A 56,695-nucleotide genomic window follows, 5' to 3' on the forward strand; every position below is an offset into this window, starting at 1 on the left:
GCCGGTCAGCTGGGCGTAGGGCAGGAAGGCGAACACCGAGATCGCCACGCCCATCTGCACAAGCTCGAAATCTCCGGGAAAAGTGCGCCCGATGGTGGCGCCGCCCGTGACCGAGACGGTGCTCATCACCACGATTGCCATCAGCAGGAACCCGCCTGCCAACGCCCACCAGGTGATAAGACGGCGGGCGAGGCCAACCAGCCCCGCCCGCTCATCAGTGTTGTCAATGGCACTCATGCCTTATTGGCTCGAGTACTTGGCGATCAGCTCGCGGGCACGCTCCACAAGGGCGGCGCCGTCAATGCCTTCGCCAGAGACCTCTTCGATCCAGCGGTCAACAACCGGCTCAAGCTGGGTGTAGAAGGCTTCGGTTTCCTCTTCGCTGAGAACGATGTGCTCGTTACCGGCGTCGGTGGCCAGCTTGATGCCGAAATCGTCCGAAGCGCGCCAGATCTCGCCGACCTCACGGACCCAGTCCTCGCCGGAGGCATCGCGGAACGCCTTCTGGATGTCTTCAGGCAGGCCGTCCCAGCGGGCCCTGTTCATCGACACCTGGAAAGTGGTGGTGCCGAAGCGGGCCATGTCCGCGCCCTCGATCTGGTACTTGGTCTGATCCTGCAGCTTGAGCGGCGGGATGATTTCCCAGGGAATGAAGGCGCCGTCGACGACCTTCTTGGAGAGCGCCTGCGGCAGGTCCGGCACCGGCATGGCGACCGGGCTTGCGCCGAGCGCTTCGATGATCCAGGCGCCGGTCCGGGTCGGAATGCGCATCTGCAGACCTTCGAGATCGGCGGGCTTGCGCACTTCCTTGTCGACCATATGGATGCCCTGGCCGGCATGGACATGAAGGAACATCACTTCGACGCCTTCATACTCCTGCTTCAGGGTGTCTTCGAACATCTCGCGCATGGCGAGGTTGGTCGCGACCGGGTCGTTACGGTGAACATTGGGCAGTTCGAACACCTCGGTCCGCGGGAACAGGCCCGGGGTGTAGCCCTGCACGGTCCAGACGAGATCGACGACGCCGTCACGGACCTGGCGGATCAGCTCCGGGGGGGCGCCACCAAGGGTCATTGCGGGGTAGATTTCGATCTTCACCTGACCGCCGGAATTCTCCTCGACCTGCCTGGCCCAGGGTTCCAGCATCTGGGTCTGGGCCGGGGCACCGGCACCCAGAAAGTGATGCAGTTTGAATGTGTATTCCTGGGCCTGCGCGCTCACGGCACCGGCGACCAGACCGACAGCGGTCATCGCCAGGCCAAGCTTGGCCATCAGTTTATTCTTCATGATTTTCCTCCCATTGCGCAGAATTTGAACAGCCTTTTGCGCATGTGTCCAGAGCGGCCGTTCCAAGCGAAGTCTGAACACAGTGTCGTCAATTCAGACGTCCTATGCGATCTTCACCTCCAATAGGGCCGGGCCCTTTTTCTCCTCCACATGACGTATTGCCTTGGCCAGTGCGGCAGGCAGCTCGTCGGGCTGTTCCACCATCGCGGCATAGGCGCGGCTGGCCTCGGCAATCTTGGTAAAATCGGGTGTCGGTTCGAGTGTTGTCAAAGGCATTCGGTTGGCCTTGGCCGCATAGCCGTCCGGATAAAGTCCGGTCACTGAATGGCGGACCGCCGCCCATTCGGCATTGTTCACGATCACGATCAGCACCGGCAGGTTGAGCGCCTCGGCGATCTGATGGCAGGCGACCGGATTGGCGAACATGTAGGACCCGTCGCCCATGGTGGCGATGACCAGTCGATCGGGGGCGCCGAGCTTCATGCCAAGCGCACAGGGGAACGACCAGCCCAACCCTCCGGCATGGGGCTCCTGATGCCAGGAATTATGCTCGGTCAGAATGATCTGGTCGAGCGGGCAGCCGAGTTCCGACAGGACTGTCGCGTCCTTGCGGCCGGCGATGGCGTCCGACAGGCATTTCGACACATAGGCCTTGGACATCGGATACTCGGCCTTGGCAGCGGCATCCGCCTTTTCCCGCATGGCCCTTGCTGCGTTCCTGACCGGTTCCGCGCGTGCAGCGATGCGCTCGCTCGCCTCTTGCTTCAGTGCAGACAGCGCGTCGGCCAATGCTTCCATGGCCGGGGCCGTTTCCGAAACGATGGTCAGGTCGGAGCGGAAATTGCGAACCGGGGTGCGTGAGAACAGCGGGTCCGGCGCGATCTGGATGATTTTCGCATCGTCGCGCGGCGTGTGGACATCGGGCATCCACGGCGCCAGAGCATCGACCACAAGGACCACGTCCGCTTCCGAGATCCAGGGCTCTGGGTCGGTGCCGACATAGGTCGGGTGGTCTGTGGGGATGGCGGTTGCCACGGCCCACCACTGGCAGACCGGGATATTGAACTCACCGGCGAGTTTCGACAGGGCAGCGAAACCCGCCGGCGAGCCCGCGCCACGCTGTGCGAAGATGACAGGGTTTTTGGCCCCCGCCAACGCCGCCGCAGCGTCGCGGATCTGGTTCATGTCCGGGGCCGAAACCGCCGGTTGCATCGATGGTGGGCTATAGAGGCCCTCCGTCGGGCATGGTTCACATAGTACCTCGCGCGGAAGGGAAAGGTAAACCGGTCCCTTGGGTGTCGAGTTGGCAATTGCGCTCGCGCGGTCGAGTAATTCACCGATTTGTTCAGGGAATTTGAGCTCGTAGTCCCATTTGGTGGCTTCACGCACCAGCGCGGTCTGGTCGAACATCTCCTGTCCCCAGCCGATGGGGACGGTGCGGGCACCAAAACGGCCCTTTTCGGTCACCGGGGTGCGGCCGGAAAAGACCACCATGGGCACCTGGTCGATATTCGCATTGATGGTGCCGATAGAGCCATTGGCGAGACCGACATTGGTGTGCAGACCGACCGCCTGCGCCTTGCCGGTCGCGAAATAATAGCCGTGCGCCATGCCGAGGGCGGCGTGTTCGTGGGGCACGATGATGGCTTCGGGCAGAGCGACATCCTTGGCGGCAGCTTCCGCCAGGCCCTCGATCAGGGGCGGGAAGTCGGTGCCGGAATTGCAAAAGACATAATCAATGCCGATCGATTTGAGCCGGGCGAACATGGCAGCGCCGGCGGTAATCGTCGCGGCGCCATCGGCACCGAGTTCAGCGCTGTTTTCACCGTTCTGCGCGGTGGTTGTTTCGGCCTGTTTTTCCACCGCATCGCTTGCGATCGTCACACCTTACCCCGATACTTGTATTTCTATTTTTGAAATGATACTTTTGATTATTGTTGATTACTCAATCCGGGCTGTCAACGGCTTCCGTGCCAGTGAAGGGTATGGTACCAGAAAATATTTCGCGTGTTAACTAACTCGGGTCTTCAAGGCCCGTCAGCTCTTGAGGACCCAGTGGCGTCGCAACTCAACAATTCAGTGATCCGAGGATTCGCGATTCTCGACCTGTTCACCCCGGATCGTCCGCAGCTTTCGAGCGGCGAGGTCGCGTCCGCGCTCGGCATGAACAATGTGACGGCGCATCGTTTCCTCAAGAGCCTTGAGGCGGCGGGTGCGCTGATCGCGGTGCGAAAGGGGCAATACCGGCTCGGCTACAGGCTGCTCGATCTAGCGGCGCGGGCAGCGGACGAGCACAACCTCGTCAGCCGCCTTCAGCCGGTGCTCAACGAGCTTGCCGAAAAGGTCAATGAATCGGTGATGGCCACCCGGTTCGACGGGCGCTGGACGACCTGTGTGGCCACCGCCTATTCGAGCCGCGCGGTGGCATTCAACGCACGCATCGGCGCACGCTTCGAGAGCCATGCCACGGCTAATGGCAAGATCTGGTTGGCTAATCTCGAACCGGCGGCTTTCAAGCGCTATCTCGATTCAACCCCACTCGAGCGGATTTCGGAGAATACGCTGGCGGATCGCGATGAGTTGGTGCGCGACATCGAAGCCACCCGCGAGCGCGGCTACGCGATCAACGAGCAGGAGCGCGAGATCGACCTGCATGCGGTCGCCGTGCCGATCAAGAGCCGGGAAGGGGTAATGGTCGCGGGCGTCTCGATTTTCGGTCCCTCCGCCCGTTTCGACCACAAGGCCTCTGAAGCGGCACTTCCCTTGCTGTTCGAGGCTGCGAAATCGGCACAGGACGTGCTCTACGGCTAGCCTTTTAGGCCTGACCCTAAAAAGAAAACGCCCCGCACGAGCGGGGCGTTGTCGTTTCGGCAATGCGCTGAAGGGCTCAGCCTGCCAGTTTGTGCTTGCCCATGATGTCCCGTGCGCAGCGCTCTGCGATCATCATCACCGGTGCGTTGGTATTGCCGCTGACCAGCGTCGGCATCACCGAGGCATCGGCGACGCGAAGGCCTTCGATCCCGTGCACCTTCAGATCCGGACCGACCACCGCCATCTTGTCGGTTTCGGGGCTCATCTTGCAGGTCCCCGAAGGATGGAACACGGTCTTCGAAGTCGAGCGCACATGCTGCTCGAGCGCCGAGCGGTCGTTCTCGATGCCTTCTTCGGGCAGCACACGGCGCTTCATGATGCTCGCCAGCGCGGGGGCCTTGAGGATCCTGATGCCAAGCTGTACGGCACGAACCATGATCTCGACATCCCAGGGGTCGGTGTAACCGCCGGCATCGAACAGAGCGGGATCCTTGGGATTGGAGGACCGCAGTTTCACCGATCCACGGGATTTCGGCCTCAGATTGCACGGGCTCATGGTGATGCCGTGGCCATTATAGGGCTCACGGTCCACGAAGCCGACAAGGGTTGGCAGGGTGTGGAACTGCACATCCACCACGCCGTCCCCGGTCAGATCGGCAAAGGCACCGCATTCGACCACGTTCGAGGACAGAATGCCGGTCCGGGTCAGCATGTATTGCAGACCGTGGCGCATGGCCTTGAGGCCCTTGTCCTGTCCCAGCAGCGAGATCGGGTCCTTGCTCTCGCCCTGCACCGGCACTTCGAGGTGATCCTGGAAGTTCTCCCCGACACCGGGCAGATCATGCACCACTTCGATGCCGTGGCCCGAAATCTCCTCGGCATTGCCGATGCCAGAAATCTGCATCAGGCGCGGGGTTTCGATAGCGCCTGCGCACATGATGATTTCGCCACCGCAGGCGATGCGCTCGCCGGTCTCCATTTCCACGCCGACAGCCTTGTTGCCCTCGAACAGGATCCGGGCGACGCGGCGCCGGGTCATGATGTTGAGGTTCTGCCGGCCTTCGGCCTTGCGCAGGAACGCCTGTGCCGAGCTCCAACGGCGGCCGTTGTGGGTCGTCGTCTGGTAGAACCCGGCCCCTTCCTGGCTGGCACCGTTGAAATCGTCATTGGCGGGAATGCCCGCTTCGGTGCAGGCCTTCACGAATGCCTTGCTCAGCGGATGCTGGTAGCGCGTGCGCGAAACATGCAACTCGCCGGAATCCCCGTGAAACTGGTCGTGGATGACATGGTTGTGCTCGAGGTCGCGGAAGACCGGCAGCACGTCGTCATAGGACCAGCCGCGATTGCCCATCTGGGCCCAGTTGTCATAGTCGGCCGCCGCACCGCGGATATAGACCATGGCGTTGACCGAGCTGCCGCCACCGATCACGTGTCCTTGCGGAATGTAGTTGGTGCGGTTGGCAAAACTCTCGGTCGGCTCACCCTCGTAAATCTTCACATCGATGCCCTTCTCCATGACCTTGAAGAAGGTGGCCGGGATGTGAATCCACGGGTCGCGGTCCTTGCGACCGGATTCAATGAGAAGAACCCGGTTGCCCGGGTTCTCCGAAAGGCGGGAGGCCATCACACAGCCTGAGGAGCCCCCGCCCACGACGATATAGTCGTATCGTTCCATTGTTATTGTCGTTCCCTCTAATCGTTCCCTTCCCCGCGGCAGCCGGGGATGTCAGCTCCACACGGTCTGCATGGAGGTGAACTCGGCGAGACCTTCCTTGCCGAACTGGGTGCCAAAGCCCGAAGACTTGACGCCACCGAACGGCGCGTCGGGCCGGATCGGGCTATGGTCATTGATCCAGGCGGTGCCGCATTCGAGGCGCTTGGCCAGTTCGCGGGCACCTTGCACATCGCGCGACCAGATCGAGCCGCCGAGCCCGTTCGGGTTGTCATTGGCGCGGTCGATGACTTCATCGATATCGGTGTAGCGCACGATCGGCAGAACCGGGCCGAACTGTTCTTCGTCGACCAGCGACAGGCCATTGTCGACATCGGCGATCAGGGTGATCGGATAGAAGAAACCATCCTTGTCGGGATCGCCGGAGGGCGAGCCGCCGATCAGCACGCGGCCACCCTGGGCCTTGGCTTCCTCGACCATGCGGTTGACGATGTCGTACTGCATGCGGTTCTGGAGAGGGCCGAGCAGGTTATCTTCGTCAGTGCCGACGCCCATCTTGACCGTCTTGGCGTATTCAACCAGCGCGTCGCACACCTCGTCATAGATGGAATCGTGGACATAAAGGCGCTTGAGTGCGGCGCAAGTCTGACCGTTATTGATGAAGGCGCCCCAGAACATCTTCTCGGCCATGGCCTTGGCGTCGGCGTCGGGCAAAACGATGCCGGCGTCATTGCCGCCGAGTTCGAGGGTCAAGCGCTTGACGGTCTCGGCCGCCGACCGCATCACCGCCTTGCCGGTCTTGGTGGAGCCGGTGAAGGAGATCTTGGCGATGTCCGGGTGTGCGCTCATGGCAGCGCCGAGCGAGGTTTCGCCCGGAATGTCCTGGCCGGTGACGATGTTGAGGACGCCGGCCGGGAGCACCTGGTTCATCAGTTCGACGGCGCGCAGCGTGGCCAGCGGCGTATTGGGGGAGGGCTTGATGACGACGGTATTGCCGGCGCGGATCGCGGGGATCATGTGCCAGATGCCGATCATCAGCGGCCAATTCCAGGGCGGGATCGAGCCGACGACACCGAGCGGCTTGTGATAGACCTCGACCTTGGCCTCGTTGTCGTCCTGGATGACCTCGACGCCCAGCGAGATCGAGGCATTGTAGCGGGTCCAGGCGACGGCACCGCCAACCTCGAAGCGCGAGCCGGCGCCGTTGAGGGTCTTGCCCTGTTCGGCCGTCAGGATCTGCGCCAGTTCCTCGGCATTCTGTTCGAGCACATCGGCTACGGCCATGCAGGCCTTCGAGCGTTCCTCGTCGCTCGTCACGCTCCAGGTCTCGAACGCGGTCTTGGCGGCGGCGACGGCCTTATCGAGGTCGGCCATCGTCGCCGCCGGCGCGTTGCCGACAATCTCGCCGGTCGCGGGGTTCTTGACCGCAAAGGTCTTCTCGGTGGCCAGGGGCTGGCCGTTAATGGTGAGCGCGTAATCTGCCATGGTTTCCTCCGTCAATTGGCCGGAATGCGGCCAGTTTGACCAAGGAGTCTGCCGAAACGCCCCTTCGGCGTCTTGGACAGAGGCGACGACGGCATTGTCTCGCGCGACGGCTGAGCGAATGAAGAGTCAGTTCAACCGGATGGCGAAGGCGCCCGGCGAACAGCCAAAGGCACGGCGGAAAGCACGGTTGAAATAGGAAAGATCGTTGAACCCGGCCTCGAAGGCGATGGTCGAAATCAAATCATGGCGTTGGCCATTGGCCCGGGCGATGAGCTGGTCGCGGGCGTGATCGAGCCGGCGCTGCAGAAGCCTCTTGCTTGGCGTGTCGCCGGTCGACGCGAAGAGGCGCTGAAGCTGGCGCGTGGTCAGGCCCAGATCCGATGCCATGCCGGCGATCGTCAGGTCGGGATCCGCATAGTTTTGCTCGATATACTTGTCGGCCTGCACAAGGCTTGAGGAGAAGGCGGTGTCTGCCCGACCTTCGCGCTCGGCCAGCACCGACCCGATCAGGCCGAAAAGCGCTTCGCCCAGATGATGATTGACCGGGCTGTCGGGATCGCCCGCAAACAGCTTGGCCATCACTGCATGCATGGCAATCGAAAGCGGGTCGGCGCGGTAGAGCATGGTTCCACCGGTGAGCTGATGGCCAAAACGCGAGACCATCTCAGTGCGCGGCAGGTGAAGCGAAATCTGGTGCGAGAAATCACCGGAGAACACGAAATCCGAGGTCCGGGTGGAATCGATGATGATCATGTCGCCGGGACTGAGCTCAGGGCCCTCACCATCCTGCAGCATGCGGGCCTTGCCCTTTTCCTGCAGGATGAGGAAGAAATGTTCGCCATCGTCACGCCGGATGCCGTCGCGATCCCGAGACACGCGGTCGATATCAAGGCTCACCCGCGCAATATCGAGGCGCCCGCGCCGTTCAAGGCCGACGCCGCCGGTTACGACGTCGCGCCGGCCGAAAGGGTAGGTCGTGAACTCGCCACAGGCCTGGCGCAGATCGGTCTGCACCTGGTCGAGCGGGATCAACGATGTGTTGGCCTTGGTCAGCATTGGCGGCATCCTATGCTGGCATGCCGAACACCGCAAACGCCCAATGGTCGCGGCTTGCAGATGGCCGGTGCCGGTGCAACGCAGAGACACTGTGTCGCGCGGTCTGGCACTCTCAGTCAATTTTGCGGTCTCGCTGGGGCAAGACAATTTTGCCGAAAGGGTGCAGTTTCGCGCGAAAACCCGGTGACGGGAGAGGCACAGGAGGATCTCATGGATTTCAAGAACAAGACCGCGATCATCACCGGCGGTGGCACCGGGATCGGCGCGGCTGTGGCCAAGAAAATCGCCGAGGCTGGCGGCAATGTGGTTCTGGTCGGACGGCGGATCGAGCCGTTGGAGGCCGTGGCCAAGGACGTGGGCGGCCTCGCCATTGCGGCTGATGCGGCAGACAAGGATGCCATGAAGGGCGTGCTGGATCAGGTCATCGCCAAATACGGCCAGCTCGATGTGCTGGTGGCCAATGCCGGTGGCGGCGGGGTGGGCCCGACGCTCGAGATGTCGGACGAGGTTTGGGCGGGCGCGGTACGCTCCAATCTCAACACACTTTTCGTGGCGGCGCGCACCGTGCTGCCCGAGCTGATCAAATCAAGGGGCGCGATCGTTGTCGTCTCCTCGATAGCCGGGTTGTTCTCGGGCCCGAATGCGGCCGGCTATGTGACCATGAAACATGCCTGTATCGGGCTGGCAAAGTCGCTTGCGCGCGACTTCGGCCGCAAGGGCGTCAATACCAACACGGTTTGCCCGGGGTGGGTGCGCACCCCGCTCGCCGATGGCGAAATGGCCGAGATGATGGAAATCCAGGGTCTGACGGACGTCGAGGAAGCCTACAAACTGGCGACTAAGGATGTGCCGATCAACAGGCCTGCAACGCCGATGGAAGTCGCCAATGTCATTGCTTTTCTCGCCTCCGGCGATGCGGCGATGGTCAACGGCGCAGTCGTGACGGTCGACGGCGGCGCGACGACCGTCGATCTGCCGACCCTCGGCTTTGTGGAAGACTAAGCGAAGGAGTAGCCAACTGTGGCGCAGGAGAACCCCAAGGACTGGAAGACATATGACGAGTTCGCCTACGGGATCGAGACGAACCGTCTACCATTGAGCGATACGCTCGAGGGCACCAGTCACACCGTGACCTTCAACGATGGCCGCGTGTTGTCGTTCGAGATTGCGGGCCAGCACATCAAGTGGACCGACAATGGTGAGACTGGCGAGGATGACGGCGAGATCATTGAAGTCGGCCCCGACACTTTCTTCATCGAGATTCCGTTCGAGGCTCATCCCAAAGATGCCGAGACCCTGATCATGAATGTCGAGACGCGCCGTGCGCTCTCGATCTATTCGCATATCCGGGAAAAGGAAGAGGCTGTCGGCGAACCGCAAGTCGCCCATATCTTCCGTCCGGGCATTGTCGGAGATGTGAATGTGCCGCCGACCGGCCCCGAGCCCGCGGAAACCCGCGATCTCATCGGGCTTCGGGCGCACTTCACCTATTCGCCCAACCATGTGTATGAACACACCTATCTGTCGTCCAAGCGGTATGCTTGGCAGAACCTGGTGGGTGTGCAGCGCGGCCATGGCGATGTCGATATGGCGACGACCTACAAGTTCGACGACAACATGTATGTGTTCACTTTCCGGGAGTTCAAGATCCCGGTCGCCTCGACTTTCTTCTACAATTTCAATGACATGCGCTCGACAGGGAAGTTCCTGGGCATTACTGGCGACGGCCGCGTCCAGAACAGCCCCGCAGGCGCCTTTATCCGCAAGGTCTCCATGACCTTCTACAATCCGGGCGAAGAACCGGTTTAACAGGAGAGAACTCATCCATGTCAAAGGCTTACGATATCGTCAAAGCCCATTATGACGCTTCCGAGCGCGGTGATCTCGACGGCATGATGGCCGATTTCGCCGACAATATCCTCTGGACGGAAATGGACGGCGCTTCAACTGCCGGCACTTTCACCGGGCGCGATGAAATCATCCAGAACGTTTTTGTTCCCATCGGCAATGATTGGGATGGCTTCGGGGTCAATCTCGAGCGTCTGATCGATGGGGGCGACGATATCGTCGCCCTCGGCTGGTACGAGGCCAAGCACAAGAAGACCGGCAAGACGCTGAAGGCGCGCATGGCCCATGTGTGGACCGTTGAAGGCGACAAGATCGTCCGCTTCCAGCAATTCGCCGACACCAAGGTGCTCGACGACGCCGAGCATTGATTGGTCTGCAGACGGACTGAACCAAAGGGCGTCCTGCGGGCGCCCTTTTTCGTTGGAGGAACCGGATTTGCTGTTCCCTCGGGCCGCCCCGGACCTGATCCGGGGCCTTTCCGCTATCTGGTTCCGGTCGTTTCTTGCCTCACGCTGGCGGACTGGCCGGGACAGCATGGGGGGTGGAATTTTTGCTAACCCCTCGACCGTCAGCCCGGCGAAAGCCGGGGCCCAGTAACCCGTGCCGCTCATTATCGGCCCATAGTACCAAAGGTTCAGCGAGTACTGGATTCCGGCTTCCGCCAGAATGACGGCAGAGAGAGCGGCAGCGCCACAATCCCCAAACTTCATCCTGAGCCTCCTGAGCTGGTCGAAGGGCGAGGGTCGGGCAAAAATCCGCCGCCGGTGCCTCAGAAGCTCTTGAGCTGGCGCGGGGTCTGGCCGAAGCGCTTGCGGAACGCGCGGGAGAAATGCGCGCTTGACGAAAAACCGCAGGCAAAGGCCACTGCCGAGATCGACTTGCTCTGATTGGCCGGATCGCCCAATGCCGCAAGCGCGCGGTCAAGGCGGCAATCCCAGATATAGCGTGCCGGGGTCGTACCGATCGAGGCGAAGGCGCGAAACACATAGCGGCGCGAACACCCGATATGGGCGGCGATCAGATCGACATCGAGTTCGGCATTGTCGAGATGGGTGTCGATATAGCTGCGCATTCGGGCCAGCGCGTGTGTGCGCGGATCGGATGTGACCACCTCAGGCGCGGCGCCTGCCAGGCCCGCGCACAGCCGCGCCAGTGTCGAGCCGATCTGGGCTCGTGCCTGGCGGTTGAGATCGGCGGTTTCTGCCATGGCCGACCGGATCAGTTCGCCCACGATGCGAGCCGGGCCATGGGCTGCGTTGGGTACCACCAGCGGCATGCCTGTCGCCCAGAATGGCAGGGGAGCGAAGCGGTGCCTCGGGATTTGCAGCACGTAGTGCGAGACAGCGGCATCGCAGTTGATGGAATGCGCCTGGTGAGGGTCGAAGAGCAGTGCCATGCCGGGGATCAGTGCGGCGGCGAAACGGCCCTGGCGAAAGCTCGCTGTGCCGGAGACTGGCACGATGTATTTGATCGGCATGGCCGGCAGGCTGCGTTCCGCCTTGGTGGACGAGCGGCTGACCGTGTGGGCCGGGGCATCGAGGCGGGAGAGGCGGCACTCGCCAAGCATGATCGAGCGAAGTTCCGCATTGGCCTCGCCGGGATCGAGAAAGGCAAGAAACAGGTCGCCGAAGAGCTCATGGGCAAGTGGGGCGAAGTCAGGGCCGATCCCCGAAAGGGGCTCGAGATCAGTGGTGTCCAAACACGCCTCCTTGCCACGCCGCATCTTCTCGCAGCCGATTGCCGCCCGAAATCGGAACGCCTGACCGCACAAGACAGCCCGAGGGGCCCCGAATCAGCGGTCAGCGACGGCACTTAGCGCTTCATAGCCACGGTCAATTCTTCGAGCATATCGAGCAGGGTGGTGATCTGGTCGGGCCCGAAGCGGCGTTCGAGCTCAGCATAGATGGATTGGCCTTCGGGAGCCACACTCTGGATCAGCTCGGTGCCGGTGTCGGAGATGCGGATCATCGAGCGCCGCCCGTCCTCTGCATGAGGCTGGCGGTGGATGAGCCCGCGCTCGTCGAGCGAGCGCAGGATACGTGTCAGGCTGGGCGCCAGAATGCAGGCACGTTCCGCAAGGGCTGTGGCGTCGATCTCGCCATACTCCTTGAGGATACGCAGCACGCGCCACTGCTGTTCGGTGACGTCGTATTTGGCGAGCATGGGGCGGAACCGGGCCATAACCGCTTCACGGGCGCGCAGGAGCGCCATCGGCAGCGATCGCGACGTTTCCTTGGGAAACAGCAAATCGTCCACGTGAGTGACGAGCGAAGAGACCTGGGTATCGTCCATATTACCTCATGCTCGCAGCCTGCATGATACGGCAGTTACGTACAATTACTGGCGCAATTTACGCTTCCGCTACAACACCATTGCGCAGCGTGCCGATTCTGTCTACCTGCACTTCAATCTCGTCGCCGGGCTTGAGCCAGATCGGCGGATCGAAACGCGCGCCAGCGCCCGTGGGGGTGCCGGTGGCGATCAGGTCACCGGGCTGCAGCGCGGTGAAGCTCGAAATATAGGACATGATCCGGGCGATCGGGAAGGCCATGGACGCCGTTGTGTCCTTCTGGCGGACTTCGCCATTGACCCGTGTCTCAAGCGAAAGGTTCGTGAGATCGATCCCCGAGATGTCGGTTTCGACCCAGGGGCCGATGCCGCCGGTCTTGTCGAAGTTCTTGCCCTGGGTGACGTTGAACTTGCCGTGCCGGATCCAGTCGCGGATCGAGCCTTCGTTCATGATCGTCAGCCCACCGATGTGATCGCGAGTGTCGGCTTCGGCGATCCGGCGGCCGGCCTTGCCGACGACGACGACGATTTCGCCTTCATAATCGAGCTGTTCGGATTCCTTGGGGATCACCAGATTCTCGTCATGGGCGACGAAGCTGGCCGGCGTCCGCATGAACAGCGAGGGATATTTCGGGGCCTCGGACCCGTCCTTATATTCCTCGTTCCGGTTCTGGTAGTTGACGCCGACGCAAAAGATGCGCGGAGCGTCGGGCAGAGGCTGGTCAAGCGTGACTTCGCCCAGCGCCATGTCCGGGTCGCCATTGCGCGCGGCTTCTTCAGCCTCGGCCAGGCGGTTTTCGGCCAGCATGGCGCGGATCGAGGTCATGCCGGTGCGGCGGGTGAGGTCCACGACGCCGTCATCCTTGACGGCGCCGATGGCGTGACCGGTTCGGGTCCAGAAAGTGACCAGCCGCATCAGATCAGGCCCGTATGCTTGAGGACGCCGTCGAGCTTCTTCTCGATCTCGGGGGTGGCGGGCATCAGCGGGATGCGATGCTCATTCTCGGGCATGATGCCGAGGCGCTTCATCATATACTTCATCGGGATCGGGTTGATGTCGTAGAACACCGCCTTGTTGATCTCGAAAAGCTGGTGATGCAGTTCGCGGCCCTTGTTGAGGTCGCCGGCCCAGACCGCTTCGCACATCTCGGCGAGGGGCTTGGGACGCAGATTGCCGACCGCGTTCATCAGGCCGCAGGCGCCGACGGCCATCATCGGGAAGGACAGTTCCTCGAGGCCCACAAAGATGCGCAGGTCTGGGCTGATGGCTTCGAAAAGGTCGGAGACATAGCCGAGGTCGAGCGAGGCGTGCTTCATGCCGACAAAGGTCGGGCAAACCTTGTCGATCTCGACAGCGGTCTCGACCTTCACGTCGACCGCGGCACGGCCCGGGATGTGATAGATCATCCAGGGCTTGTTATGCAGCTCGTTGAGGCGGCGGTAGTATTCGACCAGGCCGCGCTGCGGGGGGCGCGAGTAATAGGGTGTCACGATCAACAGCGCATCGACGCCATCCTTGGCGGCGGCGTGCCTGGTCAGCGCTTCGGTTTCCGCATAGCTCTGCGAGCCGGTCGCAGCGACGACAGTCAGCCTGCCGGCAGCGGCCTCTACCGCCACGTCGACGATCTTGTTGCGCTCCTCGACGGTCAGCGAGGCGGGCTCCGACGTGGTGCCGTTCACCAGGATGCCGTGCGAACCTTCCTTGGCCTGGAATTCAACCAGGCCGGCATAGGCATCATAATCGACTGCGCCGTTCTTGAACGGTGTGACGAGCGGGGGGATCGACCCTCTGAGTTGATCGGGTGCCAGGGTAAGCATGACATCTCCTCGTTGATCAAAGTGACAGGATTGGACTTGACATCCTTGTTTTGGTAGTTAACATGTTAATCAAAGCGGTGCAACGGCAAACTTTGGAGAATCCATGCCCCACTTTATCATGGAGTATTCGGCCAATCTCGAAGGCCGCGTCGATATGACGGGACTGTGCCGGCATATCCGTCAAACCATGATGGATACTGACGCCTTCGAGACCGGCGCGGTGCGGGTGCGCGCCATTCGCTGCGATCACTACGCGATTGCGGACGAGCTGCCGGAGAACGGGTTCATCGACATGTCGTTGCGCATGGGGGCGGGGCGTCCGGAAGAGCTGCGCAAGGAGGTTGGTGAAGCAATCTTCGAGGCTGCCGGGACCTATCTCGCCGCGCTTTTCGAGACGCCGCATTTTGCGCTCTCGCTTGAAATTCGTGAAATCAGTCCGGCCCTGAGCTGGAAGAAGAATGCCATGCATCCGAGACTGCGTGCCAAGGAGGCCAAGTAACTATGACCACGCTCGAAGAGAACCTGAAAAAGGCCGAGGGATATCTGGAACGCTTCCGCCACGAAGGCGTGAAAAACCGGATTGCCGGCGAGCAGGTCGACGCCCTGAGCGGTGAGACCTTCGATACCATTTCGCCGGTTGATCTCAAGCCCTTGTGCAAGGTGGCCAAGGGCGGTGCCGAGGATATCGACCGTGCGGCGAAGGCCGCCAAACAGGCCGGAAAGGCATGGGCGGCGCTGAGCGGCAAGGAACGCAAGAAGATCCTGCACCGCATAGCCGATGCGATTGAAGAGCGTGCCGAAGAGATTGCATTCCTTGAGGCGCTTGATACCGGCCAGTCGATCCGTTTCATGGCCAAGGCAGCGCTGCGCGGGGCGGAGAATTTCCGCTTTTTCGCCGACAAGGCGCCCGAGGCCCGCGATGGCCAGGCCCTTCAGGCGCCCAACCAGTTCAATTTCACGTCCCGCATTCCGATCGGACCGATCGGGGTGATCACGCCGTGGAACACGCCTTTCATGCTTTCGACCTGGAAGATCGCGCCGGCGCTCGCCGCGGGTTGCACCGTGGTGCACAAGCCGGCCGAGTTTTCGCCGATTACCGCGTCGCTGCTGGCCGAGATCGCTGAGGACGCCGGTTTGCCCAAAGGGGTGTGGAATCTCGTCAACGGCTTCGGGGAAGGTGCCGGCAAGGCGCTGACCGAACATCCGGATATCAAGGCGATTGCTTTTGTGGGTGAGAGCGCCACGGGTTCGCTGATCATGGCGCAGGGCGCCAAGACGCTGAAGCGCGTGCATTTCGAACTGGGCGGCAAGAACCCGGTCATCGTTTTTGCCGATGCCGATCTCGAGCGCGCTGCCGATGCGGCCGTGTTCATGATCTACTCGCTCAATGGCGAGCGCTGTACGTCTTCGTCGCGGCTGCTGGTCGAATCCTCGATCTATGAGGAATTCACCGCCAAGGTGGCCGAGAAGGCAAAGAACATCAAAGTCGGTCACCCGCTCGACCCCGAGACCGTGGTCGGTCCGCTGATCCATCCCGAGCACGAAGCCAAGGTGCTGAGCTACTTCGATGTGGCGCGCGAAGAAGGCGTGACGATCGCGGCGGGCGGCGAGAAGTTCGACGGACCTGGCGGCGGCTGCTACGTCAAGCCGACCCTGTTCACCAATGCGCGCAACGATATGCGCATCGCGCAGGAAGAGATTTTCGGGCCGGTGCTGACCGCCATTCCCTTCGAGAATGACGAACAGGCGCTCGAGATCGCCAATGACGTCGAATATGGCCTGACCGGCTATATCTGGACTTCGGACGTGACCCGCGCCTTCCACTTCACCGAGCATCTCGAAGCCGGGATGATCTGGGTGAACTCGGAAAATGTGCGGCACCTGCCGAGCCCGTTCGGCGGCGTCAAGGCCTCCGGGATCGGGCGCGATGGTGGCGACTGGTCGTTCGAGTTCTATATGGAAACGAAGAACATCGCTTTCGCCTCGGCCCCGCGCAACGTGCCGAAGCTTGGTGGCTAAGCCAGAAAACCAACCGGATCATCCCGTTCTGGCGTCGGCCAGACCCATATCAGTTCTCCGGTGTCTTCGGACACCGGAACAGGTTTCGTAAAAGGAACGAACATGCCCATTCCAGCCCCCAATCTCTACCCTTCCTTCAATATCGTCCGGCTGAGCCATGTGGAATTGACGGTCACCGATCTGGCCGCGTCCAGGGCGTTCTATGTCGATACGCTCGGGCTGCAGGTGACGGGCGAAGAAGATGGCCGGCTCTATCTGCGCGCCATGGAAGAACGCAATCACCACTGCCTTGTGCTGCGCGAAGGCGACAAGGCCGTGGCTGACGCTCTGGCCTTCAAGGTCTATGACGAGCAGGGGCTCGACATGGCCGAGAAGTTTTTCAAGGACAAGGGCCTGCCGGTCGAATGGATCGAGCGCCCGTTCCAGGGCCGGACTTTCGTGACCCGGGACCCGCACGGTATTCCGCTCGAATTCTACACCAGGATGGACCGGCTTCCCCCGATCCATCAGCAATACAAACTCTACAACGGCGTGAAGCCGCTGCGGATCGACCATTTCAACTGCTTCTCGCCGAATGTCGATGAATCGGTTGCGTTCTATTCCGAGCTCGGCTTCCGGGTGACCGAATACACCGAGGACGAGGTTTCCAAGCATCTCTGGGCGGCCTGGATGCACCGCAAGGGCGGCGTACACGACATGGCCTTCACCAATGGTCTCGGCCCGCGTCTGCACCACGTCGCGTTCTGGGTGCCGACCCCGCTCAACATCGTCGACCTCCTCGACTTGATGGCGACCACGGGTTATGTCGGCAATATCGAACGCGGTCCGGGCCGGCACGGCATTTCCAATGCCTTCTTCCTCTATGTGCGGGACCCGGATCTGCACCGGATCGAAATCTATTGCTCGGATTACCTGACCGTTGACCCTGACCATGAACCGATCAAGTGGGACCTCAAGGACCCGCAGCGCCAGACCCTTTGGGGTGCACCCGCGCCGCGCTCCTGGTTCGAGGAAGGCACTCTTTTCAAGGGCGTGGAGCCGCAAGAATCCCAGCTCGCGGCCCAGCCCATCGTCGCCCCGTAACGCGGGAGCCATGAATGGATAAGGACGCGTTCCGGCACTGGTCGAGACGCGCCGCCGATTGGGGCGCGGACTATCGCGAAACGCTTCGCGACAAACCTGTCCGAGCCCAAACCGCGCCGGGCGCCATCGCCGCCAAGATTCCAGAAACGCCGCCGGAAGCCGCCGAGCCGATGGAGGCGATCTTCGCGGATTTCGAGCGCGATATCGTGCCGGGCATGACCCATTGGCAGCATCCGGGCTTTTTCGCCTATTTTCCGGCCAATGCGGCGCCGGCTTCGGTGGTCGCCGAGTATCTGGTGTCTGCCATGGCGGCCAATTGCCTGTTGTGGCAGGCCTCGCCGGCGGCAACCGAACTCGAGACCAAGGTGCTCGACTGGTTGCGTCAGTCGCTCGGCCTGCCGGAGGGGTTTGCTGGCGTCATCCAGGATTCCGCCTCGACCGCGACGCTCGCCGCTGTCCTGACCATGCGCGAGCGCGCGCTTGGCTGGGCCGGCAATCAGCAGGGTCTTGCGGGGCAGAAGCCGGTGCGGGTCTACTCATCCAAGGAAGTGCACACCTCGATCGACCGGGCGATCTGGATCGCCGGGATCGGGCAGGACAACCTCGTTCGCATTCCGACCGTTGGCCCCAGCAGGGCCATGGACGCGACGGCACTTGATGCCGCGATCGAGGCGGACAAGGCCGCCGGCCTGTTGCCCGCGGGCATCATCGCTTGCGTTGGCGGCACCTCGGTCGGGGCGAGTGACGATATCGCCGCTGTCGCCGCGGTGGCGCGCAAGCACGATCTCTATCTTCATGTCGATGCGGCCTGGGCCGGGTCGGCGATGATCTGTCCCGAGTATCGGCCCATATGGGCGGGCGTCGAGGAGGCGGATTCCATCGTCTTCAACCCGCACAAATGGCTCGGGGCGCAATTCGATTGTTCGGCGCATTTCCTCAAGGACCCGGATAGCCTTGTGAGAACGCTTGCGATCCAGCCGGAGTATCTCAAGACCCACGGGGCGGACGGCATCATCAATTACTCGGAATGGTCGGTGCCGCTGGGCCGCCGCTTCCGGGCGCTCAAATTGTGGTTCCTCATTCGGGCCTATGGGCTTGAGGGGTTGCGCCAGCGCATCCGCAATCATGTCCTGTGGGCGCAGGAGTTGGCCTCGCGTCTCGATGCCGAACCCGATTTCGAGATCGTGACGCCACCCTATTTGTCGCTGTTTTCGTTCCGTTACACGCCGCAGGGCGCCACCGATCTCGACGCCCTCAATGAGCGCCTTATCCAGACGATCAACGATGACGGCCGGATCTATCTGACCCAGACACGCGTTGACGGGGCATATGTCATCCGCTTCCAGGCCGGGCAATTCGACACCCGGGCCGAGGATATCGCCGCGGCATTTGACGTCATCACCGAATTGGCCCGTTCGCTCTAGTCTCGGGCAAATCCAAAAAGGGGGATCCCATGAATTCCAAGGGCCCATCGAATCTCAAGGACCCATCGTTGTTCCGCGAAGCCTGCCTGATCGGCGATCGCTGGATCGAGGCCAATGGTCAAGGCATTGCCGTCACCAACCCCTCGACCGGTGAGACGATCGGCCATGTCCCGAAGCTCGGAACCGCCGAGACAAAGGAAGCCATTGAGGCGGCGCGTGTGGCGCAAAAGTCGTGGGCCGCGGAGACCGCCAAGACGCGGGCGAACATCTTGCGCAAATGGTTCGACCTGATGATGGAGAACCAGGAAGATCTCGGCCGCATTCTGACCCTCGAACAGGGCAAGCCGCACAAGGAAGCGATGGGCGAAATCGCCTATGGAGCCAGCTTCATCGAGTGGTTCGCCGAAGAGGCGCGCCGCGTCTATGGCGATGTCATTCCCGGCCACCAGCCTGACAAGCGGATCGTTGTCATCAAGCAGCCTATCGGGGTTGTGGCGGCGATCACGCCGTGGAACTTCCCCAATGCGATGATCACCCGCAAGGCCGGCCCGGCGCTGGCCGCGGGCTGCTCGATGGTCTTGAAGCCGGCCTCGCAGACCCCGTTCTCGGCGATTGCGCTGGCCGTTCTGGCCGAACGGGCGGGGCTGCCCAAGGGGCTTTTCTCGGTGATCACCGGCTCGTCCCGCGAGATCGGTGCGGAGCTGACATCGAGCGAAACCGTACGCAAGATCACCTTCACCGGCTCGACCGAGGTCGGTGCCGAGCTGATGAAGCAGAGTGCGCCGACCATCAAGAAGATGGGGCTCGAACTCGGCGGCAATGCACCCTTCATCGTGTTCGATGATGCCGATCTCGATGCGGCGGTTGAAGGCGCGATCATCGCCAAGTTCCGCAATAACGGTCAGACCTGTGTCTGCGCCAACCGCCTCTATGTGCAGGAAGGTGTCTATGACGCCTTTGCCGAAAAACTGGCCAAGGCAGTCGGCAACCTCAAGGTCGGCGACGGGTTCGAGGCCGATGTGGTACTCGGTCCGCTGATCGATGAGCCGGCGGTCGAAAAGGTCGAGGAACACATCGCCGATGCCACCGGTCATGGCGCCAAGGTCATCGAAGGCGGCGGACGGCATGACAAGGGCGGCCTGTTCTTCCAGCCGACCGTTCTGACCGGGGTCACGCCCGACATGATGGTTGCCTCCGAAGAGACCTTTGGGCCGATCGCGCCGCTGTTTTCGTTCAAGGACGAGGAGGACGTGGTCCGCCAGGCCAATGACACGGTTTATGGCCTCGCCTCCTATTTTTATGCCCGTGATCTGGGGCGCGTCTGGCGTGTCGCCGAGGCACTCGAATATGGCATGGTCGGCATCAATACCGGCCTGATCTCGACTGCCGAGGCACCTTTTGGCGGGGTCAAGCAGTCCGGGCTTGGCCGCGAAGGCTCGCATTACGGCATGGAAGAGTTCGTGGAGATCAAATATCTCTGCATGGGCGGGATCTAGGCTCGCACCTCATCGATGCAAATGCTTCAATGGCGCCCTGCGGGGCGCCTTTTTGTTTGCAGGGGACGCCCCTCGCTGACCTCACCTTGAGCCTGTCGAAGGGCGAAGTCAGCCCTCGTGGTTCGATAAGCTCACCATGAGGCCTTTTGTTGGCGTCCATTCCGCGCTGTCCCGGCCTCCGAGCCGGGACCTCAATTCAGATCACAAACCGGCCCCGGATCAGGTCCGGGGCGGCCCGAAGGATCGCGGCTCAGCGCGATTTTCCCTAGCTCGTCTCCAGCCGGAACTTCATGAAGGTCTCGCCGTCATAATCGACATTCTCGACGAAGCGAGCGCCAAGCCGCTTGAGGGCGCCGAGGCGGGTGCGGGTCGGGGGCAAGAGGAAGGTCACGAAGGGGATGCGGTCGTCATCCCGCGCAAAGGCAAGCGCCTGGTTGGCGATGCGCATGCCGAGACCGAAACGGTCGGGCCGCAGCACAAGGCCGAAATCCCACTCCTCGCCTTCCTTTTGAAAGCCACCCCAGCCCACATACTCACCATCGCTGAGGAAGGCCCAATGGCCGAGCCCGTCGCGTTCCCAGCATGCTTCCTTGGAGGACACGAAACCGGCGGCCATCTCTTCGTCCCATTCCGATGTCGTCAGCAGTGGCATGTGTTCCGCCACCTTCGGGTGGGACATATGCGCGACGATCTCAGCAAGAGGGATTTCGGGCAGGCGGGCAAAGGTGATGGTGGTGTCAGGCATTGTTTTGAGAAAGACCAGAATGAACGGTTTTGAATATGGCCGCCATGAATGGTCGCGATGCCGCGTCCGGTCAAGCGCGCTGCTTTTCAATCTGGCTCACTTCCGTTCACGAAAAAGGCGCCCCTTGGGGCGCCTCAATCCTTAACGCATCCTGCTCCACCTCATCCTGAGCTTGTCGAAGGGCAAGGTCAGCCCAGACCATCACCCTCGTCATGCTCGGGCTTGACCCGAGCATCCATGATGAGGTGCCGCCCGGGAACCGGGAATGATCAGCGACCTGCTTCTTGGTTGACCCGCCTCATGGACCCTCGGGTCAAGCCCGAGGGTGACGAAACTGTTTGGTGTCGGACCTCGTGGGTCGCCCTTCGACAGGCTCAGGAGGCTCACCATGAGGGCTTTGGATTCAACCGCCAATCAGATCGTGGCGTCCTTGGTCCAGTTGGCGATCTCTGAATAGGCGCCGATGGGGAAGTTGACCGTCTTGGTCAGGTCGTCATCCGAATAGCCGAAGATCTTGCCGGTCGTCTTGAGGCTGTCATGGTCCATCAAAACGCAGCCCACGGTCGGCACCAGCTTCTCGCGCCAGGTGAAGAGATAAAGGTGGTCGCCGATCTTGTGGTAGTGGCAGCTGTCGGTGTCGGCCAGCCCCTGTTCCGCACCTTCAAGGCACTGCCAGGTGTAGCGGGTCGGGCTGAGATAGATGTGCTCGTAGAGCTCTTTCGGATTGTAGCGGTGCCGGATGCGCAGGCCCACCAGCTCTTCGGTCTCCTGATGGTGCTTGGCGGCAGGATCGAAGGGCTTGTTGACGCTGGCATGGTGGAATTCGGACCGGACCAGGGTCAGTTCCTCGTTCTTGAGCGCGCGGGCCAGCAGTGAGGAATGCGCCCCTTCGGCGTCCGGCAAGCGCGAAACCACGCAGGTCGCGACATTCTCATTGAGGTCGAGGACGATCGACACCGAGGTGTCTTTCTCGACCGTCGCCTTGACGAAGTCGACGAAGTAGATGCCCGGCCGCAGCGAAGTCGCCAGATAGGTCTCCTCGGCACTGACACCCGTTTCCTCGCCAGCAGTGACCTTCCAGGTCATCTTGCTGTCCGAGGAGAAAACATGCTCGATCACATCGCCATTCTCGAAATAGAGCGTGATCGTCTTGCCAACGAGATCGGGGGAGGGGGCGGTCAAATTGCTGTCCGGAGCGAAGGCTTCGCCCAGGGCGCCAACGGAAATCCAGTTGTTGTCTTTTTCAGTCATGTCTTACCTGAGTTTGGCACGAATTGCCGGCCTAGCCGGCGGTGAAGGCGGTCAGCATCTCGTCGAAGACGGCGCCATGAGCGCGGACGTCTTCGATGGTGGTGGCCGGCGAGATCAACGCCATGTTGTGGAACGGCGTCAGCAGGATACCACGATTGGCGAAATAGAGATGGCTGAGCAGCTCGATGTCGTCATTGCGCGCCATCGCCGCTTCGCCGCCATTGCGGGGCACATCGGGCATGTAGAGATACTCGACCCGGCAGCCCATGCGGCTCACATGCCAGGGCAGGTTGTGCTTCTTGATGAGCTCGCGGATCTGGGTTTCGAGCGCGGCGGCGATCTCCGTCGTGCCAGCATAGGTTTCCGGGGTGATCACGTGGCTCAGCGTGGCACGCATGGCCCTGAGGGTCAGCGCGTTGGCGACCAGCGTGCCGCCGAAGCCATAATGGTTGATGCCGGGCCCGCGCGTCAGGTCCTTGACGAACGCGCCGACCGCCTCGTTCATGCCCCAGACGGCGCTTGGGATGCCGCCGGACAACACCTTGCCGAGCACAAGGATGTCGGGTTCGAGGCCGAGCTCGCCGGTGCCGCCCGAGGGGCCGAGGCAGATGGTGTGGGTCTCATCGATGATCAACAGCGTGCCAGTCTTGCGCGTGATCTCGCGCAGGGCGGTGTGAAAGCCCTCGGCCGCCGGGATCATCCCGATATTGGTCATATGCGGCTCGGCGAGCACCGCGGCAACATCGCCATGCGACAGCGCCTCTTCGAGCGCGGCGACATCGTTGAACTCGACGACCCGCGTGGTGCGGTCATAGTCGAGCCCGTTGGATGCAATACCGTGTTGCGGGGCAACGCGCCCGTTCTGCAGTTCGACCTGGGTATCGTCGACCGAGCCATGATATTTGCCATTGAAAACCAGCACCTTGTCGCGGCCGGTCATCTGGCGCGCCACGCGCAGGGCAAAGCGGTTGGCATCGGTCGCCGAAGTGGCGAGCTGCCAGTAGGGCAGGCCGAAGCGGCGCGACAGGTCTTCGGTGACCGCGATCGAGTCTTCGGTGGGCAGCATGTAGGACGTGCCCAGTTCGGTGAGATCGCGGGCGATGGCGTCCATCACAACCGGGTGGCCGTGGCCGTAAAGGGCGGCCGAATCACCGAGGCAGAAATCGATATATTCATGCCCGTCGATATCGCGCAGGCGGGCGCCATGGGCGGCCTGGGCGTAAATCGGGTAGGGCGTGCCCCACTGGCTCATCCAGTGCAGGGGAACGCCATGCGGCATGGTTTTTTCCGCCTGATGAAACGCACGTTGAGCCGCCGGATGGGATTGCCGGAAACGGACCTCTTCCTCGCCGCGAATACGCGCAAGCCTTTGAGGATCGATAGAATGCGTGGCTTCTGCCGCAGCCGACAATGCCATTTAATGCTCCCTGAACTAACTTGAGCGCATCATGTGCGGGGGCTCACATGAAGGCCATCAACCCTATGGTGGATAGGTCAAATCACAGCCTCAGGTGATCCGAAAACAGGGGAGTTTGGCCTTCATCTGTTTACTTAACATCTGAACTATTTCCTGCTACACTGCAACCCGGCTGCAGAAACAAACGGATTATCGGTCTGAGGCCACGGGAGGGAATTATGGACATGAAGCTCGCTTCGGAGCCCCACGAGGCGGCCCGAATGGCGACCTCGTTCGCCCGCGATATGCTCGGCGCCGGCTCGTCTGCATTCTATTTCGTTACACCTGAGCTCGAACTTTACGATTTCGTACTGCGGAACGTGCCCATGGATTTTCATGAGCGCTATCTCGACCAGATGTCCGCGTTCGATCCGTTGCATGTCCGCCAGCTTGCCGACAAGGCCTCGCCGGTTGCCATGCTGCGCCAGCAGCGGCACACGGTGCCAACGGATCACTACCGGCGCTACAGGCAATTCTCGACCTTTTACGGGGTTTCGGATTCGCTCGAATTCATCTTCCGGCGTGAAGGGAGCATTTTCGCCGGTATGAGCATTTCCTGGGCTGACCGGCGCGATATTCCCGAGGCAACGGCGCGCGTGGCGCCCTCGATCCATTCCTATATCGAGTTCAACCTCACCAAGCTCGGCGTGGCGCTGCCCGATCCGCGCGAACGGGCGATGGACCGGTTCGGCCTGACCCAGCGTGAGCGGGAAGTGGCGGAGCTTGTGTGCTGCGGACGGACCAATGTCGAAATCGCCGAATGTCTTTCGATCGGCATCTCGACGGTCAAGACCCACCTGATCCACATCTTTGCAAAGCTCGGTGTCGAAAACCGCGCCGCGGTCGTCGCCATGCTCGCCCAGACGCATTAGGGCGGGGCAGCCTGAACGCCTATGTCATTCCCGACCTGCTCGGGACCTAGCTGCTCAATTATGCCTCGTCTTTACCCGGTTCATCCGGGTATTCCATTTGACTTGGACCACTCGAACAAGTCGGGTGGTGACGGCTGGGTGTCTCGTTGAGGCCTAACCCACCCAACGCGCCGTCCCGGGCCAGACCCGGGACCTCATTCCGGTTATCTCGGCCCCGGATCAAGTCCGGGGCAGCCCGGGAGGATGCAATGCCCCACGCCCTCATCCTGAGCTTGTCGAAGGACGAGGGCCAGCTGCGCATCCGCCGCTCCAACCCTTCGAGCATAGCTCTCAGGGTGTTCGTCGCTCAGATCGCTCCACCGGAGCGATCTGTACCTTCGGTACCGCTCCTCACTCCACCATCCGGTTGATTGCGGCATTCGCGATGGCTGCTGATCATGACGCCCAAGGCCGGGGACAGGTGCGTGCCCCCGCCACAGATAACAAGGGTGGACATGAGCACGTCGCAGGCAGACCTCGTTCTTCGCAACGGCCGGATTTACACGGTCAATGGAAACGGCGACTGGGCCGAGGCCATGGCGGTCAAGGACGGCAAGATCGTCGCGATCGGTTCGGAAAGCGTCATCTCGGGCTATACCGAGGGCGCCGAGGTCATCGACCTCGACGGCAAGATGGTCATGCCCGGCATTGTCGATGTTCACAATCACCACTTCATCGCCGGCGCATCCGACCTGTTCGAACTCAGGTTCCTGCCGTCCCTCAGCTACGAAGAAGTGCTCGAAAAGGTGCGCGAGCGCGCTGCCCAGACAGAGCCGGGTGGCTGGATCATTGGCGGTTCCTGGGGCAGCAATTTTGCCGACCGGCTGAACTCGCTCGAAGCCAAGAAGGCTCTGGATGACGCTGCTGGCGGGCGTCCCGTTCTGCTGCGTGACGACACCTACCACAATCGTTGGGTGAACACGGCGGCGCTGGCGGCTGCCGGTATCACCAGGGACACGGCCGATCCCGAGCAGGGCGAAATCCTGCGTGATCCTGAAACCGGCGAAGCGACCGGTGTGCTGCTCGAAACCGCGGCCGCCTTTGTTGAACGCGCCGCCGACGAAGCGCAGCCTTTGACCCCCGAGCAACAGCGTGAGGCCGCCTCAAGCGCCATGGCGACGCTGAATTCATTCGGGGTGACCGCGTTTCTTGATGCTGCCTGCATGGAATACATGATGGCCGCGCTCAAGGGGCTCGATGATCGCGACGAGATGACCTGCTGGGCCGGCGCCTGCCTGCCGGCAACCGAGCCGGGCTTTATCTTCGGCAAGGTCGGCAAGGAACTGATCGCGGTCAAGGAACAGTATCGGGGCAAGCATGTGTTCCCCGATTTCATCAAGATCTTCCTCGATGGGGTGCCGCCGGCGCGCACCGCGGCCTTTGTCGAGCCCTATGTGCCCGACACCATTCATGGCTGCTGTTTTTGCGGTGCGACCAAGATGACCGTGCCCGAGCTGGTGCGCTGGGTCGGGGATGCGGAAAAGGAAGGCATGGGCGTCAAGATCCACTGCGCAGGCGATGCCGCCGTGCTGCAGGCGCTCGACGCGTTCGAGGTCGTGCGTTCGTTCAACGGGCCGACCGAGATCAAGCATCACGTTGCCCATGCCAGCTTCATCCGGGAAGAGGACATCATGCGCTTCGCCGAATTGGGCGTCGTCGCCGATCTCTGCCCGATCATCTGGTATCCGACCCCGATCCTCGAGGCCACCAAGGCGGCTTTGGGTGAGGAGCGTGCGGAGCGATTCTGGCCGAACAAGAAGCTCGACGAAGCCGGTGCCCTGATGGCTTCGGGGAGCGATTGGCCGGTCGCTCCGCAGCCCGACCCCTGGGACGGGATCGAGGGCATGATCACGCGCGAAAATCCTTCGGGTGCCTATCCGGGCCAGTCGCTCTGGAAAGAGCAGGCGCTGGGGCTCGAGAAGGTGCTCGAGATCTACACCATCAACGCGGCCAAGGCGATGCGGATCGATGAGTTCACCGGTTCGCTTGAAAGCGGCAAGTTCGCCGATTTCATCGTTCTCGACCGCAATTTGTTCGAAACGCCCGAAAAGGACCTCGCGGATACCCGGGTTCTGAAGACCTTCTTCAAAGGGCGCAAAGTGTTTGAGCGGACCTAAGGGGCACAATGACATCCTCCCAGATATCGCCTGACCGCTCAATCCCGGTGACCGTGCTGACCGGGTTCCTGGGCAGTGGCAAGACAACGGTGCTCAACCGTTTGTTGTCCCGCCCGGGCCTCGACGGCACGGTCGCCATTATCAACGAGTTCGGCGAAATCGGTCTCGATCATCTGTTGATCGAGAAGAGCGAGGAAAGCTTCGCGCTGCTCGACAATGGCTGTGTGTGCTGCACCATTCGCGGCGACCTCAGCCAGACGCTTGTCGATCTCAAGACCCGCTTTGCGGCGGGTGAACTCAAGGCGCTCGACAGGATCGTCATCGAGACGACGGGTCTCGCGGACCCGGCGCCGATCCTGCACACGCTAATGGCCGACGACACGCTGATCGGCCGTTTCCATATCGACGGTGTGGTGGTGACGGTTGATGCCGTCAATGGCGCGGGAACGCTGACCAACCATGCCGAGTCCGCCAAACAGGTGGCGGTTGCCGACCGGCTGCTGGTCACCAAGGCGGACCTGGCCGACACCGATGCGATCAACGCCCTGATCAGGGGAGTGCGGGCACATAACGGCACCGCGCCGATCCGCATGGTTTCGAACGGGGAGGTTGGCCCCGAGGATATTTTCGAACTTGGCCTGTTCGACGCTGCGGGCAAATCGCCCGATGTCGAACGCTGGCTGCACGAGGCAGCGGCAGGCGCACACGATCATGATCACGGCCAGAGCAAGGGGCATGGGCACGATCATGGTCACGCGCCAGAGGGGGCGCATGCGGGCGGACACGCCCATGCGCAGGAAGGCGGCATCCGGTCATACAGCGCCATAATCGATGACCCTGTGGACTGGGCCGCCTTCTCCCATTGGCTCGAATTGGTGGCGGCGATGCGCGGTGACGACATGCTGCGCTTCAAGGGCATCGTCCGGGTGAGCGATCATCCCGAGCGGCCGATCGTGGTTCATGGCGTCCAGCACGTTTTCCATCCGCCGCAAATGCTTGAGCAATGGCCATCCGACGATCACCGCACCAAGCTGGTGTTCATCGTGCGGGATATCCCTGCCGAAACCATCGAAACCACCTTGGCGAAATTCGCCCGTATCGAAGCACCGCGGCTCCGGCCGGCGGCGGAAGACGGGCGCCATCTGTCACGCGTCAATGCGTGATCCATACCCAACCCGCCGGGTTGTCCGGCGGGTGGATACGAGCAACCGGGAGGAGCTTTTTATGAGCTTTAAACTAATCGGATCTCTGACAGCGGCAGTGTTCGGCGCTGTCCTGGCCATGAGCGCCAGTACGGGCGCTGCCATGGCCGCACCCGAATGTCCCGACGGGACGATCAAACTGGGTGGCATCTCCACCATCACCGGCCCTGCCGATTTTTCGGAAGTGCCCAACGCAACCGCGGCCGTTTTCGATCAGGTCAATGCCGAAGGCGGCATCAATGGCTGCCAGATCGAGTATATCCTGCTTGATGACAAGGCCGATCCGCAGGTCGCTGCGCAGTCGGCACGCGACCTCGTCGACAACCGTGGCGTCGTCGCCATGGTCGGCTCGGCCAGCCTGCTCGAATGCCAGGTGAACGCCGGCTACTACCACAATTCCGGCATTCTCTCGATGCAGGGCCTCGGCGTTGACGCCGCCTGCTTCAACGTGCCGTCGATCTCGCCGGTCAATGTGGGGCCGTTCCTGCTTTCGACTGTGATGCTGCAGTTCTCGACCGAACAGCTGGGCAACACCCAGCAGTGCGCAATGTGGATCATCACTGGTGGTACCGGCGAGGCCTATGCCGAAGCCGTTGCCAACTGGGAAGAGCTGAGCGGGCAGAAGATCCACCTGGTGGACAATTCCGTGCCGTTCCAGGGCGACTACACTCCTTATGTGCTCAAGGCGCGTGACGAGGGATGTGATGCGGTCGTGTTCAACACGGTCGAGCCGCAGGTCGTGCAGATGATCAAGGCCGCCGACGCCCAGAACATCGAGGGTATCGACTGGTTGTTCCTGGCACCGGGTTACACCGTGCAGGTTGCCGAGGCGCTTGCCGACACCAACCAGCCGGTCTATGCCGGAACCGAATGGGAACCGTTCACTGAAGCCGGTTCGGAAGCCAATGAGGGCTGGAAGGCCGCCATGGAGACCGCCGGCCTGCCACTGACCGCGTTCAGCCAGGGTGGCTATGAAGCCGCGACCCTGATGATCGACGTGATCAAGGGCATCGACGGCCCTGTGACCCGCGAAGCGGTGACCAACGCCCTGCATACCATGGAGCCGATGGAGCACCCGCTGGTGGGTACGCCGTATATGTTCGGCGAAGGCGACCGTCACTCGTCCTCGCGGGCGACCAAGGTCATGAAACTTGAAGGTGGCGAGTGGGTTCTCGAGACCCCGGACTGGTTCGTCCTGGGGGACTGATCGGCGCCATCTGAACCTTCGGCCGGCGCCACAATGCTTGGTGCCGGCCGTTTTTCATAAATGGGGGAAGTCATCTCATCATGCTTTCACTGGATGTGACATCCATTTTGGCGGGATTGCCTGCCGGCGGTGCCTACGCGCTGCTCGGGGTCTGTCTCGTTTTCACCTACCGGCTGGTCGCCGTGGTGAATTTCACCGGTGCCGCCATTGGCGCGGTTGGCACCTTCACGCTCGTGCTGCTGCACGAACACGGATTTCCCCTCTGGCCGGGCGTCGGGCTCGGCCTGATTGCCGGCATGCTGGCCGCGATCGTGCTCGGCCTCGTCATGGTGACCTGGTTCTCCGAGGCGCCGGCCCAGACCAAGGCGGCGGTCACCGTCGCTCTTTTGGTGGGTATCGTGGCCATCGGGCTGCGTGTCACCGGCGGTCAGCACCCGCGCCCGTTCCCCGATCTCATTCCGGGGCCGGCCTTCACGATTGCCGGGGTGGTGATCACCAAGGCCGCGGTTGCCACCATCGGGCTGGCAATTGCCTTCGCCGGTGCTGCAACGCTGTTCCTCAACAACACACGGACCGGGCTTCAGTTGCGCGCCCTGTCCGAACGGCCGACCACCGCCGAATTGCTGGGCATGCGGACTCGCGTTCTCTCTATCGGGGTTTGGGCCGTCGCCGGTATCGCGACCACGCTGGCGCTGATGCTGATCGCGCCGCAAAGGCCGCCCAATTTCATGACGCTCAGCCTGCTTGTCGTGCCGGCCTTCGCTGCGGCCCTGATCGGGTTTTTCCGCAGCTTCTGGCTCACCCTGGTAGGCGGGCTCGCGCTCGGCATGATCGAAGGCTTCACCGCCTCGATCGACGAATTGCAGCAGTTCCGGGGCACTGTGCCCTTCCTGATTATCCTGGCCGTCTTGTTGTGGTCGCAGAGAAATGAGCGGTGGGATGAAGCACGTTAACTGGCCCTGGACCATTGGTTTCGTCATTGCGCTGGCAATCGGCTCGGCGGCGGCAACCCTTCTCGGCAACTACTGGTTATTTCTGTTTACCGGTGCGGTAATTGCCGCCATCGCGCTCAAAGGGATTGGTTTGGTTGCCGGGCGCGCGGGCATGATCGCCCTCAGCCAGATGGCCTTCGCCGGCATCGGTGCCTGGACGGTGGCCTATCTCAATGTCTGGCAGGTGCCTGGTACCCTGTTTTTATGGGTTCCAATTGGGGGACTGGTTGCGGTTCCTTTTGGCATCGCCATCGCGCTGCCCGCGCTCAGGCTGCGCGGCATTCACTTCGCCATCGTCACGCTCGGCTTCGCCGCTGCGTTCGACAGCATTCTGGCGGCCACTACCTTTCCCGGCCAGACCCAGTTCATTCAGGTGCCGCGTCCGCCGGGTTTCACGTCCGTACCCATGTATTTCTATTTTGTGGTGGCGGTCTATGCGGTGATATCGATCGCGCTCGACATCGTGTCGCGCACGCCGCTCGGGGCGTCCTGGGTCGGCATCAAGCACTCCGAACGCGGCACCGCTGCTCACGGCGTGTCCGTTGCGTGGTCCAAACTCACTGCCTTTGCCATCGCGGCCTTCGTTTCAGGGGTGAGCGGGGGGCTGCTCGCCGGCCAGCTGCAGACTTTGGTGTCCGACAGCTTCAACATCATGGTGTCGCTGATCTATTATGCGGTGACCGTGATGGCGGGCGCGCACTTGGCTGAAGGGGCGCTGATCGGGGGCATGCTGATCATCTTCTTCCCCGAACTGATGCGCCGGCTGAACCTGCCGCAGGATATCGGCAATATCGCCTTTGCTCTCGGCGCAACCCAGGCGCTGTCGATGGGTGGGTCGATTGCCGCCGATCTGCGCGGCGGGCTACGCCGTCTGCGCCGCAAGGTCGGCATTCGTCCCAAGACCTATCCAGAGGTTATGCGCAAGGCCGGCCAGATCACGCCACCGCCAGTTGCAGAGGGCGCCAGAAGCGTCCTGTCGATCAAGGGGCTGGGGGTCAAATACGGCCAGGTGGTGGCTCTCGACAATGTCGATGTCGAGGTGCCCGAAGGAGCCGTGATCGGCCTTATTGGTCCGAATGGGGCCGGCAAGTCGACGCTGATCGATGCCGTGACCGGCTTCTTGCCGAGTTATCAGGGCGCGATCACGCTTGATGGCGGAAAGCTTGATGGACTCGATGCCCACAAGCGCGCCCGGGCCGGCCTTCGCCGGACCTGGCAGACCACCCGCATCCCGGCGGAGTTGACCGTGGGGTCCTATCTCAACATGGCGGCCCGGCGCGGGCTTGCCCCGGCCGAGATGGACGAGATCCTGCAATGGATTGGCTGCCCGCACCCCTCGACCCCGATTGCCACGGTCGATGTCGGCACGCGCCGCTTGCTCGATGTGGCAGGCGTGGTGGCGGCGCGGCCCAAGATCGTCCTGCTCGACGAGCCGGCTGCAGGGCAGTCCTATGAGGAATCCCTGTTCCTCGCCCAGCGTATCACCGAGATCCCGGAGAAATTCGGGGCGTCGGTCGTGTTGGTCGAGCACGACATCGATATGGTCCGCAAGGCGTGCAACTCGATCTATGTGCTCGATTTCGGCAGGGTGATCGCCGCGGGGCCGCCTGCCGTGGCGCTCGAGGATCCTGATGTGGTCCGAGCCTATGTCGGCGCAGTCGAAGAGGAGACGGCAGCATGAGTTCGCTCGAAATCAACGCCCTGACCGTCAATCGTGGCGCCCTGCCGGTGGTGCGGGACGTCTCGCTCAAGGTCGACAAGAGTTCGATCTCGGTGCTGCTCGGGGCCAATGGCGCCGGCAAGACCACCTTGCTCGAGGCGGTCTCCGGCATCATTCCGGTCACTGGCGGCGATATCCTTTTCGATGGCCATCCGATCCAAAGGCAGACCGCAGGGCATCGGGCCCGTGGCGGGCTCATCCATATCGAAGAGGGACGGTCGGTGTTCAAGACCCTGACCACCCGGGAGAACCTCGCCGTGGCTTGCCATCCGGATGCCTCGGTCGATGAGGCCTTCGAGCTGTTCCCCGAACTCAAGCAGCGTGAGCATATTGCCGGCGGTCTTTTGTCGGGCGGCGAGCAGCAGATGCTGACCATCGCCCGGGCAATCCTGTGCCGGCCCAAAGTGCTGCTGATCGACGAAATGTCGGCGGGTCTGGCGCCGGTGATCGTTCAGAGGCTGATGGCCGCGGTGCGCAAGCTTGCCGATGATGGGCTTGCGATCCTGCTGGTCGAGCAGTTCGCGATGCTGGCGCTCGGGGTGGCCGACCGGGCCTATGTGCTCCGGCGCGGCAGCGTTGTCTATGACGGCGAGCCCAAGCCGCTGCTGGATGAGCCGGAGAAACTGCATCACCTCTATCTCGGTGACACCGAGACAGCCTGACCCGCTGTCTTCCGCGATCGAATGCGACAAGGGCCGGCATTGCCGGCCCTTTTTGTGTCTTCGGAAAGGGTTTGACGGTGTCGCGCCAGGCTGACGACCATCTCGATGTCACTACCCGACCTGATCGGCTGGATCCCTGATTATTCGGGAATGACCCCTTTGTTTGACTTCGACACTGCCACTCCCTCTCCGTCATTCCCGCGCAGGCGGGAATCCAACTGAGTCTCCTCAAAAACACTGGTGGTCATGATTGGAGCGTGCATGGTGCCACCATCTCCACCAGTTCTAAATCTCTGATTCACATGGATTCCCGCCTACGCGGGAATGACTTCAAGTTTTTTGATACGCATTGCCATACACTCCTTCGTCATTCTCGGGCTTGACCCGAGAATCCATGATGAGGTGACCCTCGGCAAACTGTCGTGACCGTTCACAACCGCAGCTTGCGTTGCAGCGCCTCATGGACCCTCGGGTCAAGCCCGAGGGTGACGTGGGCTTTGGGGTTAGCTCTTCCCGACACACTTGCCCCCGGCCTTCACCCTGAACTCGTCGAAGGGCGAGGGCGGCCAGGAACCTCAGCGTGTCTTGATCACCTTGTCGGGGTTCATGATCCCTTCGGGGTCGATGGCGTTCTTGATCTTGTGCATCAGGTCGAGTTCCGCGTCCGACATGGCAGCAGCGGCGAGGTCGCGCTTGAGTTGCCCGAGCCCGTGTTCGGCGGAGACCGATCCGCCTAGTGCCACCGCGGTTGAATGCACCGCATCGGCGAGCGCGTTCTTGTGCTTGCGGAAGGTTTCGAGATCGATGCTGTCAGGCACCGCGACATTGTAGTGGATGTTACCGTCTCCGACATGGCCGAAGGGGATAGGGATCGCATCGGGCAGGACCGCCATCACCTTTTCTGTAGTCTTTTCGACGAATTCCGGGATTGCCTTGAGCGGCACCGAGGTGTCGGATTTGAGCGTCTTGGGTGAGACGCTGAGCGCTTCGCCCAGGCCCTCACGCAGCGCCCAGAATGCCTGGCGCTGTCCTTCGGACTGGGCGATCACCGCGTCTTCGAGCCCGACATCTTCCCAGATCGCCGCCAATGCCTCTTCGAGCAGAGTGTTGAGATCGAGGGACTTGGCCGAGGCCTCAAGTTCGATCAGTGTTGCCCATTCGGGCAGTTCGGCGAAAGGTGCGTTGAGCTCGCCCTTGTGCGCCCGGATGGCCTCGAAGCCGGAACGCGGAATCAGTTCGAAGGCGCCGATCAGCTCGCCCACTTCCTCGCGCAGGCGGCGGAAGGTGGTGAGCGCGGTCGCCACATCCGGCACTGCGGCAATGGCGGTGGCCCGCACCCGCGGCTTGGGGCGCAAGGCGAGGGCGGCAGCGGTAACGATGCCAAGCGTGCCTTCTGCGCCGATGAAGAGTTGCTTGAGGTCGTAGCCGGTATTGTCCTTGCGCAAGACTTTCATGCCGTCCCAGATCGTGCCGTCTGGCAACACCACTTCAAGTCCCAGGATCTGGGCGCGGGTCATGCCGTAACGCACGACATTGTTGCCGCCCGCATTGGTTCCGATTATGCCGCCGATATGGGCGGTGCCTTCACCGCCAAACGAGACCGGGAACAGTCGGTTGGCGTCGTCGGCGGCCTTTTGCACATGGGCCAGCACCACGCCGGCCTCGGCGATGATCACGTCGTTGTCAGTGTCGACTTCGCGAATGGTGTTCATGCGCTCGAGCGAAATGACGATCTGTCTGGCTTCGGGGGTCGGTGTCGCACCGCCATTGAAGCCCGAGCCGCCCCCGCGGGTGGCGATGGCGATGTTGTGTTCGGCGCAGAGCCTGACAATGGCCGCGACCTGTTCGGTGTTGCGCGGTTTGACCGCCGCGATCGCCGGCTGGTGAAACTCACCCAGTGCATCCTCGAGATAGGGGTCGATATCGGGCGAGGTGGTGACGATATCGCGGGCGTCGAGAATGGCGGAAAGCGCGTCGAGCATTGCGGGCCTCATGGTCGTTGGTCGGGGCACAAAGCACGGTCCGGGCGGCGAATTCAAGCCCGGGATCAAGCCTTTGGCAGGTGCGCAAGGCTTGCGGATAGCCCTCGCCAAGGCAATCCACCAATCAGCCGAGTGTGGTTACCTGCCGGTTACTGATCGATCATGTTGGCGGTGTGCTTGGCGATTGTCGCCTGGGTGGCGAGCGCCAGCACCAGCTCGCGCACCCTTGCGGCATTGTCGAGGGCGGGCTTGCCGTCGCGGTTCTTGAGGTTGTTCTCGAACCCGATGCGACAATCGCCCCCGGCGGCGGCTGCAGCCAGCAGGCAATCGGTTTCCGCACGCCCGAAGGCGCAGACCATGAACCGGCTGCCCTCGGAGAGCCCGCTTGCGCGCCACGCGTTCATGAACGGGGACAGGTCCGAAGGGTGGCTCTGCTGGTTTTCCGCATAGCGGCCGAGCACGAAAAGCACCGAGAGACCCGCGCGGGGCACGTCACCGGCGCGGACCAGATTGCGCAGCCAGATCACTTCGTCGGGGCTGTAGAGAATGTGCTGAAGGTCGATTCCGGCTTCGTCGGCCCAATGGTAGAACCGCCGGGCGGCACCGCGATCGTCCGCAGCTGCCATTTCCCTCAGCGCCACGGAAACCGCGTCGGGCGAGACTGTCTCGACCACTGCGCGCTGTTCCTCCGGGCTATAGCGCCCCACGGCTTCAGTCGTGATCTGAATGCCCATTTTCGGCGCGGCTGCTTCGATGGCGGCAATCGCCTCGGCATACAGTCCGGCGTCGAGCGTGTGACGGCCTTCGGCATCGCGCACATGCACATGGATGGCGTGTGCGCCGGCCTCCTGGCAGGCTGCGGCGGTTTTGGCGATTTCTTCGATGGTGACGGGCAGGGCCGGGTGATCGGCCTTACCCCGCCTGGCGCCATTGGGCGCCACCATGATCCTTGCCTTGTGCATTGCGTCCCTATCGGGCGTCCAGTGCGGTCTCGATCGCCACCGCCAGCCGCTCGACGATGAGCGGAATATGCTCATCCTCGAGGATATAGGGCGGGGCAAGCAGCACATGGTCGCCCAAGCGTCCGTCGATTGTCCCGCCTCCAGGATAGCAGATCAGGCCTTGATCCATCGCGGCTTTTTTAATCTTTCCGTTAATCTGCCGGGCGGGATCGAACGCGGCCTTGGTGTCCTTGTCTTCGACGAGCTCGAGCCCGAGGAAAAGGCCGCGCCCTCGAATGTCGCCGATATGCGGGTGCTGACCGAACTGTGCGTCGAGTGCAGAGCGGAGCTTTTTGCCCTTGTCGCGGACGTTTTCGATGAGGTTCTCTTTTTCGATCGCGTCGAGTACCGCCACCCCGGTGGCGCAGGCGACCGGATGACCCATATAGGTGTGGCCGTGCTGGAAGAAGCCGGAGCCTGAAGCGATGGCGTGGTAGATGCTGTCGCTCAGCATCATCACGCCCAGCGGTTGCACCCCCGCGCCGATGCCTTTGGCGAGGGTGACAATATCGGGCACGACGTCTTCCTGCTCGAAAGCAAAGAAGCTGCCGGTCCGACCCGAACCGCACATCACCTCGTCGAGGATCAGCAGAACCCCATATTTGTCGCAGATGCGGCGGATACGCCCGAAATACTCAGGCGGAGCTGGCACCGCGCCCATGGTGGCGCCAACAACCGGTTCGGCGATGAAGGCGGCGACATTGTCCGGGCCGAGTTCAAGGATGCGGGTTTCGAGTTCATCCGCCACTCGGCGGGCATAGTCCCCTTCGCTCTCTCCCCGATGACCAAAACGCCAATAATGGCAGGGGGCGATATGCGACATGGCGCCCGACAGCATGGGCTCGAACTGTCCGCGCCGCCAGCGATTGCCGCCGGCCGCGAGCGCACCCAACGTATTGCCGTGATAACTTTGCCAGCGGGCGATGACATGCCGGCGCGAGGATTGGCCGATCTCGAGGAAATACTGGCGCGCAAGCTTGATTGCCGCCTCCACCGCCTCCGAGCCACCGGAGACGGGATAGACCTTGCTCAGGCTTTTAGGCGCCAGTGCCGCCAACCGTTCGCCCAGTTCCTCGGCGGGCTCGGAGGTGAAGAAGCCGGTATGGGCGAAGGCGATCTTGTCGAGCTGGGCCTTGGCCGCCGCAATAGCGCCAGGATGACTATGGCCGAGCGGGGACACCGCGGCTCCGCCCGATGCGTCGAGATAGGTTTTGCCGCTGGTGTCAGTCAGCCAAACACCCTTGCCGCTTGCCACGACAGGCATGTCGGCGCCGGTCTTTCGGCCCAGAAGGTGGGCGGACTGCATAATCTCCCCCCGATGTTGCCGGGGCTAGCGCCTGACGACGAAAACGGACTGGTTGGCGTGGCGGACAACCCGGGCAGCGTTGGGACCGAGCAGATAGTCCCTCAGGGCCGGGCGGTGCGCGGCGAGCATGATCAGGTCGCAGCCGAACTTGTCTGCGGCCTTCATGATCTCATCGTAGATGGTGCCATGGGCGACATGGCCCTTCATGGCGCCGGGGACCTCGGCATTGTCGTCGAGGAACTTGATCAGTGCCTCTCGGGCAGCGGTCATGGCGTTCTGTTCATAGTCGGGCGGGAAGAACGAACCGACCAGCGGCATGGTGTAGCTGGGCACAACGGTCAGCACATGCAGTTCCGCATTGTGGGAGCTGGCGAGCGCTTCGGCTTCCTTGAGCAGGGGCAAAAGGCTGTCTTCGTCCCCGAGATCGACCGCGAGAAGTATTTTCTTGTACATCAGAATGCTCCGAAGAAGGCCGGCACCGTCTGCCGGCGGCGCTGCATCCAGATCACGAAACCAAGCAGCAGGATGGCCGGGATATAGAAGACTTCCTTGGGCATCCGCTCGGCTTCGACCTGCACCTGTTCGACATGCACCGGCACATCGCCATAGAAGTCGAACTCGGTGAATTTCTCGAAGAAGGGCGTGCCGGGCAGCGGTTCGAGCACCTCGGCGCCGGATTCATCGACCAGCAGGTCGAGCCCGGCGCGGGAAAGGCGTTCCTCGCCCGTCCCCGCTTCGCCCAGATCGACCTGGATCGTCGTGGTCAGCGTTTCCTCGAAAATGTCGAAATCAGTGCCGGTCAGCACAAGCCGGATCGAACTGCCCGGTGGCTGCTGTTCGGCCACGGTCATCACCTCGGCCGGCGGTGGATTGTCAAAGGCGGGTTGCACCTGGTCGAGCCAGAAACCGGGGCGGAACAGGGTGAAGGCAACGAGCAGGAGCGCCAGGGATTCCCATATGCGGCTCTTGGCGAAGAAATAGCCCTGGGTCGCCGCTGCAAAGAGCAGCATTGCGATCACCGCGACGATGAACACGAAGATCGCTTTCATCGGCCCGACATCGATCAACAAAAGCTCGGTGTTGAAGATGAACAGGAACGGCAGCAGCGCGGTCCGGATATCGTAGGTGAAGCCCTGCACACCGGTGCGGATGGGGTCGCCTCCCGATATCGCCGCCGCCGCGAAGGCGGCCAGCCCAACGGGCGGCGTATCGTCCGCCAGAATACCGAAATAGAAGACGAACAGGTGAACGGCGACCAGCGGCACGATCAGGCCCGACTGCGCACCCACCGCCACGATCACCGGCGCCATCAGCGAAGAAACGACGATGTAGTTGGCGGTGGTGGGCAGGCCCATGCCGAGGATCAGGCTCATCACGGCGACCAGCAGCAACATGACGATGAGGTTGCCGCCGGAGAGGAACTCGACAAAGGCGCCAACGACCTGGTGGGCGCCGGTCAGCGAGACCGTGCCGACAATGATGCCGGCGGTGGCGGTGGCCACCCCGATGCCGATCATGTTGCGGGCGCCGGCAATCATGCCGGAGATGAAATCGTCGAAACCCTGTCTCAGCGCGGCACCGATATCGCCGGCGCTGCGCATCATCACCTTGAGCGGGCGCTGGGTCAGCACAATGAAGATCATGCACAGGGTTGCCCAATAGGCGGAGAGTTGGGGAGAGAGGCGCTCGACAAGGATGCACCAGATCAGAACGACGATCGGCAGGATGAAGTAAAGCCCGGTGATTGCCACTTCGCCTGGTCGCGGCAGTTCCTCCATCGGCGCGTTGGGGTCGTCCATCTCAAGATCGGGTTTGCGTGCCGCAAGCCAGAGCAAAACGAGGTAGCCGGCAAGGAACAACAGCGCCGCGGTCCAGAAGGTGATGCCCGGGAACGCGGTCTTGACCCAGCCAAGTCCGTAATAGACGACGGCCGCCAGCACCACGATGCCGATGAAGCCGAACAGGACACCCGAAAGCCGCTGGGCCAGTGTGCCGAGCGGGGAAGGGCGCTTCATGCCTTCAAGGCCCAGTTTGAGGGCTTCGAGGTGCACGATATAGACCAGCGCGATGTAGGAGATCACCGCGGGCAACAGCGCGTGCTTGAGAAGCTCCGGATAAGGTATGCCGGTGAATTCCGCGATCAGGAAGGCGGCGGCGCCCATGACCGGCGGGGTCAATTGCCCGTTGGTCGACGAGGCGACTTCGACAGCGCCTGCCTTTTCGGGTTTGAAGCCGGCGCGCTTCATCAGCGGGATCGTGAAGGTGCCGGTGGTCACCACGTTGGCGATCGAGGAACCCGAATAAAGCCCCGACAGGGCGGAGGCAACGACGGCTGCCTTGGCCGGCCCGCCGCGGAAATGTCCGAGCAGGGCGAAGGCCAGCTTGATGAAGTAGTTGCCGGCCCCGGCCTTTTCGAGCAGCGAGCCGAACAGCACGAACAGGAAAATCATGGTGGCCGAGACGCCGAGCGCGACCCCGAACACGCCTTCGGTCTGCATCCAGAAGTGCCACATGGCCTTGCCGAAGCTGGCACCTTTCCACTGGATGGCATCGGGCAGCCAGCTGGCATTGCCGAAGAAGACGTAGAGCATGAACACGCCGGCGACGATCACCAGCGGCAGGCCGAGCGCACGATAGACCGCGATGGCCAGCAGGATGATACCCATGGCCGAGATGACGAGGTCGGCGTTGGTGGGCAGACCGGCGCGATTGGCGATCTGATCGGCGAAAACAAAGAGATAGAGACAGGAAACCGCGCCAAGGGCTGCGAGGATCCAGTCATACCAGGGGACACGGTCGCGCGGGCTCGATTTGAGGAGCGGATAGGCGAGCATCGCCAGGGCGAGCGCAAAGGCCAGGTGGATCTGGCGGGTGTCCTGGTTGTTGAGAACCCAGAAACTGCGGCCGGTGACTTCGGCCAAGATGAAGGGGATATTCGAGGAAATATAGAGCTGGAAGCAGGACCAGATAAACGCAAGTGACAGGATGAACTTGCCGACCCAGCCGGCGGCCTGCCGGGCGCCGGATTCGACCTCGGCGACCATCATATCGACGTCGGCGCCTGACTTCTGGCCACCCGGAGTATCGTCTACATTCGTATTGCTCATCGCTCCCCCCTGAGACTACGAAACGCCGGCGCCGGATTGTTCGTGTCGGAGGCGCGAGGCGGTCAAAGCAAAGCCGGGCGGCCGCTGGGACCGCCCGGAAAACTGCGCCGGATTACATCCAGCCGCGTTCCTCGTAGTACTTCTTGGCGCCGTCATGCAGCGGTGCCGAGAGGCCGTCCGAGATCATTTCGGACTCTTTGAGGTTCGAGAAGGCGGGGTGCAGACCCTTGAAGTCGTCGAAGTTCTCGAAGACCGCCTTGACGACCGTGTAGACCACTTCGTCGGGCACGTCGGCCGAGGTCACGAAAGTCGCGCCCACACCGAAGGTGGTGGCATCGCGCTCAAGCCCCGGATAGAGGCTCGCGGGGATGGTGGCCACGCGGTAGTAGGGGTTGTCGTTGACGAGCTTGTCGACTTCCGGGCCGGTCACGTCAGCGATAACGGCACCGCAGGTGGAGATCGCTTCGGTGATGTTCGCGCTCGGATGACCGACGGTGTAGACATAGGCGTCGAAATTGCCGTCGCACAGGGCGGCGGGGCTTTCGGCGGCCTTGAGCTCACCGGCGAGGGCCAGGTCGTCCGTGGTCCAGCCATAGGCGTCCATCAGCACTTCCATCGTGCCGCGCTGACCTGAACCGGGGTTACCGATGTTCACGCGCTTGCCCTTGAGGTCCGAGAAGTTCTCGATGCCGCTATCGGGCGTGGTCACGAGGGTGAACGGCTCCGGGTGCACCGAGAAGACGGCGCGCAGGCCTTCAAACGGGCCCTGGTCCGCGAAAGAGGACGTGCCGTTATAGGCGTGGTACTGCCAGTCAGACTGGGCGACGCCGAATTCAAGTTCTCCGGCGCGGATGGTGTTGAGGTTGTAGACCGAACCACCGGTCGATTCCGCCGAGCAGCGGATGCCGTGGTCCTTGCGGCCCTGATTCACCAGACGGCAGATGGCGCCACCGGTGGGATAATACACCCCGGTCACCCCGCCGGTGCCGATCGAAATGAATTGCTGTTGAGCGCTGGCAGCGCCGGAAAAAGCTCCGGCGGACAGCGCAACCATGGCGGCGAGAGCAAGTTTGTTCATCGCGTGCCTCCCTGTTGGTATCTGGAATTGGGTGCGTCTCAATTCGTTAGTACCTGCCGATCAAGGCACAAACGTTTTGCAGGCGTCAATATCGGTGAAACATTTGTTTCATGCGCTGAATGTGTTAATTGTCAGGCAAGCCCCGGATTCCTTGGGAGTCACAACAAGGGGCGGCAAAGAAAGTTTGGGGGAAAATTGTCCAACCGGTCAAAATCGGAAGGAGAGGGCGCCGACGGGGGGCAGGCGGCCCGGGAAGTCGAGCGGCTGATCACGAGCCGTCTTTCGCAGATGCCGTCCCAGCTCAGGCGCCTGGCGCGTCATGTTCTTGCCCATGCGGATGAGGTCCCGTTTCTCACCGCGCGCGAACTGGCCATGGCTGCCGGCACCTCTCCCGCCACCGTTGTGCGACTTGCCCGGTATGTGGGGTTCGAAGGCTATCGCGATTTGCGCCGTGCGTTTCGAACCTTTGCGCCGCCAGCGCCGCCCGCGTCGAGGCAGAGCACTGTCCCGGGGCGTGAGTTGCTGGCCGGCTTTCCGGTTATCGACCGGCGCAAGGAAGATGTCTTCGTCGAGGCAGTCGATCGCGCCAGTGACGCGATCCTCGCGGCGGAGACCGTGTTCGCCGTCGGCTTCCGGTCTGCGCATCCCTTTGCGCAGTATCTTGTCTATCTCGGGCGCATGGCGATGCCCAAGTTCCGGCTCGCCAACCAGACCATGTCCGGTGCCGCCGACCACCTGGCCATCGCCGGGCCGCGCGACCTTGTCATTGTCTATTCGGTCGCGCCCTATTCGACCGAGGCGGTGCAACTCGGGCGCTATCTCAATGCCAACAACATTCCCAGCGTGGCGGTGACCGACAATGCCTCGTCGCCGCTGGGGGTCGCCTGTGATCATGTGCTTGAAATCACCCGCGCGCGGGTCGGGCGGATTCATTCCATGGCAGCATGCCTCACCGCTTCGGAGGTCCTCCTCGCGGCCTGTTATTCCAAGCTCGGCGTCGATGCCGACCGCCAGATCAGCGCCTTTGAAGACCGTGTCCGCAAGATGAGCGGTTACTGGAGCGGGTGAGGGAAGGAGTTTGCATCCCATTCCTCGTCACCCTCGGACTTGATCCGAGGGTCCATAAGGCGATTCAGCCCGTGCGGTGGTCGTGAGAGTCACGACTACTGCCCGAGTGTTTGTTCATCATGGATGCTCGGGTCAGGCCCGAGCATGACGAATGAGATGGGTCAGGCGGCAAGCCCAATCTTGGTGTCTCAGCGCAAATAATTCGGCTTGAATCGCAAGCGCCGGGGCTGGCCGGAGTCCATGTGCCGCATGAGATATTTGTAGATCTGGCCGAACACGAAAAAGATGACCAGCGAGATCGTAAGATAATAGAGCGCTGCGACAGAGAAGTGCAGGAACACGTTGTAATCGCGTTCGAAAAGCTCGCCGGCCTTGTTCATCAGATCCTTTTGCTCATCGATCACCGGCAGGGTGAAATAGATGAGCGCAGTAGCGTGGAACAGGAACACCACCTCGTTGGTGTAGGCCGGCCAGGCCAGCCGGATCATGTTCGGCCAAACAACCGTGCGGAACTGCTGGTATCGGGTCATGCCGAAGGCACGGGCGGCCTCGACCTCCCCGCGCGGGATCGCCTGTAGCGCGCCATAGAAGATCTCGGCCGAATAGGCGGTGGTGTTGAGGGTTAGGATCAGCGGCCCGAGGAACAAGGGGTGCAGCACCAGCCAAGACCAGCCGAGCGGCTTCCAGAGCGGCAGGTTGAGCGCCAGCATGATCGAATAGAACATGAAGAGCTGAATAAACAGCGGCGAGCCGCGGAAAGCGTAGATATAGCCCGCCGAAAGATGGGCGATCACCGGGTTCTTCGAATTCTTGCCGAGCGCCATCCCGATCGCGAACAGGAAGCCCACCGGAATGGAGGCAAAGGCGAAATAGATGTTGAACAGGCTCGGTACGGCCAACGTCTGGATGTCGGAAAGGATCGGTGCGAGGAAATCCATCAGCCTGCCTCCGCCAGAATGCCGCGGCCGGCGCGGCGCATCAGCATTTTGAAGAACTTCTCGGAGAGCCAGGTCACCAGAATGTAGAAGATGAACAGGACGAGATAGTAGCGCCAGCGCCAGTCACCATGCACCAGCCCGACGCGGGCGATGAAGTTCGGCGCGCCCAGCCTGTCGGCCCATAGAACGATATCGGCGATCTGCAGCAGCGAGAGCAGCGAGGTCGCCTTGAACAACAGCATCCAGACATTGGAGAGGCCGGGCAGGGCATAGACCCACATCTGGCGGATCTGGATGCCCCAAAGCACCTGGAACCGGCTCATGCCATAGGCGCGTGCGGCTTCAAGCTGACCTCTTGGCACCGCGTTCATCGCGCCATTGATGACATTGGCGGCGAAGGCGCCGTAGACGAGGCCGAGCGAAACGCTGGCGAGCAGAAGGTATTCGGTTGTGCCCAGGAACCAGTTGGCCTCTGCGCAAGGGGGCCAGCGGGTCGCCGCTTCGCGCACTTCCGCGCTGCATGCGTTCAGGGCGATGATCCACTCCACCGCCTGTTCGAAGGCGAGGGGGAAGAACAGGAAAAACAACACGTCCGGCACGCCCCGCACGACGTTGATATAGCCCATGCCGAGCCAGCGCAGCGGGGCGAACCCCGACCGCCTCAACGTCGCCCCGCCGAGCCCGAAGACCAGCCCGAAGGCAGCCCCCAGAATGCCGGCGAGAATGGTGAAGCGGAAACTGGCGTAGAAGGCGAGGTGCTTGCCATTGGTGAGATATTCGACCCAGAAGCCGACATCATCGCCAAGGGCAGCGGTCAACCATTCCAGCATTGGCGGCGTGTCCCCAACTGACCGTCGTCAAGAAGGGCGCGGAGAGGTCCCCGCGCCCTGGTGATTGACTTACTCTTCCGGGAAGGTGTTGGGGGGATCGAACCACTCGGTGATCAGCTCGTTGAGCGAGCCGTCCGCCTTCATCGAGGCGATGGCCTCGTTGAACTTGGCTTCGATCTCGTCATCGTCCTTCCGCAGACCGATACCGACGCCGCCGCCGATCATCACGTCCGGGCCGGCGAATTCGAGCGCACCGCCAGAACCGTCGACGATAGGGGCGAGATAGCCGCCATCGGCCAGCACCACGTCCACATTGCCTGCCGAGAGGTCCGCTACCGACTGGTCGGCGGTTTCATAGGACAGGATGGTGTTGTTTTCGCCAAAATTCTGCTCGGCATAGGCGGCCTGGATGGTCGCGCCCTGCACACCGATGCGGATACCGCTGAGATCATCATAATTGATGTCGGCGCCGGCGGCCTGAGCGAATTTCGACGGATCGGGCGGATAGTAGTTGTCCGAGAAATCGATCGTCTGCATGCGCTCGTCGGTAATCGACATGCCAGCGATAATGGCGTCGTAGTTGCCCGCTACAAGGTTCGGAATGATGGTATCCCATTCATTCACCACCCAGGTGCAGGAGAGGCCGGCGCGCTCGCACAATTCGTTGCCGAGCTCGATTTCGAAGCCGTCCACTTCGCCGTCGTCGCCCATGAAGTTCCAGGGTGCATAGGCGCCTTCGGTGCCAAGCCGGACTTCCTGGGCAATGGCCGCACCACCAAGCGTGGTCGCGGCCAGAGCTGCTAGGATTAGTGTTTTCATCAGTTTCTCCCTGTTGGCGGAGCCTTGCGGCCCCGGGTTTCCGTGATCGCAGCTTGCCGCCTATTCAGGCGCCCCTGCGCTCAGGAACTGTTTGAGCCGTTCGGAGCGGGTCGCCCCGAAGACTTCATCGGATGTGCCCTCTTCCTCGATCATCCCGTTGTGGAGGAAGATGGTGCGGTGCGCGACGTCGCGCGCGAACTTCATGTCATGGGTCACGAGCACCATGGTGCGGCCCTCCTCGGCCAACAGCCGGATCACGCGCAGCACCTCGACTTCGAGTTCGGGGTCGAGTGCGGATGTGGGCTCGTCGAACAGCATCACTTCCGGGTTGATGCAGAGCGCGCGGGCGATCGCGGCGCGCTGCTGCTGCCCGCCCGAAAGCTGGCTCGCATAGCTGTCGGCCTTTTCCCTGATACCGACCTTGTCGAGCAGCTCGAGCGCCTGCTCGCGGACCTCTTCAGGATCCCGCTTCTGCACCTTGATCGGTGCTTCCATAACGTTATCGATTACAGATAGATGCGACCAGAGATTGAAGCTTTGGAAGACCATGCCAAGCTTGGAACGGATGCGGCGCAATTGCGCCTCGTCGGCCGGGTGGCGATGAGGCGGTTTTCCGGCCATCCTGATCTCCTCGCCATCGAGGGCGACCGAGCCGGAATCCGGGATTTCGAGCATGTTGATGCAGCGCAAGAGCGTCGACTTGCCTGACCCCGATGAGCCGATCAGCGAGATGACTTCGCCTTTGCTGGCGGTTACCGTTACGCCTTTGAGGACCTCGAGCAGCCCAAATGATTTGCGGATATCCCGCGCTTCGAGAATGGGTGCCATAAACTGCGTCGATCCGTTGCCCTTAGTTGGTCGTTGCCGCAATTGATCATTTAGACTGGCGATAATTGAGTAATCAGACAACAACAAAAATGCGCAACCGGCAATTCCAGCGGCTCTGACCGTAGGTCAGGATTTTGTGGGCCGCCGCGACGAGCGCAGGCGGGTCGCCAGCATGATGCTGGTTTCGGTGAGGTTCACCCCGTCGATCAACCGGATCTGGCGCAACGCCTCGTCGAAACTCTGCAGGCTGTCGGTCTCGATCTCGGCGATCAGGTCCCAGCGTCCGTTGGTCGAGTGCAGGGCGTGTACCTCCGGTAGGCCCAGAAGGACCCGGGCTACGCGGTCCGCAACCTTGCCCTCGACCTCGATCAGGGTGATGGCCCGCACACCGGCATGTTCGGAGACCCCGCCCAGCTCGACCGTGAACCGTTCGATCACGCCTGTTTCCACGAGCCGGTCGAGTCGCGCCTTGGCGGTGGCCCGGGAAACGCCGAGGCGCTGGGCGAGCGTGGCCACCGGCAGCCGCGCATCATGGCGCAGTTGGGCGATCAACTGGCGGTCTGTTTCATCGAGTATGTGCATAATGCTAATCAGCTGTTATCAAAGTGATCAATGATAGATCATTAATGAGCACTTTGCCATCTTTTCGCTAACAGGTGGGGCTGTCAGTCTGCGCCCGGGCCTTTTGGCCGGCGATTTCGGGAAGGATGGCATGCGACAGAACCCCAACACCAAGACAGTCAGCCTCATCGGCGTGCCGATGGAGGAGGGAGCAGGGCGCCCCGGCTGTTCGATGGGGCCGAAGGCGCTGCGCATTGCCGGGATCGCCGAAAGCCTTGAAGCGCTCGGCTACCGCGTCGAAGACCGGGGCGATGTCATCCCGCAGGAAACCTCGTACATCCCCGGCGGCACTGCCCGGGAACCGGCCCGCGTCGCCGGTTTTGCCCGCGCCATCGCCGAAGCCGGGGAAGCCGTGTTCAGGGAGGCACGGCTGCCGATATTTCTCGGTGGTGATCATGCCCTGGGCTTCGGCTCGGTGGGCGCGGCGCTGCGTCATGCCGAAGCTGAGGGCCGTGCGTTGCATGTGATCTGGCTCGATGCGCATCCCGATTTCAACACGCCGGCGATTTCGGGCTCGGGCAACATGCACGGCATGCCCGCGGCCTGGTTTTGCGGGGAGGAAGGGTTTGAGGGGCTGATGGATGCCCCCGCCTTGCCGCCCTCCCGGTTTCACGCCGTCGGCATCCGGTCGGTCGATCCGGCGGAGCAGGAGCTTCTGACCCAGCGCGGCGTCGATGTGTGCGACATGCCGATGATCGACGAGATGGGTGTGGGCGCCATTCTTCGGCGTATCCTCGGTGAGGTCGAACGCGACGATGCGATGCTGCATGTCAGCCTTGATGTGGATTTCATCGATCCGGAAGTGGCGCCTGGCGTCGGCACCACCGTGCCGGGCGGCGCGACGTTCCGCGAGGCCCATCTGGTCATGGAGATGATCCACCGGTCTGGCCGGCTCACCTCGCTCGACCTGGTCGAGCTCAACCCGTTTCTCGACGACCGGGGCAAGAGTGCCCGGCTGATGGTCGAACTGGCTGCCAGCGGCTTTGGCCGACGCATTTTCGATCGGCCGACCCAGGCGGCTTGATCCAGCCGCCGGCGCTGGCCACCACATAGAACCCGCCGGCGCGAGGCAGAAACCAGCCCGCCGGCGTGAGGCAAAAATGAGAGAGGCAGAATGAACGCGATGACAATCGATCCGCACGACCTGATGGAAATGGAAGACCGGCTCGGCGCCCACAATTACCACCCGCTCGAAGTGGTTTTGGTGCGCGGCGAAGGGGTTCACGTCTGGGATGCCGATGGCAATCGCTATCTCGACTGCCTTTCGGCCTATTCGGCGGTCAATCAGGGCCATTGCCATCCGAAGATCCGCGAGGCGATGATCGAGCAGTCGGCAAAGCTGACGCTCACCAGCCGTGCCTTTCACAACGACCAGCTTGCATTGTTCTACGAGGATATCGCCAGGCTCACCGGGTCTCACAAGATCCTGCCGATGAACACCGGGGCTGAGGCCGTCGAAAGCGCGGTCAAGGCCGTGCGCAAATGGGGCTACGAGGTCAAGGGTGTGCCCAAAGGGCAGGCCGAGATCATTGTGTGCCGGAACAATTTCCACGGCCGCACCATGGGCATTGTCGGGTTTTCGACCGACCCGGATGCCCGTGGCGGGTTCGGGCCGTTCGCACCCGGGTTCCGCGTGGTGCCCTTCGGTGACCTCGCTGCCTTTGCCGCAGCGATCAACGAAAGCACTGTCGGCTTCCTTGTCGAGCCTATCCAGGGCGAAGCCGGGGTTATCATCCCGCCTGAAGGCTATTTCAAAGGCGTTCGCGAGCTTTGCACCGAGCACAATGTCACGCTCATCCTAGATGAGATTCAGACCGGGCTCGGGCGCACCGGCAAGCTCCTCGCCGAAGAGCATGAGGGCATCGAGGCTGATGTGACCCTTGTCGGCAAGGCGCTGTCGGGCGGCTTCTATCCGGTCTCTGCCGTGCTCTCGAACTCGGAAGTGCTCGGCGTTCTCCAGCCCGGTCAGCATGGCAGCACTTTTGGCGGCAATCCACTGGCCTGTGCAGTGGCCCGTGCCGCGCTCAAGGCGCTGGTTGAAGAAGGCTTGATCGAGAACGCGGAAAAGATGGGGGCACGCTTCATGGAAGGGTTGCGTTCGATCCGTTCGAACCTTGTCACGGAAGTGCGCGGCCGCGGTCTGATGCTCGCGGTGGATCTCGATCCGGCGGCCGGCGGTGCGCGCCCTTATTGCCTCAAGCTCAAGGATAAGGGGATCCTCGCCAAGGACACCCATACCGACACCATCCGCATTGCGCCGCCTCTGGTCATCACCGAGGATCAGGTCGACTGGGCGGTCGAACGGTTCGCCGAAGTGCTGAGCGAAGGCGCCTGAGTTCGGCTCAGGTCTTTCGCGCGACCACAAGCTGGTCGGGCAGGGCGGTGAGGCTTGTTGATTGCATGATCTCGAAGCCGGCATTGGCGATCAGGCGCTCATAGCCCGCGATATCGAACCGGTTCATATGCGGCAGGATGCGGGTGACCATCAGGGCTCTGGTGGCGATCCGCATCAGGCTCCAGCGTTCCCGGATGCAGGCCGTGGAGGCGATCAGCAGCCCGCCCGGCCGCAGCAGCGCGGCGATCTGCGCCAGGGTTTGTGCCGAGTCATCGACGAGGTGCAGGACGTTGAAGGCCAGCAGCGCATCGGCTGTGGCCGGTTCGAGCGGCACAGCGCTCAAGTCTCCATGGTGGAAGGCAATGTTGCCGACTTCGCGCAGCGCGGCCTTCTGTTTGGCCAGTGCCAGCATGTTTCCCGAAATGTCGACCGCATGGACCGTTCTGACCGATGGTGCGATCTCGACGGTCATGCCGCCCCATCCGCATCCATAATCGATAACGGTCATATCGGGCTTCAGCACCGTCTTGGCCGCGGCGACGATTGCTTGCGCCGTCTCGCCCAGCGGTTTGTCAGTGTCATCCGCCTTGCCGGCAATCTTGTCCCAGAACTGTTCCTGGTTGCCCATTTCAGATTGCCCTCCCGGTGCCTCCGCGAGCCAATGTGTGGGCAGGTGGCGCGAGGCGCAAGGGCGGGCTGGGGTCTGCAACACTCTCCGCCGTCATTCCGGCGAAAGCCAATGAGTCATTCCCGTTTTCACGGGAATGACACCGCTTTTTTGATCAGTCCACCGTCCACAAGCTGTGCTGTCCCGGCCAGCCTGCCGGCGTGAGGCAAGAAACCGGCCGGGACCTCCATGCCACATGCTAACAGGCCCCGGATCAAGTCCGGGGCGGCACGGAAGGATGCGACTGCCAACCACCCTCACTTTGAGCCTGTTGTTTGCTTGGGGCCACGCCTTTCCACCTTCGTCATTCTCGGGCTTGACCCGAGAATCCATGATGAGGTGCCATTCGGTGAACGGTACGGATCATTTACGACCGCAGCACGCCCTGCAGCGCCTCATGGACCCTCGGGTCAAGCCCGAGGGTGACGCGAAGAGGGGATGCAAGGCCACCTCACCCTGAGCCTCCTGAGTTTGTCGAAGGGCGAGGACGAGTCGCGATCGCCTCCTAAAGCCCGGGTACCGGTAATTCGGTGGTGAATTTCTGCTCGCGCATGACGACGTTGGAATTTGTCGTGGCCACGGCCGGGTGGGACAGGAGCTTCATCATCATGAACGTCTCGAACGCTTCCATGTCCTCGGCGCGCACCATGAGAAAATAATCGAATCCTCCCGCCAGCGAACAGCATTGGGTGATCATGGCTTCGTTCGCCACCATCTGTTCGAAGGCCTTGCGGTTCTCCTGGGAGTGGTCCTTGAGATGGACCTGCACCACGACGCTCACCGCCAGCCCGAGCTTGATCGGGTCGGTCAGGGCGACGCGGCGGGTGATGAGCCCGGCCTTTTCCAGTTCCTGGACCGAACGCCACACCGATGCCGGTGACATATCGAGGGCTTCGGCCAAATCCTTGAACGATCGCGAGGCGTCCTGTTGCAGGGCACGGATGATGCGGCGGTCTTTCTGGGTCAGCTTCATGATCGGAATATTTCAGGAACTGCGCATTTCGGAAAGAGGATTTCTCCTAATGGCTGTGAGAGGCGCGGTTCGAATGCCTATTTCGCCAATTCATGCCTAACCTCTTTCAAAGAGGAGGAACATCGATGCAGGAAATCCAGACTTCCAAAAACCGCTACGCCGAGGTGCCCAAGCACGCCGACTACACGATCGACCAGCAATGGGAGACCTATTCGGCCGAAGAGCATGACCGCTGGGATCGGCTGATGGCGCGGCAGAAGGCGATTTTGCCGGGCAGGGCCTGCGACGAGTACATCAAGGCGGTCGACACCCTCGAGCTTTCCGAGGGCGGTATTCCCGATTTCGAGAAACTGTCAGCCAAGCTGAAAAAGCTGACCGGCTGGGAGGTCGTTGCGGTGGCCGATCTGGTGCCGGGCGAATATTTCTTCGAGCACCTGGCCAATCGCCGTTTCCCTGCCGGGGCTTTCATCCGGCCGGAAAGCGAGATGGATTATCTCGAAGAGCCGGATATCTTCCACGATGTGTTCGGCCATGTGCCGCTGTTGTCCGACCCGCGCTTTGCCGATTTCATGCAGGCTTACGGAGCGCAGGGGGTCGAAGCGCGGCGTCGCGGCGCGCTGCCCAATCTTGGCAAATATTACTGGTTCACTGCCGAGTTCGGGCTGATCAACACCCCCGAGGGCCGGCGGATCTATGGTGCGGGCATTCTGTCCTCAATGGGCGAAACGCAATTCGCGCTTGAGAACCCGTCCCCCAATCACCTGAAATTCGATATTCGCCGGGTGATGCGGCAGGACTATTTCATCGACGATTATCAGCCGACCTATTTCGTCATCAACGATTTCGATGAACTGCTCGATTTCGCGCACAAGGATTTCGGGCCGATCTATGACGATGTGGCGGGGAAACCCTTTTACGACATCGGCGAGGTGCTCGACACCGACCATGTCTATCAGCGCGGTACGCTCGATTATTTCAAGCGCAAGGGCAAACTCTGAGCCGTTCACTCTTTAAGTTGAGCGGGCGCCTGCCGGGTCAGCGCGGGGGTTTTCGGATGAGCCATTGACGGCGGAAAAATCACGGTTAGTGTTCCTGAACACTTCCGCATTTCCTGCTCCGTCTTTCTCATGTCTCATCCGCTCACCCTGTCCGGCGCGCTTGCCGGCGCCCGCTCCCTTGCTGCCGTTGCCGCGCTCGTCATTCCCTTCGGGGCGGCGTTCGGCATCACTGCGGTCAAACTGGGCATCGATCCTGCCGCAACCGTTTTGATGAGCACGCTGGTGTTCGCCGGTGCCTCGCAATTCGTGGCACTGGGCTTCTGGCCAGCGCCCGTCGCGCTGGCGCCGCTGCTGCTGGCCGTGTTCGCGGTCAATGCGCGGCATCTGCTGCTCGGGGCGACGCTTTATCCCGCGCTCAGCCGCCTGCCCCTCGGTTTGCGGCATGTGGTGGCGGCAGTCATCTCCGACATCAACTGGGCGATGGCGATGACGGCGCGCCGCAGTCCCGATATGGGTCTCGGTGTGCTGTTCGGCGGCGGGCTGGCGATTTGGATCTGCTGGATTATCGGCACCGCCATCGGCGCCTATGCCGGGCAGGGGATCGACGATCCGGCGCGGTTCGGGCTCAATATGCTGATGATCGGCTTCCTGTCCTGCGCCGTGGTCTCCATGGGGGTCACGCGGCGCGGGGTGGTGCCTTGGCTTGTGGCCGCAGCGGTCGCGATACTGGCCACGCACGTCTTGCCCGAGAACTGGCACGTGCTTGCCGGCGGCCTGGCGGGGGGGCTCACCGGGGCGATCATGAAGCCCTCGAAGAGAGATGATGAGGATACGCCGTCGCCGGCGGCCGGAGAGGGCGGGTTATGATGACCTCGAACCTCACGCTCATCATTATCAGCATGGCGATCGTCACCTATTTGACCCGCATCGGGGGGATCTGGGTGATGTCGCGGGTGCGGGTTACCCCGGTTATCGAACGTTTTCTCGACGCGATGTCGGGTTCGGTGCTGGTGGCGTTCGTTGTCCCCGAAGCGCTCGAGGGCGGGTGGACGGTGTGGGTGGCAACTGCTGTAACGATCGCCGTCATGCTATTGAAAAAACAGATGCTTCTGGCAGTCTTGTCGGGGGTTGTCACCGCGGCGATGCTCGGCCTTGTGGCATGAGTTATCCCCCGGCAATCCGGCTGATGGGGATTGCTGACTTTCCGCGAAAGGCTTTTTCGGCTTGACTCCTCATCTTCAGTGAAAAATAACTATGAGAACGTTCCCACATCTGAATGAGGAGCGTTGGAACGTTTCCAGGTGACGTGGATATCGGTTCACGGTCGGGGAACGCGACAAGAAGAGTTTGGACCATCTCAGCGATTCCAAGAGAACGTTGACATGGTCTAGGGGAGGGCTGGGCACCGATGGTGACCATCAAGGACGTTTCGCGACTGGCCAAGGTGTCGAAGTCGACCGTGTCGCGCGTCATCGCCGATAATGGCTATGTGTCGGAGACCAAGCGGCGCGCAGTCGAAGAGGCGATCGCGACCTTGGGCTATCGCCCCAACACCATGGCGCGGGGCCTGCGTTCCAACCGGTCCAACATCATCGGCGGCGTCGTCCTCGATGTCACGAGCCCGTTCTACGCCCAGATGGTGGGCGGCACCCAGCAAGCCTGCCGCGATGCGGGCAAGGGGCTGCTTCTGTCTTCCGGCTTTGGCGATACCGCCGAGGAAGAACGGGCGATCATCGAACTGGTCGACCGGTCCTGCGATGGGCTGGTACTCAATCTCGAAAACCCGATCCGGCGCGAAGTCGCCGACATCATCCGTGCTGCGGGTATTCCCGTCGTCATGGTCGGTGCCAGTGATTATCCGGTCGCCGATGGTGCCGTGACGGTCGACAATGCTGGCGGTGCCGAGGCCGGCATGGCCTATCTTCTCGACCAGGGGCATCGCCGCATCGCCCATCTGGGCGGGGGCACGGCGCATCGGGACTCCCGTCAGCGCGTTCGCGGCATCGAGCGTGCGCTCGAGGCGAGGGGGCTGACCCTCGACGATATCAATGTCGAACACGGCACCTTCACCGAGCAATATGGCTATGACGCCATCAAGCGATTGTTTGCCCACAAGGCGCCGTACACCGCGATCTTCGCAGGGGACGATGATATCGCCGCCGGCGCTGTGCTGGCGCTCAAGGAACTCGGCTACCGCATTCCCGAAGATGTGTCCGTGATCGGGTTCGACGACAATTTCCACGCCCGCCATCTGACTCCGGCGCTGACCACGGTCCGTCAGCCGATCGGAGAGGTCGGGCGCATTGCAGCCGAAATGCTGCTCAAGCTCTTGAGCGGACATCCGCTGGAGCAGAAGTCCGTTATCGTCCCGGCCGAGCTGATCGTCCGGGGCAGTGTAGCCGCGCCTTCAGGCAGCGCGAAAAGTTGAACGAGAAGCCGTAAAGGCATTGCCGGCAACAACCGGCCATCGGGAGAGGAAAGGGACGCACCGACAGGAATAGAAGTAGGCAATGTTTTGTTCCCTGATGTGGGAACGATCCCATACGACCTGATTTTCGCTAGGAGGAGAACGATGAAGAAGATTGGTCATTTGCTGGCCGGCGTTGCGATGGTGGGCATCGCAGCCGGAACCGGCGCCGCTTTTGCTGATGATGGCGATGTGGTCCTGCGGTTGATGCCGCGGCACACCGACGCCCATGTCGAGAATTTCAACCCGTACAACTATGGCGGACCGTCCGGCTATGTGCAGGACTTCGCTTACGAGCCGCTGTGGATCTACAATGTGTTCCACCCGGATCAGGATTTCCCGGCGCTCGCCACGTCCTATGACATTTCGGACGATCTGATGAGCGTCACCTATCACCTCAGGGAAGGGGTGAAGTGGTCGGATGGTGAGGATTTCACCGCCGATGACGTGGTGTTCACCTTCAACTATTCGAAAGAGCACCCCGACTTCCCGATCGGGTTCGATCACTACAACACCGAAACCGATTCCGGCTCCATTACCGGCATCGAGAAGGTCGATGATCACACCGTCACCTTCACGCTCAACAAGCCGGATTCACTGGCGCACTACAATATCGGCATCGTCTTTCCGCTGCCCGAGCACATCTGGTCCTCGGTCGACGATCCGAAGAATTTCGCCAATGTGGACAATGTGGCCACCGGCCCCTGGACCCAGATCACCGATTTCTCGCGTGGCTCGTTCCAGATGTGCCGTAACCCCTACTACCGGGGCAATGACGAGAACCCGATCGACTGCCTGATGTTCCCGCAATTGAGCGGCAATGAGCAGGTGATCGCGGCGATCACGGTGGGCGATCTCGACTGGGCCGGCGACGGCATGACCGATCCAGAGATCACCTACACGCCCAAGAGCGAATACAACCACTACTGGCTGCCGCCCGATGGCGACACCAATCTGCAGCTCAACACCACCAAGAAGCCGTTCAGCGATCTGGCGTTCCGCCAGGCCATGTCGATGGCCATCGACCGGCCGACCATTCTCGAGATCTCGACCTTCGGGCTGACCACCGAGACGCCTTATCCGGTCGGCACGGGCAAGTTCTTCGAGGCCTGGTTCGATGACGAGGCGCTGGCACCCTACAAATATCTGATGGAGTACAATCCGGAGGCCGCGGCCGCCAAGCTCGACGAGGCCGGTTATACCGACCAGGACGGCGATGGCTGGCGGGACAATCCGGATGGTTCGCCCATCGATTTCGACATGCGGGTGCCTTCGGGCTGGACTGACTGGGTGAACACGCTGCAGACGGTTTCGGAAAACCTGCAGGATATCGGGGTCAACGCCAAGCTTCGCACCATGGAAGAAGGCGCCTGGTTCGACGGTTATCCGACTGGCGATTACGACGTCTATATCATGTGGGGCGAAACCCATGCGACGCCGTGGTTCATCTACAAGTCGATGTTCAATCCCGGCTCCATGATCCCCGGCCAGGTCCGTGAACAGGCGATGCACCAGATGCGCATCCCCGAGATCGAGACCCTGCTCGAGGAAATCGCGGCCACCACCGACGTGTCCGAACAGCACGCCAAGATGACCGAGATCCACAAGCTCGTGGCTGAGAATCTGCCGGTTTTGTCGATGTTCGCCAATCCCAGCTGGTACCAGTATTCGACCCGTCGCTTCACCGGTTGGGTGACGCCGGAGAACCCCTATGTCCGCCCCATGATGCATGGCGGCGTGCATGAGCGCGTCAAGCACGCGCTGAGCCTGAAACCGATCGAGGGCGCCCAATAGGGTCCTTGCTCGGCTGTCTCCACTGGCGGGCGCTACGGCGCCCGCATTTTCCCCCGGGGGTTCGGATAAGCCATGCGCTTCTTGATGCGCCGACTAGGGTTCTATCTCGCCGCTTTCGCGGTCGCGATTACCCTCAATTTCTTCATCCCGCGCTGGATGCCGGGCGATCCCACGACCCGGATCTTTCTGGGGCTGAGGGGCAAGCTCACGCCGCAGGCCATGGACGCCTTGCGCGCGTCCTATGGCTATGACGGCAATCTGTGGGACCAGTTCATGGTCTATCTGGGCAATCTGGCCCATCTCGATTTCGGGGTGTCGACCACCAATTTCCCCGAGCCGACCTCCTCGCTGCTGTTCTATTCGGCGGTGTGGACGCTGTTGCTTGTGGGGCTGGCGACCGCGATCTCCTTCGTCATCGGAATCGGCATGGGCATCTATTCGGCCTGGAATCGGGGCGGGTTCTTCGATTCCGTGTTCACGCCGGTCAATGTGATGCTCAACGCCTTCACGCCGGCCATCGTGGCGCTGATCCTGTTCTATGCCTTTTCGCTGCAGTGGCGGCTGTTTCCGCTCGGGCGGGCGCATGATCTCGGGATCGAGCCGGCGTTGACCTTCGAATTCATCATCAATGTTCTGTATCACGCGACGCTGCCGGTGCTCTCCATCGTCATCGTGACGTTCGGGTCGTGGCATCTGGGCATGCGCAACACCATGATCGGGCTCCTCAACGAGGACTTTGTCGCCCTGGCCAAGGCCAAGGGCCTTTCGGATCAGCGCATTCGCTACCGCTATGTCGCGCGCAACGCCATCCTGCCGCAGATCACCGCGCTGGCATTGACCGTTGGCTATGTGCTCGGCGGCGCGTTGATCACCGAATATGTGTTTAATTACCCGGGGTTGGGCAAGTTTACGCTCTCGGCGATTCAAGCGCGGGACTATTCCTTCATCCAGGCGCAGTTGCTGCTGCTGACCGCCAGCGTGCTGATCGCCAACCTCATCTCCGACATTCTCAATCTCATCCTCGATCCGCGGCTGCGCTCGCGCACCCAGGAATAGCCCGGAGGACTGCCGTGACCGAATTGACCGAAGCCATGCCACCACAGGAGGCAGTCGCGAGCCGCCCGGCCACGCCGGGCCGCAAGGCCCCGAGCCGGGCCGAGATCGCTGCCGAACTGGGCATCAAGCCGCCGCCGCGCTGGGCCCGGGGTCTGCCGCGCGGACTGGTCGCCTTTCTCACCAACAAGAAAGGCATGGCCGGGGTGATCATCCTCACCATCATCGTCATGTCCGCGGTGCTCGCGCCAATGATCGTGCCGCACGATCCGTTCCGCC

At 61.9% G+C, this 56,695-nt stretch carries 52 protein-coding genes (2 of these 52 cut by a window edge); 26 read left to right on the forward strand and 26 right to left on the reverse strand.

All coding sequences use genetic code 11. The features are described from left to right. The 3 genes from G489_RS0104525 to G489_RS0104535 form a co-directional block, all read right to left on the reverse strand. Positions 1–237, reverse strand: partial view of a TRAP transporter small permease gene (locus G489_RS0104525; protein ID WP_029040528.1) — the start only. 279 nt of this gene lie to the left of the window's left edge; only the first 237 of its 516 coding nucleotides appear in the window; the start codon lies at positions 235–237; its stop codon lies beyond the left edge, outside the window. 3 nt (positions 238–240) lie between these two features. Then, the gene (locus G489_RS0104530; protein WP_051332361.1) at positions 241–1,272 is read right to left on the reverse strand and encodes a TRAP transporter substrate-binding protein; all 1,032 of its coding nucleotides are present in this window, start codon (positions 1,270–1,272) and stop codon (positions 241–243) included. 117 nt (positions 1,273–1,389) lie between these two features. Next, positions 1,390–3,171, reverse strand: coding sequence for a thiamine pyrophosphate-requiring protein (locus G489_RS0104535; protein WP_281173297.1), 1,782 nt, complete (start codon positions 3,169–3,171; stop codon positions 1,390–1,392). 171 nt (positions 3,172–3,342) lie between these two features. On the opposite strand from G489_RS0104535, the gene G489_RS0104540 reads away from it, so the two are divergent. Then, entirely contained in the window at positions 3,343–4,098 is a 756-nt protein-coding gene (locus G489_RS0104540; protein WP_029040531.1) for an IclR family transcriptional regulator, read from the forward strand. A 76-nt stretch (positions 4,099–4,174) separates the two neighbouring features. Here the strand turns inward: G489_RS0104540 and G489_RS0104545 are convergent, their stop codons facing one another. From G489_RS0104545 to G489_RS0104555, 3 genes are all read right to left on the reverse strand, one after another. Continuing rightward, a complete protein-coding gene (locus tag G489_RS0104545) occupies positions 4,175–5,773 on the reverse strand; it encodes a GMC family oxidoreductase (protein WP_029040532.1) in 1,599 nt (532 codons plus the stop codon). Between the two features lie 51 nt (positions 5,774–5,824). Then, a complete protein-coding gene (locus G489_RS0104550) occupies positions 5,825–7,255 on the reverse strand; it encodes an aldehyde dehydrogenase family protein (protein ID WP_029040533.1) in 1,431 nt (476 codons plus the stop codon). Positions 7,256–7,381: 126 nt separating this feature from the next. After that, the gene (locus G489_RS0104555; protein WP_051332308.1) at positions 7,382–8,311 is read right to left on the reverse strand and encodes a helix-turn-helix domain-containing protein; all 930 of its coding nucleotides are present in this window, start codon (positions 8,309–8,311) and stop codon (positions 7,382–7,384) included. Positions 8,312–8,521: 210 nt separating this feature from the next. Here G489_RS0104555 and G489_RS0104560 point away from each other — a divergent pair, with 210 nt between their 5' ends. The 3 genes from G489_RS0104560 to G489_RS0104570 are packed head-to-tail and all read left to right on the forward strand — an operon-like array spanning position 8,522 to position 10,527. After that, complete coding sequence (locus G489_RS0104560; RefSeq protein ID WP_029040535.1) at positions 8,522–9,313, forward strand: SDR family NAD(P)-dependent oxidoreductase; 792 nt, start codon at positions 8,522–8,524, stop codon at positions 9,311–9,313. A gap of 18 nt (positions 9,314–9,331) precedes the next feature. Continuing rightward, positions 9,332–10,120, forward strand: coding sequence for a MoaF C-terminal domain-containing protein (locus G489_RS0104565; RefSeq protein WP_029040536.1), 789 nt, complete (start codon positions 9,332–9,334; stop codon positions 10,118–10,120). Between the two features lie 17 nt (positions 10,121–10,137). Then, the gene (locus tag G489_RS0104570; protein WP_029040537.1) at positions 10,138–10,527 is read left to right on the forward strand and encodes a nuclear transport factor 2 family protein; all 390 of its coding nucleotides are present in this window, start codon (positions 10,138–10,140) and stop codon (positions 10,525–10,527) included. 401 nt (positions 10,528–10,928) lie between these two features. Here G489_RS0104570 and G489_RS21605 read toward each other — a convergent pair whose 3' ends face one another. The 4 genes from G489_RS21605 to dapA form a co-directional block, all read right to left on the reverse strand. Next, positions 10,929–11,858 carry an AraC family transcriptional regulator gene (locus G489_RS21605; protein ID WP_029040538.1) on the reverse strand — a complete coding sequence of 310 codons (930 nt, stop codon included), beginning with the start codon at positions 11,856–11,858 and terminating at the stop codon, positions 10,929–10,931. A 113-nt stretch (positions 11,859–11,971) separates the two neighbouring features. Then, on the reverse strand, positions 11,972–12,451 hold the full coding sequence (gene hpaR, locus G489_RS0104580; RefSeq protein WP_029040539.1) for a homoprotocatechuate degradation operon regulator HpaR: 480 nt from the start codon (positions 12,449–12,451) through the stop codon (positions 11,972–11,974). A gap of 58 nt (positions 12,452–12,509) precedes the next feature. Beyond that, on the reverse strand, positions 12,510–13,364 hold the full coding sequence (locus G489_RS0104585) for a fumarylacetoacetate hydrolase family protein (protein WP_035871474.1): 855 nt from the start codon (positions 13,362–13,364) through the stop codon (positions 12,510–12,512). Next, positions 13,364–14,266, reverse strand: coding sequence for a 4-hydroxy-tetrahydrodipicolinate synthase (dapA, locus tag G489_RS0104590; RefSeq protein WP_029040541.1), 903 nt, complete (start codon positions 14,264–14,266; stop codon positions 13,364–13,366). The genes G489_RS0104585 and dapA overlap by 1 nt, the downstream gene beginning before the upstream one ends. A 103-nt stretch (positions 14,267–14,369) precedes the next feature. Here dapA and G489_RS0104595 point away from each other — a divergent pair, with 103 nt between their 5' ends. The 5 genes from G489_RS0104595 to G489_RS0104615 all read left to right on the forward strand — a co-directional run bounded on the left by G489_RS0104595 (position 14,370) and on the right by G489_RS0104615 (position 20,288). Continuing rightward, a complete protein-coding gene (locus G489_RS0104595; protein ID WP_029040542.1) occupies positions 14,370–14,765 on the forward strand; it encodes a 5-carboxymethyl-2-hydroxymuconate Delta-isomerase in 396 nt (131 codons plus the stop codon). A 2-nt stretch (positions 14,766–14,767) separates the two neighbouring features. After that, positions 14,768–16,285 (forward strand): 5-carboxymethyl-2-hydroxymuconate semialdehyde dehydrogenase, encoded by a 1,518-nt coding sequence (gene hpaE, locus G489_RS0104600; protein ID WP_029040543.1) that lies wholly within the window; start codon positions 14,768–14,770, stop codon positions 16,283–16,285. A 102-nt stretch (positions 16,286–16,387) separates the two neighbouring features. Then, entirely contained in the window at positions 16,388–17,368 is a 981-nt protein-coding gene (hpaD, locus tag G489_RS0104605) for a 3,4-dihydroxyphenylacetate 2,3-dioxygenase (protein WP_029040544.1), read from the forward strand. Positions 17,369–17,382: 14 nt separating this feature from the next. Beyond that, positions 17,383–18,792, forward strand: a complete 1,410-nt coding sequence (locus G489_RS0104610) for a pyridoxal phosphate-dependent decarboxylase family protein (protein ID WP_029040545.1) — start codon at positions 17,383–17,385, stop codon at positions 18,790–18,792. Positions 18,793–18,821: 29 nt separating this feature from the next. Further along, on the forward strand, positions 18,822–20,288 hold the full coding sequence (locus G489_RS0104615; RefSeq protein WP_029040546.1) for an NAD-dependent succinate-semialdehyde dehydrogenase: 1,467 nt from the start codon (positions 18,822–18,824) through the stop codon (positions 20,286–20,288). A 265-nt stretch (positions 20,289–20,553) separates the two neighbouring features. Here the strand turns inward: G489_RS0104615 and G489_RS0104620 are convergent, their stop codons facing one another. From G489_RS0104620 to G489_RS0104635, 3 genes are all read right to left on the reverse strand, one after another. After that, positions 20,554–21,033, reverse strand: a complete 480-nt coding sequence (locus G489_RS0104620) for a GNAT family N-acetyltransferase (RefSeq protein WP_029040547.1) — start codon at positions 21,031–21,033, stop codon at positions 20,554–20,556. A 414-nt stretch (positions 21,034–21,447) separates the two neighbouring features. Beyond that, on the reverse strand, positions 21,448–22,284 hold the full coding sequence (locus G489_RS0104630) for a MoaF C-terminal domain-containing protein (RefSeq protein ID WP_029040548.1): 837 nt from the start codon (positions 22,282–22,284) through the stop codon (positions 21,448–21,450). A gap of 31 nt (positions 22,285–22,315) precedes the next feature. Then, entirely contained in the window at positions 22,316–23,701 is a 1,386-nt protein-coding gene (locus G489_RS0104635) for a transaminase (RefSeq protein WP_051332309.1), read from the reverse strand. Positions 23,702–23,919: 218 nt separating this feature from the next. Between G489_RS0104635 and G489_RS19080 the strand changes: the two genes are divergently transcribed. From G489_RS19080 to G489_RS0104675, 7 genes are all read left to right on the forward strand, one after another. Next, positions 23,920–24,612 (forward strand): helix-turn-helix transcriptional regulator, encoded by a 693-nt coding sequence (locus G489_RS19080; protein WP_245578812.1) that lies wholly within the window; start codon positions 23,920–23,922, stop codon positions 24,610–24,612. Positions 24,613–25,106: 494 nt separating this feature from the next. Beyond that, positions 25,107–26,768, forward strand: a complete 1,662-nt coding sequence (locus G489_RS0104650; protein ID WP_029040551.1) for an amidohydrolase — start codon at positions 25,107–25,109, stop codon at positions 26,766–26,768. Between the two features lie 8 nt (positions 26,769–26,776). Then, a complete protein-coding gene (locus G489_RS19085; protein ID WP_051332310.1) occupies positions 26,777–27,931 on the forward strand; it encodes a CobW family GTP-binding protein in 1,155 nt (384 codons plus the stop codon). 61 nt (positions 27,932–27,992) lie between these two features. Further along, positions 27,993–29,177, forward strand: a complete 1,185-nt coding sequence (locus G489_RS0104660; protein WP_245578813.1) for an ABC transporter substrate-binding protein — start codon at positions 27,993–27,995, stop codon at positions 29,175–29,177. Between the two features lie 80 nt (positions 29,178–29,257). Then, a complete protein-coding gene (locus G489_RS0104665; protein WP_035871478.1) occupies positions 29,258–30,130 on the forward strand; it encodes a branched-chain amino acid ABC transporter permease in 873 nt (290 codons plus the stop codon). Then, the gene (locus G489_RS0104670) at positions 30,117–31,850 is read left to right on the forward strand and encodes a branched-chain amino acid ABC transporter ATP-binding protein/permease (protein ID WP_029040554.1); all 1,734 of its coding nucleotides are present in this window, start codon (positions 30,117–30,119) and stop codon (positions 31,848–31,850) included. The genes G489_RS0104665 and G489_RS0104670 overlap by 14 nt, the downstream gene beginning before the upstream one ends. After that, complete coding sequence (locus G489_RS0104675; protein WP_029040555.1) at positions 31,847–32,551, forward strand: ABC transporter ATP-binding protein; 705 nt, start codon at positions 31,847–31,849, stop codon at positions 32,549–32,551. The genes G489_RS0104670 and G489_RS0104675 overlap by 4 nt, the downstream gene beginning before the upstream one ends. Positions 32,552–33,126: 575 nt before the next feature. Here the strand turns inward: G489_RS0104675 and G489_RS0104680 are convergent. From G489_RS0104680 to G489_RS0104705, 6 genes are all read right to left on the reverse strand, one after another. Beyond that, on the reverse strand, positions 33,127–34,533 hold the full coding sequence (locus G489_RS0104680; protein WP_162142402.1) for an FAD-binding oxidoreductase: 1,407 nt from the start codon (positions 34,531–34,533) through the stop codon (positions 33,127–33,129). 149 nt (positions 34,534–34,682) lie between these two features. Further along, the gene (locus G489_RS0104685) at positions 34,683–35,495 is read right to left on the reverse strand and encodes a BKACE family enzyme (RefSeq protein ID WP_029040557.1); all 813 of its coding nucleotides are present in this window, start codon (positions 35,493–35,495) and stop codon (positions 34,683–34,685) included. A 7-nt stretch (positions 35,496–35,502) separates the two neighbouring features. Then, positions 35,503–36,840, reverse strand: coding sequence for an aspartate aminotransferase family protein (locus G489_RS0104690; RefSeq protein WP_029040558.1), 1,338 nt, complete (start codon positions 36,838–36,840; stop codon positions 35,503–35,505). Between the two features lie 24 nt (positions 36,841–36,864). Continuing rightward, positions 36,865–37,293, reverse strand: a complete 429-nt coding sequence (locus G489_RS0104695) for a universal stress protein (protein WP_029040559.1) — start codon at positions 37,291–37,293, stop codon at positions 36,865–36,867. Next, positions 37,293–39,947: a TRAP transporter permease gene (locus G489_RS0104700; protein WP_029040560.1), complete on the reverse strand. Its 2,655-nt coding sequence runs from the start codon at positions 39,945–39,947 to the stop codon at positions 37,293–37,295. Before G489_RS0104700 ends, G489_RS0104695 begins: the two co-directional genes overlap by 1 nt. A 112-nt stretch (positions 39,948–40,059) precedes the next feature. Continuing rightward, the gene (locus G489_RS0104705) at positions 40,060–41,025 is read right to left on the reverse strand and encodes a TAXI family TRAP transporter solute-binding subunit (protein WP_029040561.1); all 966 of its coding nucleotides are present in this window, start codon (positions 41,023–41,025) and stop codon (positions 40,060–40,062) included. Positions 41,026–41,220: 195 nt separating this feature from the next. Between G489_RS0104705 and G489_RS0104710 the strand changes: the two genes are divergently transcribed. Further along, positions 41,221–42,093, forward strand: coding sequence for a MurR/RpiR family transcriptional regulator (locus G489_RS0104710; RefSeq protein ID WP_029040562.1), 873 nt, complete (start codon positions 41,221–41,223; stop codon positions 42,091–42,093). 188 nt (positions 42,094–42,281) lie between these two features. On the opposite strand, the gene G489_RS0104715 is transcribed toward G489_RS0104710, so the two are convergent. From G489_RS0104715 to G489_RS0104735, 5 genes are all read right to left on the reverse strand, one after another. After that, positions 42,282–43,031 (reverse strand): ABC transporter permease subunit, encoded by a 750-nt coding sequence (locus G489_RS0104715; RefSeq protein WP_029040563.1) that lies wholly within the window; start codon positions 43,029–43,031, stop codon positions 42,282–42,284. After that, positions 43,031–43,861 carry an ABC transporter permease subunit gene (locus G489_RS0104720; RefSeq protein ID WP_029040564.1) on the reverse strand — a complete coding sequence of 277 codons (831 nt, stop codon included), beginning with the start codon at positions 43,859–43,861 and terminating at the stop codon, positions 43,031–43,033. The genes G489_RS0104715 and G489_RS0104720 overlap by 1 nt, the downstream gene beginning before the upstream one ends. A 69-nt stretch (positions 43,862–43,930) precedes the next feature. Further along, positions 43,931–44,680 (reverse strand): transporter substrate-binding domain-containing protein, encoded by a 750-nt coding sequence (locus G489_RS0104725; protein ID WP_029040565.1) that lies wholly within the window; start codon positions 44,678–44,680, stop codon positions 43,931–43,933. A gap of 60 nt (positions 44,681–44,740) precedes the next feature. Next, positions 44,741–45,508 carry an ABC transporter ATP-binding protein gene (locus tag G489_RS0104730; protein ID WP_035871480.1) on the reverse strand — a complete coding sequence of 256 codons (768 nt, stop codon included), beginning with the start codon at positions 45,506–45,508 and terminating at the stop codon, positions 44,741–44,743. Positions 45,509–45,634: 126 nt separating this feature from the next. Then, positions 45,635–46,090, reverse strand: a complete 456-nt coding sequence (locus G489_RS0104735) for an Lrp/AsnC family transcriptional regulator (protein ID WP_029040567.1) — start codon at positions 46,088–46,090, stop codon at positions 45,635–45,637. A gap of 130 nt (positions 46,091–46,220) precedes the next feature. On the opposite strand from G489_RS0104735, the gene rocF reads away from it, so the two are divergent. Together rocF and rocD are read left to right on the forward strand one after the other, a co-directional pair. Then, positions 46,221–47,153: an arginase gene (rocF, locus tag G489_RS0104740; RefSeq protein WP_029040568.1), complete on the forward strand. Its 933-nt coding sequence runs from the start codon at positions 46,221–46,223 to the stop codon at positions 47,151–47,153. A gap of 99 nt (positions 47,154–47,252) precedes the next feature. Continuing rightward, positions 47,253–48,464, forward strand: a complete 1,212-nt coding sequence (rocD, locus tag G489_RS0104745) for an ornithine--oxo-acid transaminase (protein ID WP_029040569.1) — start codon at positions 47,253–47,255, stop codon at positions 48,462–48,464. Positions 48,465–48,471: 7 nt separating this feature from the next. On the opposite strand, the gene G489_RS0104750 is transcribed toward rocD, so the two are convergent. Together G489_RS0104750 and G489_RS0104755 are read right to left on the reverse strand one after the other, a co-directional pair. Continuing rightward, the gene (locus G489_RS0104750; RefSeq protein WP_029040570.1) at positions 48,472–49,092 is read right to left on the reverse strand and encodes a class I SAM-dependent methyltransferase; all 621 of its coding nucleotides are present in this window, start codon (positions 49,090–49,092) and stop codon (positions 48,472–48,474) included. Positions 49,093–49,636: 544 nt separating this feature from the next. After that, positions 49,637–50,104: an Lrp/AsnC family transcriptional regulator gene (locus G489_RS0104755; protein WP_029040571.1), complete on the reverse strand. Its 468-nt coding sequence runs from the start codon at positions 50,102–50,104 to the stop codon at positions 49,637–49,639. Between the two features lie 125 nt (positions 50,105–50,229). Here G489_RS0104755 and phhA point away from each other — a divergent pair, with 125 nt between their 5' ends. From phhA to G489_RS19095, 7 genes are all read left to right on the forward strand, one after another. Beyond that, a complete protein-coding gene (phhA, locus tag G489_RS0104760) occupies positions 50,230–51,102 on the forward strand; it encodes a phenylalanine 4-monooxygenase (protein WP_029040572.1) in 873 nt (290 codons plus the stop codon). 129 nt (positions 51,103–51,231) lie between these two features. After that, complete coding sequence (locus tag G489_RS19090) at positions 51,232–51,969, forward strand: AzlC family ABC transporter permease (RefSeq protein ID WP_051332311.1); 738 nt, start codon at positions 51,232–51,234, stop codon at positions 51,967–51,969. Further along, positions 51,969–52,265 (forward strand): AzlD family protein, encoded by a 297-nt coding sequence (locus G489_RS0104770; protein ID WP_029040573.1) that lies wholly within the window; start codon positions 51,969–51,971, stop codon positions 52,263–52,265. Before G489_RS19090 ends, G489_RS0104770 begins: the two co-directional genes overlap by 1 nt. A 245-nt stretch (positions 52,266–52,510) precedes the next feature. Beyond that, positions 52,511–53,530, forward strand: a complete 1,020-nt coding sequence (locus G489_RS0104775) for a LacI family DNA-binding transcriptional regulator (protein WP_029040574.1) — start codon at positions 52,511–52,513, stop codon at positions 53,528–53,530. A gap of 144 nt (positions 53,531–53,674) precedes the next feature. Continuing rightward, positions 53,675–55,363, forward strand: coding sequence for an ABC transporter substrate-binding protein (locus G489_RS0104780; protein WP_029040575.1), 1,689 nt, complete (start codon positions 53,675–53,677; stop codon positions 55,361–55,363). 72 nt (positions 55,364–55,435) lie between these two features. Beyond that, positions 55,436–56,419: an ABC transporter permease gene (locus G489_RS0104785; protein WP_029040576.1), complete on the forward strand. Its 984-nt coding sequence runs from the start codon at positions 55,436–55,438 to the stop codon at positions 56,417–56,419. 14 nt (positions 56,420–56,433) lie between these two features. After that, positions 56,434–56,695 carry the beginning of an ABC transporter permease gene (locus G489_RS19095; RefSeq protein ID WP_407059819.1) on the forward strand. The gene runs 776 nt beyond the window's last position, so the window shows 262 of its 1,038 coding nt (coding positions 1–262); it begins with the start codon at positions 56,434–56,436; its stop codon lies beyond the right edge, outside the window.

Source organism: Cucumibacter marinus DSM 18995, assembly GCF_000429865.1.
In the GTDB taxonomy this organism is placed as follows: Bacteria; Pseudomonadota; Alphaproteobacteria; order Rhizobiales; family Devosiaceae; genus Cucumibacter; species Cucumibacter marinus.

What these genes read in the sequence shown, in the direction of transcription:
- G489_RS0104725 (WP_029040565.1), bottom strand. Translation starts at nt 44,680, where the DNA reads ATGAAAACACTAATCCTAGCAGCTCTGGCCGCGACCACGCTTGGTGGT.
- G489_RS0104720 (WP_029040564.1), bottom strand. Translation starts at nt 43,861, where the DNA reads ATGCTGGAATGGTTGACCGCTGCCCTTGGCGATGATGTCGGCTTCTGG.
- G489_RS0104700 (WP_029040560.1), bottom strand. Translation starts at nt 39,947, where the DNA reads ATGAGCAATACGAATGTAGACGATACTCCGGGTGGCCAGAAGTCAGGC.
- rocD (WP_029040569.1), top strand. Translation starts at nt 47,253, where the DNA reads ATGACAATCGATCCGCACGACCTGATGGAAATGGAAGACCGGCTCGGC.
- G489_RS0104650 (WP_029040551.1), top strand. Translation starts at nt 25,107, where the DNA reads ATGAGCACGTCGCAGGCAGACCTCGTTCTTCGCAACGGCCGGATTTAC.
- G489_RS0104690 (WP_029040558.1), bottom strand. Translation starts at nt 36,840, where the DNA reads ATGCAGTCCGCCCACCTTCTGGGCCGAAAGACCGGCGCCGACATGCCT.
- hpaE (WP_029040543.1), top strand. Translation starts at nt 14,768, where the DNA reads ATGACCACGCTCGAAGAGAACCTGAAAAAGGCCGAGGGATATCTGGAA.
- G489_RS0104550 (WP_029040533.1), bottom strand. Translation starts at nt 7,255, where the DNA reads ATGGCAGATTACGCGCTCACCATTAACGGCCAGCCCCTGGCCACCGAG.
- G489_RS0104555 (WP_051332308.1), bottom strand. Translation starts at nt 8,311, where the DNA reads ATGCTGACCAAGGCCAACACATCGTTGATCCCGCTCGACCAGGTGCAG.
- G489_RS0104750 (WP_029040570.1), bottom strand. Translation starts at nt 49,092, where the DNA reads ATGGGCAACCAGGAACAGTTCTGGGACAAGATTGCCGGCAAGGCGGAT.
- G489_RS0104615 (WP_029040546.1), top strand. Translation starts at nt 18,822, where the DNA reads ATGAATTCCAAGGGCCCATCGAATCTCAAGGACCCATCGTTGTTCCGC.
- G489_RS0104755 (WP_029040571.1), bottom strand. Translation starts at nt 50,104, where the DNA reads ATGAAGCTGACCCAGAAAGACCGCCGCATCATCCGTGCCCTGCAACAG.
- G489_RS0104660 (WP_245578813.1), top strand. Translation starts at nt 27,993, where the DNA reads ATGAGCTTTAAACTAATCGGATCTCTGACAGCGGCAGTGTTCGGCGCT.
- G489_RS0104665 (WP_035871478.1), top strand. Translation starts at nt 29,258, where the DNA reads ATGCTTTCACTGGATGTGACATCCATTTTGGCGGGATTGCCTGCCGGC.
- G489_RS0104595 (WP_029040542.1), top strand. Translation starts at nt 14,370, where the DNA reads ATGCCCCACTTTATCATGGAGTATTCGGCCAATCTCGAAGGCCGCGTC.
- G489_RS0104780 (WP_029040575.1), top strand. Translation starts at nt 53,675, where the DNA reads ATGAAGAAGATTGGTCATTTGCTGGCCGGCGTTGCGATGGTGGGCATC.
- G489_RS0104530 (WP_051332361.1), bottom strand. Translation starts at nt 1,272, where the DNA reads ATGGCCAAGCTTGGCCTGGCGATGACCGCTGTCGGTCTGGTCGCCGGT.
- G489_RS0104775 (WP_029040574.1), top strand. Translation starts at nt 52,511, where the DNA reads ATGGTGACCATCAAGGACGTTTCGCGACTGGCCAAGGTGTCGAAGTCG.
- G489_RS0104620 (WP_029040547.1), bottom strand. Translation starts at nt 21,033, where the DNA reads ATGCCTGACACCACCATCACCTTTGCCCGCCTGCCCGAAATCCCTCTT.
- G489_RS0104705 (WP_029040561.1), bottom strand. Translation starts at nt 41,025, where the DNA reads ATGAACAAACTTGCTCTCGCCGCCATGGTTGCGCTGTCCGCCGGAGCT.
- G489_RS19090 (WP_051332311.1), top strand. Translation starts at nt 51,232, where the DNA reads ATGTCTCATCCGCTCACCCTGTCCGGCGCGCTTGCCGGCGCCCGCTCC.
- G489_RS0104570 (WP_029040537.1), top strand. Translation starts at nt 10,138, where the DNA reads ATGTCAAAGGCTTACGATATCGTCAAAGCCCATTATGACGCTTCCGAG.
- G489_RS0104785 (WP_029040576.1), top strand. Translation starts at nt 55,436, where the DNA reads ATGCGCTTCTTGATGCGCCGACTAGGGTTCTATCTCGCCGCTTTCGCG.
- G489_RS0104685 (WP_029040557.1), bottom strand. Translation starts at nt 35,495, where the DNA reads ATGCACAAGGCAAGGATCATGGTGGCGCCCAATGGCGCCAGGCGGGGT.
- G489_RS0104730 (WP_035871480.1), bottom strand. Translation starts at nt 45,508, where the DNA reads ATGGCACCCATTCTCGAAGCGCGGGATATCCGCAAATCATTTGGGCTG.
- G489_RS0104675 (WP_029040555.1), top strand. Translation starts at nt 31,847, where the DNA reads ATGAGTTCGCTCGAAATCAACGCCCTGACCGTCAATCGTGGCGCCCTG.
- G489_RS0104545 (WP_029040532.1), bottom strand. Translation starts at nt 5,773, where the DNA reads ATGGAACGATACGACTATATCGTCGTGGGCGGGGGCTCCTCAGGCTGT.
- G489_RS19080 (WP_245578812.1), top strand. Translation starts at nt 23,920, where the DNA reads ATGGACATGAAGCTCGCTTCGGAGCCCCACGAGGCGGCCCGAATGGCG.
- G489_RS19085 (WP_051332310.1), top strand. Translation starts at nt 26,777, where the DNA reads ATGACATCCTCCCAGATATCGCCTGACCGCTCAATCCCGGTGACCGTG.
- hpaD (WP_029040544.1), top strand. Translation starts at nt 16,388, where the DNA reads ATGCCCATTCCAGCCCCCAATCTCTACCCTTCCTTCAATATCGTCCGG.
- G489_RS0104680 (WP_162142402.1), bottom strand. Translation starts at nt 34,533, where the DNA reads ATGCTCGACGCGCTTTCCGCCATTCTCGACGCCCGCGATATCGTCACC.
- G489_RS0104635 (WP_051332309.1), bottom strand. Translation starts at nt 23,701, where the DNA reads ATGGCATTGTCGGCTGCGGCAGAAGCCACGCATTCTATCGATCCTCAA.
- rocF (WP_029040568.1), top strand. Translation starts at nt 46,221, where the DNA reads ATGCGACAGAACCCCAACACCAAGACAGTCAGCCTCATCGGCGTGCCG.
- G489_RS0104560 (WP_029040535.1), top strand. Translation starts at nt 8,522, where the DNA reads ATGGATTTCAAGAACAAGACCGCGATCATCACCGGCGGTGGCACCGGG.
- G489_RS0104670 (WP_029040554.1), top strand. Translation starts at nt 30,117, where the DNA reads ATGAAGCACGTTAACTGGCCCTGGACCATTGGTTTCGTCATTGCGCTG.
- hpaR (WP_029040539.1), bottom strand. Translation starts at nt 12,451, where the DNA reads ATGGACGATACCCAGGTCTCTTCGCTCGTCACTCACGTGGACGATTTG.
- G489_RS0104770 (WP_029040573.1), top strand. Translation starts at nt 51,969, where the DNA reads ATGACCTCGAACCTCACGCTCATCATTATCAGCATGGCGATCGTCACC.
- G489_RS0104610 (WP_029040545.1), top strand. Translation starts at nt 17,383, where the DNA reads ATGGATAAGGACGCGTTCCGGCACTGGTCGAGACGCGCCGCCGATTGG.
- G489_RS0104735 (WP_029040567.1), bottom strand. Translation starts at nt 46,090, where the DNA reads ATGCACATACTCGATGAAACAGACCGCCAGTTGATCGCCCAACTGCGC.
- G489_RS0104585 (WP_035871474.1), bottom strand. Translation starts at nt 13,364, where the DNA reads ATGCGGCTGGTCACTTTCTGGACCCGAACCGGTCACGCCATCGGCGCC.
- dapA (WP_029040541.1), bottom strand. Translation starts at nt 14,266, where the DNA reads ATGCTTACCCTGGCACCCGATCAACTCAGAGGGTCGATCCCCCCGCTC.
- G489_RS0104630 (WP_029040548.1), bottom strand. Translation starts at nt 22,284, where the DNA reads ATGACTGAAAAAGACAACAACTGGATTTCCGTTGGCGCCCTGGGCGAA.
- G489_RS0104695 (WP_029040559.1), bottom strand. Translation starts at nt 37,293, where the DNA reads ATGTACAAGAAAATACTTCTCGCGGTCGATCTCGGGGACGAAGACAGC.
- G489_RS0104715 (WP_029040563.1), bottom strand. Translation starts at nt 43,031, where the DNA reads ATGGATTTCCTCGCACCGATCCTTTCCGACATCCAGACGTTGGCCGTA.
- phhA (WP_029040572.1), top strand. Translation starts at nt 50,230, where the DNA reads ATGCAGGAAATCCAGACTTCCAAAAACCGCTACGCCGAGGTGCCCAAG.